The sequence below is a fragment of the Candidatus Pelagibacter sp. PS_41 genome (assembly GCF_059417725.1).
In genome coordinates this window covers 172,303-229,973 of record NZ_CM182062.1, presented here as the reverse complement: position 1 = coordinate 229,973, position 57,671 = coordinate 172,303, and the positions used below count along the sequence as shown (strand labels likewise).

62 protein-coding genes, 2 tRNA genes and 1 rRNA gene (2 of these 65 only partly in view) are annotated in these 57,671 nt (G+C 27.8%); 21 read left to right on the top strand and 44 right to left on the bottom strand.

The window, feature by feature from the left end; translation table 11 throughout:
• The 4 genes in view from ppdK to AC5SL8_RS01210 are tightly spaced (each overlapping or abutting the next) and all read right to left on the bottom strand, a layout consistent with a single transcriptional unit that may run on beyond the window.
• Nucleotides 1-758, bottom strand: the beginning of a protein-coding gene (ppdK, locus tag AC5SL8_RS01225; protein WP_494580206.1) for a pyruvate, phosphate dikinase. 1,918 nt of this gene lie to the left of the window's left edge; only the first 758 of its 2,676 coding nucleotides appear in the window; it begins with the start codon at nucleotides 756-758; the stop codon falls past the left edge of the window.
• Nucleotides 758-2,824, bottom strand: a complete 2,067-nt coding sequence (gene glyS / locus AC5SL8_RS01220; RefSeq protein WP_494580204.1) for a glycine--tRNA ligase subunit beta — start codon at nucleotides 2,822-2,824, stop codon at nucleotides 758-760. Before glyS ends, ppdK begins: the two co-directional genes overlap by 1 nt.
• Nucleotides 2,824-3,708: a glycine--tRNA ligase subunit alpha gene (locus AC5SL8_RS01215; RefSeq protein WP_494573367.1), complete on the bottom strand. Its 885-nt coding sequence runs from the start codon at nucleotides 3,706-3,708 to the stop codon at nucleotides 2,824-2,826. Before AC5SL8_RS01215 ends, glyS begins: the two co-directional genes overlap by 1 nt.
• Nucleotides 3,698-4,504: a S49 family peptidase gene (locus AC5SL8_RS01210; RefSeq protein ID WP_494580202.1), complete on the bottom strand. Its 807-nt coding sequence runs from the start codon at nucleotides 4,502-4,504 to the stop codon at nucleotides 3,698-3,700. Before AC5SL8_RS01210 ends, AC5SL8_RS01215 begins: the two co-directional genes overlap by 11 nt.
• A 112-nt stretch (nucleotides 4,505-4,616) precedes the next feature.
• Between AC5SL8_RS01210 and AC5SL8_RS01205 the strand changes: the two genes are divergently transcribed.
• On the top strand, nucleotides 4,617-5,630 hold the full coding sequence (locus tag AC5SL8_RS01205; protein ID WP_494580200.1) for a polyprenyl synthetase family protein: 1,014 nt from the start codon (nucleotides 4,617-4,619) through the stop codon (nucleotides 5,628-5,630).
• Here AC5SL8_RS01205 and pdxH read toward each other — a convergent pair.
• Entirely contained in the window at nucleotides 5,627-6,253 is a 627-nt protein-coding gene (gene pdxH / locus AC5SL8_RS01200; protein ID WP_494580198.1) for a pyridoxamine 5'-phosphate oxidase, read from the bottom strand. The two genes, AC5SL8_RS01205 and pdxH, sit on opposite strands and share 4 nt — an antisense overlap.
• 33 nt (nucleotides 6,254-6,286) lie before the next feature.
• Here pdxH and aroC point away from each other — a divergent pair, with 33 nt between their 5' ends.
• Nucleotides 6,287-7,369 carry a chorismate synthase gene (aroC, locus tag AC5SL8_RS01195; protein WP_494580196.1) on the top strand — a complete coding sequence of 361 codons (1,083 nt, stop codon included), beginning with the start codon at nucleotides 6,287-6,289 and terminating at the stop codon, nucleotides 7,367-7,369.
• 8 nt (nucleotides 7,370-7,377) lie between these two features.
• Here the strand turns inward: aroC and dxs are convergent, their stop codons facing one another.
• Nucleotides 7,378-9,294: a 1-deoxy-D-xylulose-5-phosphate synthase gene (dxs, locus tag AC5SL8_RS01190; RefSeq protein ID WP_494580194.1), complete on the bottom strand. Its 1,917-nt coding sequence runs from the start codon at nucleotides 9,292-9,294 to the stop codon at nucleotides 7,378-7,380.
• Entirely contained in the window at nucleotides 9,291-10,163 is an 873-nt protein-coding gene (locus tag AC5SL8_RS01185) for a polyprenyl synthetase family protein (protein ID WP_494580192.1), read from the bottom strand. Before AC5SL8_RS01185 ends, dxs begins: the two co-directional genes overlap by 4 nt.
• A 253-nt stretch (nucleotides 10,164-10,416) precedes the next feature.
• On the opposite strand from AC5SL8_RS01185, the gene AC5SL8_RS01180 reads away from it, so the two are divergent.
• The gene (locus AC5SL8_RS01180; protein ID WP_494580190.1) at nucleotides 10,417-11,349 is read left to right on the top strand and encodes an L-threonylcarbamoyladenylate synthase; all 933 of its coding nucleotides are present in this window, start codon (nucleotides 10,417-10,419) and stop codon (nucleotides 11,347-11,349) included.
• Nucleotides 11,350-11,492: 143 nt separating this feature from the next.
• On the opposite strand, the gene AC5SL8_RS01175 is transcribed toward AC5SL8_RS01180, so the two are convergent.
• A tRNA-Arg gene (locus AC5SL8_RS01175) sits at nucleotides 11,493-11,569 on the bottom strand.
• Between the two features lie 23 nt (nucleotides 11,570-11,592).
• Here AC5SL8_RS01175 and AC5SL8_RS01170 point away from each other — a divergent pair.
• Both AC5SL8_RS01170 and rpoH read left to right on the top strand, forming a co-directional pair.
• Entirely contained in the window at nucleotides 11,593-12,573 is a 981-nt protein-coding gene (locus AC5SL8_RS01170) for an RluA family pseudouridine synthase (protein WP_494580188.1), read from the top strand.
• A 54-nt stretch (nucleotides 12,574-12,627) separates the two neighbouring features.
• Complete coding sequence (gene rpoH / locus AC5SL8_RS01165; RefSeq protein WP_494580187.1) at nucleotides 12,628-13,509, top strand: RNA polymerase sigma factor RpoH; 882 nt, start codon at nucleotides 12,628-12,630, stop codon at nucleotides 13,507-13,509.
• Here rpoH and AC5SL8_RS01160 read toward each other — a convergent pair.
• The 18 genes from AC5SL8_RS01160 to AC5SL8_RS01075 form a co-directional block, all read right to left on the bottom strand.
• Nucleotides 13,506-14,798: an adenylosuccinate synthase gene (locus AC5SL8_RS01160; RefSeq protein ID WP_494580186.1), complete on the bottom strand. Its 1,293-nt coding sequence runs from the start codon at nucleotides 14,796-14,798 to the stop codon at nucleotides 13,506-13,508. The two genes, rpoH and AC5SL8_RS01160, sit on opposite strands and share 4 nt — an antisense overlap.
• The gene (thiD, locus tag AC5SL8_RS01155; protein WP_494580185.1) at nucleotides 14,798-15,610 is read right to left on the bottom strand and encodes a bifunctional hydroxymethylpyrimidine kinase/phosphomethylpyrimidine kinase; all 813 of its coding nucleotides are present in this window, start codon (nucleotides 15,608-15,610) and stop codon (nucleotides 14,798-14,800) included. The genes AC5SL8_RS01160 and thiD overlap by 1 nt, the downstream gene beginning before the upstream one ends.
• Before the next feature lies 1 nt (nucleotide 15,611).
• Nucleotides 15,612-16,943, bottom strand: a complete 1,332-nt coding sequence (glmM, locus tag AC5SL8_RS01150; RefSeq protein ID WP_494580183.1) for a phosphoglucosamine mutase — start codon at nucleotides 16,941-16,943, stop codon at nucleotides 15,612-15,614.
• Nucleotides 16,943-17,995, bottom strand: coding sequence for a dihydropteroate synthase (gene folP / locus AC5SL8_RS01145; RefSeq protein ID WP_494580182.1), 1,053 nt, complete (start codon nucleotides 17,993-17,995; stop codon nucleotides 16,943-16,945). The genes glmM and folP overlap by 1 nt, the downstream gene beginning before the upstream one ends.
• Nucleotides 17,996-18,001: 6 nt before the next feature.
• Entirely contained in the window at nucleotides 18,002-19,900 is a 1,899-nt protein-coding gene (ftsH, locus tag AC5SL8_RS01140) for an ATP-dependent zinc metalloprotease FtsH (protein ID WP_494580180.1), read from the bottom strand.
• Nucleotides 19,901-19,960: 60 nt separating this feature from the next.
• On the bottom strand, nucleotides 19,961-20,986 hold the full coding sequence (tilS, locus tag AC5SL8_RS01135) for a tRNA lysidine(34) synthetase TilS (RefSeq protein WP_494580178.1): 1,026 nt from the start codon (nucleotides 20,984-20,986) through the stop codon (nucleotides 19,961-19,963).
• Nucleotides 20,967-21,950 carry a tol-pal system protein YbgF gene (gene ybgF / locus AC5SL8_RS01130; RefSeq protein WP_494580177.1) on the bottom strand — a complete coding sequence of 328 codons (984 nt, stop codon included), beginning with the start codon at nucleotides 21,948-21,950 and terminating at the stop codon, nucleotides 20,967-20,969. The genes tilS and ybgF overlap by 20 nt, the downstream gene beginning before the upstream one ends.
• Before the next feature lie 97 nt (nucleotides 21,951-22,047).
• Nucleotides 22,048-22,524: a peptidoglycan-associated lipoprotein Pal gene (gene pal, locus AC5SL8_RS01125; RefSeq protein WP_494580176.1), complete on the bottom strand. Its 477-nt coding sequence runs from the start codon at nucleotides 22,522-22,524 to the stop codon at nucleotides 22,048-22,050.
• An 87-nt stretch (nucleotides 22,525-22,611) separates the two neighbouring features.
• Complete coding sequence (gene tolB, locus AC5SL8_RS01120) at nucleotides 22,612-23,952, bottom strand: Tol-Pal system beta propeller repeat protein TolB (RefSeq protein WP_494580175.1); 1,341 nt, start codon at nucleotides 23,950-23,952, stop codon at nucleotides 22,612-22,614.
• A 1-nt stretch (nucleotide 23,953) separates the two neighbouring features.
• Entirely contained in the window at nucleotides 23,954-24,763 is an 810-nt protein-coding gene (gene tolA / locus AC5SL8_RS01115) for a cell envelope integrity protein TolA (RefSeq protein WP_494580174.1), read from the bottom strand.
• Between the two features lie 5 nt (nucleotides 24,764-24,768).
• Nucleotides 24,769-25,185 carry a protein TolR gene (gene tolR / locus AC5SL8_RS01110; protein WP_494573348.1) on the bottom strand — a complete coding sequence of 139 codons (417 nt, stop codon included), beginning with the start codon at nucleotides 25,183-25,185 and terminating at the stop codon, nucleotides 24,769-24,771.
• A gap of 1 nt (nucleotide 25,186) precedes the next feature.
• Nucleotides 25,187-25,861 (bottom strand): protein TolQ, encoded by a 675-nt coding sequence (tolQ, locus tag AC5SL8_RS01105; RefSeq protein WP_494580172.1) that lies wholly within the window; start codon nucleotides 25,859-25,861, stop codon nucleotides 25,187-25,189.
• Nucleotides 25,862-25,914: 53 nt separating this feature from the next.
• The gene (locus tag AC5SL8_RS01100; RefSeq protein WP_494580171.1) at nucleotides 25,915-26,409 is read right to left on the bottom strand and encodes a crossover junction endodeoxyribonuclease; all 495 of its coding nucleotides are present in this window, start codon (nucleotides 26,407-26,409) and stop codon (nucleotides 25,915-25,917) included.
• On the bottom strand, nucleotides 26,409-27,134 hold the full coding sequence (locus tag AC5SL8_RS01095; RefSeq protein ID WP_494580170.1) for a YebC/PmpR family DNA-binding transcriptional regulator: 726 nt from the start codon (nucleotides 27,132-27,134) through the stop codon (nucleotides 26,409-26,411). The genes AC5SL8_RS01100 and AC5SL8_RS01095 overlap by 1 nt, the downstream gene beginning before the upstream one ends.
• Before the next feature lie 5 nt (nucleotides 27,135-27,139).
• Entirely contained in the window at nucleotides 27,140-27,946 is an 807-nt protein-coding gene (locus AC5SL8_RS01090) for a TIGR00282 family metallophosphoesterase (RefSeq protein ID WP_494580168.1), read from the bottom strand.
• Nucleotides 27,943-28,488, bottom strand: a complete 546-nt coding sequence (locus AC5SL8_RS01085) for a 5-formyltetrahydrofolate cyclo-ligase (RefSeq protein ID WP_494580167.1) — start codon at nucleotides 28,486-28,488, stop codon at nucleotides 27,943-27,945. The genes AC5SL8_RS01090 and AC5SL8_RS01085 overlap by 4 nt, the downstream gene beginning before the upstream one ends.
• Nucleotides 28,489-28,492: 4 nt before the next feature.
• Nucleotides 28,493-28,939, bottom strand: a complete 447-nt coding sequence (locus tag AC5SL8_RS01080; protein WP_494573344.1) for a cell division protein ZapA — start codon at nucleotides 28,937-28,939, stop codon at nucleotides 28,493-28,495.
• On the bottom strand, nucleotides 28,927-29,250 hold the full coding sequence (locus tag AC5SL8_RS01075; protein WP_494580165.1) for a 5-formyltetrahydrofolate cyclo-ligase: 324 nt from the start codon (nucleotides 29,248-29,250) through the stop codon (nucleotides 28,927-28,929). The genes AC5SL8_RS01080 and AC5SL8_RS01075 overlap by 13 nt, the downstream gene beginning before the upstream one ends.
• Before the next feature lie 54 nt (nucleotides 29,251-29,304).
• Between AC5SL8_RS01075 and tkt the strand changes: the two genes are divergently transcribed.
• The 13 genes from tkt (at nucleotide 29,305) to AC5SL8_RS01010 (ending at nucleotide 38,946) form a co-directional block, all read left to right on the top strand.
• Complete coding sequence (gene tkt / locus AC5SL8_RS01070) at nucleotides 29,305-31,269, top strand: transketolase (RefSeq protein WP_494580163.1); 1,965 nt, start codon at nucleotides 29,305-29,307, stop codon at nucleotides 31,267-31,269.
• Nucleotides 31,266-32,273 (top strand): type I glyceraldehyde-3-phosphate dehydrogenase, encoded by a 1,008-nt coding sequence (gene gap / locus AC5SL8_RS01065; RefSeq protein WP_494580162.1) that lies wholly within the window; start codon nucleotides 31,266-31,268, stop codon nucleotides 32,271-32,273. The genes tkt and gap overlap by 4 nt, the downstream gene beginning before the upstream one ends.
• Nucleotides 32,273-33,451: a phosphoglycerate kinase gene (locus AC5SL8_RS01060; protein WP_494580160.1), complete on the top strand. Its 1,179-nt coding sequence runs from the start codon at nucleotides 32,273-32,275 to the stop codon at nucleotides 33,449-33,451. The genes gap and AC5SL8_RS01060 overlap by 1 nt, the downstream gene beginning before the upstream one ends.
• 1 nt (nucleotide 33,452) lies before the next feature.
• Nucleotides 33,453-34,463 carry a class I fructose-bisphosphate aldolase gene (locus tag AC5SL8_RS01055; RefSeq protein ID WP_494580158.1) on the top strand — a complete coding sequence of 337 codons (1,011 nt, stop codon included), beginning with the start codon at nucleotides 33,453-33,455 and terminating at the stop codon, nucleotides 34,461-34,463.
• Entirely contained in the window at nucleotides 34,450-35,073 is a 624-nt protein-coding gene (gene thiE / locus AC5SL8_RS01050) for a thiamine phosphate synthase (protein WP_494580156.1), read from the top strand. Before AC5SL8_RS01055 ends, thiE begins: the two co-directional genes overlap by 14 nt.
• On the top strand, nucleotides 35,070-35,630 hold the full coding sequence (gene efp, locus AC5SL8_RS01045; RefSeq protein ID WP_494580154.1) for an elongation factor P: 561 nt from the start codon (nucleotides 35,070-35,072) through the stop codon (nucleotides 35,628-35,630). The genes thiE and efp overlap by 4 nt, the downstream gene beginning before the upstream one ends.
• A 5-nt stretch (nucleotides 35,631-35,635) precedes the next feature.
• Nucleotides 35,636-36,376, top strand: coding sequence for an inositol monophosphatase family protein (locus AC5SL8_RS01040; protein WP_494580152.1), 741 nt, complete (start codon nucleotides 35,636-35,638; stop codon nucleotides 36,374-36,376).
• A gap of 35 nt (nucleotides 36,377-36,411) precedes the next feature.
• Nucleotides 36,412-36,642 (top strand): 50S ribosomal protein L31, encoded by a 231-nt coding sequence (gene rpmE / locus AC5SL8_RS01035; RefSeq protein WP_494573336.1) that lies wholly within the window; start codon nucleotides 36,412-36,414, stop codon nucleotides 36,640-36,642.
• On the top strand, nucleotides 36,643-37,230 hold the full coding sequence (locus AC5SL8_RS01030) for a cell cycle transcriptional regulator TrcR (protein WP_494580151.1): 588 nt from the start codon (nucleotides 36,643-36,645) through the stop codon (nucleotides 37,228-37,230).
• A gap of 51 nt (nucleotides 37,231-37,281) precedes the next feature.
• Nucleotides 37,282-37,476 carry a 30S ribosomal protein S21 gene (rpsU, locus tag AC5SL8_RS01025; protein ID WP_006997326.1) on the top strand — a complete coding sequence of 65 codons (195 nt, stop codon included), beginning with the start codon at nucleotides 37,282-37,284 and terminating at the stop codon, nucleotides 37,474-37,476.
• A gap of 6 nt (nucleotides 37,477-37,482) precedes the next feature.
• A tRNA-Met gene (locus AC5SL8_RS01020) sits at nucleotides 37,483-37,559 on the top strand.
• A gap of 6 nt (nucleotides 37,560-37,565) precedes the next feature.
• Entirely contained in the window at nucleotides 37,566-38,300 is a 735-nt protein-coding gene (locus AC5SL8_RS01015) for a glycosyltransferase (protein WP_494580150.1), read from the top strand.
• A 55-nt stretch (nucleotides 38,301-38,355) separates the two neighbouring features.
• On the top strand, nucleotides 38,356-38,946 hold the full coding sequence (locus AC5SL8_RS01010) for a hypothetical protein (protein ID WP_494580149.1): 591 nt from the start codon (nucleotides 38,356-38,358) through the stop codon (nucleotides 38,944-38,946).
• On the opposite strand, the gene AC5SL8_RS01005 is transcribed toward AC5SL8_RS01010, so the two are convergent.
• The gene (locus AC5SL8_RS01005) at nucleotides 38,943-41,051 is read right to left on the bottom strand and encodes a DUF6311 domain-containing protein (RefSeq protein ID WP_494580148.1); all 2,109 of its coding nucleotides are present in this window, start codon (nucleotides 41,049-41,051) and stop codon (nucleotides 38,943-38,945) included. The genes AC5SL8_RS01010 and AC5SL8_RS01005 overlap by 4 nt on opposite strands.
• Nucleotides 41,052-41,141: 90 nt before the next feature.
• Here AC5SL8_RS01005 and AC5SL8_RS01000 point away from each other — a divergent pair, with 90 nt between their 5' ends.
• Nucleotides 41,142-41,810 (top strand): class I SAM-dependent methyltransferase, encoded by a 669-nt coding sequence (locus AC5SL8_RS01000; RefSeq protein ID WP_494580147.1) that lies wholly within the window; start codon nucleotides 41,142-41,144, stop codon nucleotides 41,808-41,810.
• Here the strand turns inward: AC5SL8_RS01000 and AC5SL8_RS00995 are convergent, their stop codons facing one another.
• The 10 genes from AC5SL8_RS00995 to AC5SL8_RS00950 form a co-directional block, all read right to left on the bottom strand.
• Nucleotides 41,811-42,509, bottom strand: coding sequence for a transaldolase family protein (locus tag AC5SL8_RS00995; RefSeq protein ID WP_494580146.1), 699 nt, complete (start codon nucleotides 42,507-42,509; stop codon nucleotides 41,811-41,813).
• A gap of 5 nt (nucleotides 42,510-42,514) precedes the next feature.
• Complete coding sequence (locus AC5SL8_RS00990; RefSeq protein WP_494580145.1) at nucleotides 42,515-43,909, bottom strand: NAD(P)(+) transhydrogenase (Re/Si-specific) subunit beta; 1,395 nt, start codon at nucleotides 43,907-43,909, stop codon at nucleotides 42,515-42,517.
• 2 nt (nucleotides 43,910-43,911) lie between these two features.
• Entirely contained in the window at nucleotides 43,912-44,223 is a 312-nt protein-coding gene (locus AC5SL8_RS00985; RefSeq protein WP_494580144.1) for a proton-translocating transhydrogenase family protein, read from the bottom strand.
• Between the two features lie 4 nt (nucleotides 44,224-44,227).
• A complete protein-coding gene (locus AC5SL8_RS00980) occupies nucleotides 44,228-45,316 on the bottom strand; it encodes a Re/Si-specific NAD(P)(+) transhydrogenase subunit alpha (protein ID WP_494580143.1) in 1,089 nt (362 codons plus the stop codon).
• Between the two features lie 9 nt (nucleotides 45,317-45,325).
• Nucleotides 45,326-45,436, bottom strand: a complete 111-nt coding sequence (locus AC5SL8_RS00975; protein WP_018413861.1) for an aa3-type cytochrome c oxidase subunit IV — start codon at nucleotides 45,434-45,436, stop codon at nucleotides 45,326-45,328.
• A gap of 5 nt (nucleotides 45,437-45,441) precedes the next feature.
• Nucleotides 45,442-45,567, bottom strand: a complete 126-nt coding sequence (gene ykgO / locus AC5SL8_RS00970; protein WP_006997331.1) for a type B 50S ribosomal protein L36 — start codon at nucleotides 45,565-45,567, stop codon at nucleotides 45,442-45,444.
• A gap of 11 nt (nucleotides 45,568-45,578) precedes the next feature.
• Nucleotides 45,579-45,693: ribosomal RNA gene (gene rrf / locus AC5SL8_RS00965) — 5S ribosomal RNA — on the bottom strand.
• A 53-nt stretch (nucleotides 45,694-45,746) separates the two neighbouring features.
• Nucleotides 45,747-46,628: an NAD-dependent epimerase/dehydratase family protein gene (locus AC5SL8_RS00960; RefSeq protein ID WP_494580142.1), complete on the bottom strand. Its 882-nt coding sequence runs from the start codon at nucleotides 46,626-46,628 to the stop codon at nucleotides 45,747-45,749.
• A 29-nt stretch (nucleotides 46,629-46,657) separates the two neighbouring features.
• Complete coding sequence (locus tag AC5SL8_RS00955; RefSeq protein ID WP_494580141.1) at nucleotides 46,658-48,322, bottom strand: DUF8201 family protein; 1,665 nt, start codon at nucleotides 48,320-48,322, stop codon at nucleotides 46,658-46,660.
• Between the two features lie 41 nt (nucleotides 48,323-48,363).
• Entirely contained in the window at nucleotides 48,364-49,533 is a 1,170-nt protein-coding gene (locus AC5SL8_RS00950) for a DegT/DnrJ/EryC1/StrS family aminotransferase (RefSeq protein WP_494580787.1), read from the bottom strand.
• Between the two features lie 197 nt (nucleotides 49,534-49,730).
• Here AC5SL8_RS00950 and AC5SL8_RS00945 point away from each other — a divergent pair, with 197 nt between their 5' ends.
• Nucleotides 49,731-50,993, top strand: coding sequence for an O-antigen ligase family protein (locus tag AC5SL8_RS00945; protein ID WP_494580140.1), 1,263 nt, complete (start codon nucleotides 49,731-49,733; stop codon nucleotides 50,991-50,993).
• Here the strand turns inward: AC5SL8_RS00945 and AC5SL8_RS00940 are convergent.
• Genes AC5SL8_RS00940 through AC5SL8_RS00925 form a run of 4 tightly spaced genes read right to left on the bottom strand, consistent with a single transcriptional unit; the run spans nucleotide 50,990 to nucleotide 54,511 of the window.
• Entirely contained in the window at nucleotides 50,990-52,012 is a 1,023-nt protein-coding gene (locus AC5SL8_RS00940; protein ID WP_494580139.1) for an MraY family glycosyltransferase, read from the bottom strand. The two genes, AC5SL8_RS00945 and AC5SL8_RS00940, sit on opposite strands and share 4 nt — an antisense overlap.
• Nucleotides 52,013-52,015: 3 nt before the next feature.
• The gene (gene gmd, locus AC5SL8_RS00935) at nucleotides 52,016-53,071 is read right to left on the bottom strand and encodes a GDP-mannose 4,6-dehydratase (protein ID WP_494580138.1); all 1,056 of its coding nucleotides are present in this window, start codon (nucleotides 53,069-53,071) and stop codon (nucleotides 52,016-52,018) included.
• Nucleotides 53,068-53,736 carry a glycosyltransferase gene (locus tag AC5SL8_RS00930; RefSeq protein WP_494580137.1) on the bottom strand — a complete coding sequence of 223 codons (669 nt, stop codon included), beginning with the start codon at nucleotides 53,734-53,736 and terminating at the stop codon, nucleotides 53,068-53,070. The genes gmd and AC5SL8_RS00930 overlap by 4 nt, the downstream gene beginning before the upstream one ends.
• Nucleotide 53,737: 1 nt before the next feature.
• Nucleotides 53,738-54,511, bottom strand: a complete 774-nt coding sequence (locus AC5SL8_RS00925) for a glycosyltransferase family 2 protein (RefSeq protein WP_494580136.1) — start codon at nucleotides 54,509-54,511, stop codon at nucleotides 53,738-53,740.
• Between the two features lie 5 nt (nucleotides 54,512-54,516).
• Here AC5SL8_RS00925 and AC5SL8_RS00920 point away from each other — a divergent pair, with 5 nt between their 5' ends.
• Nucleotides 54,517-55,818 carry a hypothetical protein gene (locus AC5SL8_RS00920; protein WP_494580135.1) on the top strand — a complete coding sequence of 434 codons (1,302 nt, stop codon included), beginning with the start codon at nucleotides 54,517-54,519 and terminating at the stop codon, nucleotides 55,816-55,818.
• Here the strand turns inward: AC5SL8_RS00920 and AC5SL8_RS00915 are convergent.
• The 3 genes in view from AC5SL8_RS00915 to AC5SL8_RS00905 are tightly spaced (at most 8 nt apart) and all read right to left on the bottom strand, a layout consistent with a single transcriptional unit that may run on beyond the window.
• Nucleotides 55,812-56,708 carry a glycosyltransferase gene (locus tag AC5SL8_RS00915; RefSeq protein ID WP_494580134.1) on the bottom strand — a complete coding sequence of 299 codons (897 nt, stop codon included), beginning with the start codon at nucleotides 56,706-56,708 and terminating at the stop codon, nucleotides 55,812-55,814. The genes AC5SL8_RS00920 and AC5SL8_RS00915 overlap by 7 nt on opposite strands.
• Nucleotides 56,705-57,439 (bottom strand): glycosyltransferase family 2 protein, encoded by a 735-nt coding sequence (locus AC5SL8_RS00910; protein WP_494580133.1) that lies wholly within the window; start codon nucleotides 57,437-57,439, stop codon nucleotides 56,705-56,707. The genes AC5SL8_RS00915 and AC5SL8_RS00910 overlap by 4 nt, the downstream gene beginning before the upstream one ends.
• Before the next feature lie 8 nt (nucleotides 57,440-57,447).
• Nucleotides 57,448-57,671: the 3' portion of a glycosyltransferase gene (locus tag AC5SL8_RS00905; RefSeq protein ID WP_494580786.1), read on the bottom strand. 292 nt of this gene lie beyond the right edge of the window; only the last 224 of its 516 coding nucleotides appear in the window; the start codon falls outside the window, past its right edge; it ends in the stop codon at nucleotides 57,448-57,450.

The window sequence follows — 57,671 nt, the reverse complement described above, 5'->3', positions numbered from 1 at the left end:
TCATTACCCATATTACCAAAAACCATAGATTGTACATTAACAGCTGTACCCCACTCTGCTGGTATTTGATTTAATTTTCTATAAACCTTTGCTCTATTACTCTCCCAAGATAAAAAAACTGCATTTATTGCTCCAAGCAATTGCTCAAATACATTTTGTGGAAATTCTTTTTTTGTTTGATTTTTAACAACTTTTTTAAAATCATTAATTAACCCTTCCCAATCATTAGCATCTAAATCTGTATCTAAAAGCACACCTTTTGTTAATTTATAATTTTCAATTAACTCTTCAAAATGATAGCTCTCCACCCCCATTACAACATTTCCATACATTTGGATAAATCTTCTATAACTATCTTTTGCAAATCTTGTATTTGAAGTTTTATTGGCTAGAGCTATTACAGTTTTGTCATTTAAGCCTAAATTCAAAATTGTATCCATCATACCTGGCATTGATACTCTAGCACCAGATCTAACAGACAATAATAATGGATTTTTTAAATCACCAAATTTTTTTCCTACTTCTTTTTCAATAATTCTTAATTCTTTTTTAATACTATTAATTATTTTGGAATTTAATTTTTTTTTGTCTTTATAAAATAATTCACAAACTTTAGTTGAGATTGTAAAGCCTGGTGGGACAGGTAGCCCCATTCTTCCCATTTCTGAAAGATTAGCTCCCTTACCACCTAAAAAATTTTTTGGACTCTTTATCTTTTTAGACTCTTTAGATTTAAAATTTAATATCAGTTTATTCACTATTTAGTCTCTATGTTAGAAAAATTAATATAATTGTTAAATGTTCTACATAACATTTGTAAAAGTTCCAATCTGTTTTTTTTAGTATTTTTATCCTCATCATTGACTTTTACGTTATCAAAAAAATCTGAAATTACTTTTTTTGCACTCGCTAAAACTATTAGTGTTTCCTTATAATTTTCATCTTTGTTAATGCTGCTAAAATATTTCCTTAATTCATTTATCTTTTTAAATAGGTTTTTTTCATAGTCATTTTTAAAAATACCAGGGTCAGTTGTATTTGATAATTCAATATCTTTATCTTTTAACTCACCACTTAATATACTTGATGCTCTTTTATAATTTATGACAATATCCTCTCCAATTTCTTTAGAAATAACGCTATTTAATATTGATGCCTTATTATATATTTTATTCATATTATCTAAATTATGAGAACTAACACTCGCTTCAATAATATCTCCTCTAATTTGTTTTTCTTTCATATAATATTTAAGCCTATCCATTAAAAATTCTGCTAATTCTTTTTGATGCGACTCATTAGTTAACTCAAAACCTTGGTCTCTATGCAGGGATGTTGAGTAACTGATTAAATCTTTAATTTTAAAATCTTTATTGTTATCAATTAAAAGTTTTACGACACCCAAAGCAGATCTCCTTAGTGCATATGGATCTTTTGAGCTTGTAGGTTTTTGATTAATACCAAAAAATCCAACTAGGGTATCAATTTTATCAGTAAGAGCTAAAGCTATACTAAATGGCTTTTTGGGTGTTTTGCTATCAAGACCGGATGGCAAATAATGTTCACGAACAGCGAGAGCTATTTCCTTATCAAAACCTTGTACTTCAGAAAAATAACCACCCATTATTCCTTGAAGCTCTGGAAACTCACCAACTAAATCTGAGATTAAATCTACCTTACAGATTGATGCTGATAACTCCACTTGATCTTTGCTAATTAATAATTGGTCTGAAATCATTCCTCCTAGTTTTCTCATTCTTTGGATTTTATCAAAATAAGAGCCCAATCCTTTAAAGTAATTCATGTTTTTCAATTTGGAAACTTGCTTAACAAGATTTTGGGATTTATTCTTTTCCCAAAAAAATTGAGCATCACTTAATCTTGCATCAACAACTCTCTCATTACCCGATTTTATAAAACCCAACGTATCCTTGTTATTTGCAACAACTAAAAATTCATTTGTGATCTTTCCGTTTTTATCAAAGGTTGGAAAATATTTTTGATGATGTTGCATTGTAATTATCAAGATTTCTTTAGGTATATCTAAAAATTTTTCATCAAATTTACAAACTATAATATTTGGTTGTTCAACTAAATCAGTAACCTCGTCTAAAAGTTTCTTATTAGTCTCAATAGTGAAATTTTTTTTTTGAGATATTTTTTCAAATTGCTTTATAATAAATTCTTTTCTTATAGATTGATTAATAATAATTCCTGAATGGCTAAAAAACTTTTCATAATTTTTGAAATTTTTAAAATTTTTTTTCTTATCTTCAAATTCTTTATCTGCAAAGGTTGTATTGGAAGAGCTTAAATGATGGAATTTAAAGTTTAAATTTTTACCATCAAAAATACCCAATATTGATTTTAAAGGTCTCGCCCAATTTAAACTATAATTCCCCCATTTCATTGATTTCTTCCATTGAAGATTTTCAAGTATTATTGGCGTTTGCTCTTGTAATAAATTAATTGTGTTAGTCTTTTTAGAAGATTTTATATAAAAATAAAATTCACCTTTTTCTATTTTTTTTTTAAATAAGTCTTTTTTTTTTATTTTATTTGATCTTATAAAGCCCTCTAATGCTTTTTCTGGTGCACTTATAATTGGTCCTCTTATTTCTTCTTCTTTTTGTATTACTTCTTTAGATAGTCCCTCAAATAAAATTACAAGGCGATTTGGTGTTGAAAAAGATGTACTTTTTTTAAATACAATTTTCTTTTCTGAAAAAAGTTTGTGAAAACTTTCTAATAGTGTTTTACGAGCATTTTGTTGTAATCCAGCGGGTATTTCTTCACTAAATAATTCTAAAAAAAATTCAGACATTAATCTATTTGGCTGCTCAACCACATTTCTGCAACTGCCTTGGTAATATCTCTAATACGTCCAATATACCCTGCCCTTTGAGCAACACTTATGGCTCCTCGTGCATCTAAAATGTTAAATACATGACTAGCTTTTAGGCATTGATCGTATGCAGGTAATGAAATTTTTTTTTCTACTAATGCCTTTGCTTCAAATTCATGCATATCAAACATTTTAAATAGATTATCTGTATTGGCATGTTCAAAATTATATGCTGAGAATTCTTTTTCAGCTTGCAAAAAAACTTCTCCATATTTAATACCTTCATCATTCCACAAAAGATCATAAACATTTTTTTTTTGCTGAGTAAACATACATATTCTTTCTAAGCCATATGTGATTTCCACTGATACAGGTTTACATTCTATGCCACCCATTTGTTGAAAATAAGTGAATTGTGTAATTTCCATACCATCACACCAAACTTCCCATCCTAATCCTGCCGCACCTAACGTTGGACTTTCCCAGTCATCTTCCACAAATCTAATATCATGTTCTTTATGATTAATGCCAATTACTGACAGGCTATTTAAGTAAAGTTTTTTAATATTATCTGGTGATGGTTTAATCAAAACTTGAAATTGATAATAATGCTGCAATCTATTTGGATTATTTCCATACCTACCATCTGTAGGTCTTCTTGATGGTTGCACATAGGCAGCCTTCCAAGGTTTTGGCCCTAATGATCTTAGTGTCGTTGCAGGATGAAAAGTACCAGCTCCAACTTCTATATCATATGGCTGAAGGATTAAACAACCTTGCTTGCTCCAATACTTTTGAAGATTCAGAATTATATCTTGAAATGATTTTGTTTTTTTATTTTTGATTTTTTCTTTAGAAGCCATATCTTTGCCAGATAGATCTTTCCTCCAAAATAGTTGCCAACTGGTCAACTTGATTTACAGAAGAAGAAAATTTTTTGCTAAACCATCCTTTTGGTTTTTCAAATTTTTTGATAACAACATCCTCTCCAAATTTTTCTTTCAAAATTTGACTAGCATCGCCTAATTCATCAATTAAACCTAGTTCTTTTGCTTTGCTGCCAGCCCAGAACTCACCCGAAAAAAGTTCAATACCATCTTTTTTTAATTTAGATCCTCTGCTTTCTTCAACAACATCTATGAAATCTTTATGCAAGTCTAGTTGAATACTTTTAAGTCTATCTATATCCTCTTTTTTTTCATCTTGGAAAGGATCCAGCGAACTTTTATTTTTCCCAGCAGTGTGCACTCTTCTTTCAACACCAATTTTTTTTATAAGTTCGGTGAAACCAAATGAAGAATATATAACTCCTATGGAGCCAATGATTGAGCTTGAGTTTGCGTATATTTCATCCCCCGCACATGCTATTAGATAGCCTCCTGATGCAGCAACATCTTCAGCAAAAACTATTACTTTAATATTATTCTTTTTTGCTTGAGCTCTTATGAATTTATATATTAAATGAGATTGAACTGGTGATCCTCCAGGGGAATTTATGGTAATTGCTACAGCTTTAGCTTTTTTTAGAGAAAATGCTTTTTTTATTATCTCTTCTTGACCTGCAAAATCAATACCCTGCTTAAATTTACCAGCATTTCCAATAACTCCATTTAATCTAATATGGGCTACTATTTTTTTCTTTTTAAAAAAAGAGAACATTGTTATTCCTTACAGAATTTTTGATTTAATATAAAGCCTACTTATAGTTGAAGATTAAGGTGCGTCAATTGATAAGTAATAAATATAACTGAATTATACTAACTTAATAATTATGGGCACTGTAGTTCAACTAAAAAATCAAATAAATAATTCTTACTTTCAACTGAAAGATTCTGTTGATGAAAAATTAGTTCTTGTTGAAGAAAAAATTAAATCAAAACTCATAAGTGATGTAGATTTAGTTCAAAAAATGACTGATTACCATATATTAACTGGAGGAAAAAGACTAAGAGCCTTGTTGACTCTTGGATCTGCTAAATTGTGTGGCTACACAAAAGGTGGCAGAGATATTAATTTGGCAGCTTGTGTTGAGATGATACATAGTGCTACTCTTATGCATGATGATGTAATTGATCTTGGAAATATAAGACGAGGAAAAAAAACTCTTAACTCAATTTGGGGAAATCACTCTTCTGTATTAATTGGAGATTACCTTCTTAGCAGATGTTTTGAAATGATGGTAGAGGATGGTAATTTAGAAGTTTTAAAACTTTTATCTTCAACATCGTCTAAAATAGCTCAGGGAGAAGTTTTACAACTTCAGTATAAAGGAGAAACAGACATGCTTGAGGAAACTTATCTTAAAATAATTACAGCTAAGACTGCAGAACTTTTTTCAGCGGCCACTAAAGTTGGTGCAATTTTATCAAATAGTGAAACTAAAGAAAAAGAAGCTTTGGAGTTTTATGGAAAAAATTTAGGATTAACTTTTCAAATTGCAGATGACACTTTAGATTATAATTCTAATCTTAAAAATTTTGGTAAAAAAATTGGTAAGGATTTTTTTGAAGGTAAAATTACCCTTCCAGTGATTTTATTATTTCAAAAAGTTAATTCTTTAGAAAAAGATAAGCTACAAAATATTTTTAAACAAGAAATTAGATCTAAAGAAGATTTAAGTTTTACACTAGATCTAATTAATAAATATAAGATTATTAAAGAATGCTATAAAAAAGCAGAACATTTTATAAACCTTGCATCTAATTCATTAAGTATTTTTAAAAATAATGAAGAGAAAAAAATTTTAGAAGATCTTACTTCGTTTAGTCTTGAAAGAAGTTTTTAAGGGCTTAATAGCGTTCTATTCCACTCATCATTATCATCTTTAGTAAATTTAAGTCTCTCATGGATTCTGCTATTTCCATCTAACCAAAATTCAATACTTGAAGGTTCTAAAATCCAGCCTGACCAATAATTTGGTCGTGGAACATTATTTTTATCTTTATATTTTTTTTTATAATCTTCTATCGATTTTATTAAATCATCTCTACTATCTAATACAGAACTTTGTTTGGAGGCCCATGCACCTATCCTACTTTCATAGCTTCTAGAATTATAATATTGGTCAGCTGTCTCATCTGTAACTTTTTTAACTATACCATTTACTCTTACTTGTCTCAAAAGACTTTTCCAATGAAAACACATTGCTGCTTTAGGGTTTTTTTTTAATTCATTACCTTTTTGACTTTCTAAGTTAGTATAAAAAACAAATCCTTGCTTATTAAAATCTTTTAATAAAACCATTCTTACTGAAGGAAAATTATTGAGATCAGATGTGGCCAATGCAAGGGCATTGGGATCGTTAGACTCTGACCTTTTTGCCTCATTCATCCAAACTTCAAATAGCTTTATTGGGTCTTTAATATCTAAAAAGCAACTATTAAGTCCTAGTGAGTTTTTTTGATTCATAATTTTAACAAAATAATCTATATAATATAGATAATGTCATTTAATACTTTTGGAAAGCAATTTCGTTTCACAACATGGGGAGAATCTCATGGTCCTGCTCTAGGGTGTGTAGTTGATGGATGTCCACCAAATATTAGTTTAAAAGAACAAGATATACAAAAAGAATTGGATAGAAGAAAACCTGGACAATCAAAATTTACCACTCAAAGAAAAGAAGATGATAAAGTTCAAATTTTATCAGGTGTATTTGAAGGAAAAACAACAGGGACTCCAATATCTTTAATTATTTATAATAAAGATATGAGATCAAAAGATTATGGAAATATTAAAGATAAATTTAGACCTGGCCATGCAGATTTTACATACTTTAAAAAATATGGAATAAGAGATTACCGTGGAGGTGGAAGATCATCAGCTAGAGAAACAGCAGCTAGAGTTGCAGCTGGTGCAATTGCGAAAAAAGTTTTGGAAAATAAATTGGGTAAGAAATTCAAAGTTATTGGTGCTGTTACGCAGCTAGGTATACTTGGATGTGATACAACTAAATGGTCAGATAAAATTATCAATCGAAACCCTTTTTTTTGTCCTGATAAGAATATAATAAAATTGTGGGAAAAATATTTATTGAATATAAGAAAATCAGGTTCTTCTTGTGGGGCAATTATTGAGATAAGAGCAAGAGGAGTTCCTGTTGGATTAGGTGCTCCCATATATTCTAAATTAGATATGGATATTGCTTCTGCTATGATGAGTATTAATGCTGTCAAAGGAGTTAATATTGGCTCAGGTATGAATTCAGCTCAATTAAGTGGAGAACAAAATTCTGATGAAATTTCTCAAAAAGGAAAAAAATTAAAATTTAATTCAAATAATGCAGGAGGCATATTAGGTGGAATTTCAACTGGTCAAGAAATTATTGCATCTTTTGCTGTAAAACCAACTTCTTCTATTTTATCAACTAGAAAAACGATTGATAAATTTGGAAAAAATACAACTATTTCTGTTAGAGGTAGACATGATCCATGCGTTGGAATTCGAGCGGTTCCTGTTGGGGAAGCTATGATGAATTGTGTTTTATTAGATCATTACCTGATGAATAAAGCTCAGTGTGGATAGTTCTTATTTTAATTTTTAACTACTTTAATTGACTCTTTAACAAAAAGAACATCATGTATCTTTTTTGAAATTTGTGAAGCATTTAAACCAGCAACATCATACATTTTTTTTGGATCATCTTGTTCTATAAAAATATCTGGTAATGTCATTGATCTAAATTTCAAACCTTTATCAAATATTCCTTTCTCTGCTAATAAATTTTTAACATGAGAACCAAAACCACCAATTGAACCTTCTTCTATAGTTATCATCAAATCGTGTTCTCTAGCACATTTTAAAATAAGTTCTTGATCTAAAGGTTTTGCAAATCTTGCATCAATGATTGTGGGGTTAATGCCTTTAATTTTAAGCTCCTCTGCTGCAATTTTACACTCCTCCAACCTAGTTCCTAAAGACAAAATACAAACTTGTTTTCCATTTTGAATAACTCTTCCCTTACCTATTTCTAAAGTTTCATCTATAGATGGAAGCTCAAGACCAACTCCAGTTCCTCTAGGATATCTAATTGCAGATGGCTTATCATTAATGTGTACTGAGGTATTGATCATTTTTATAAATTCAGACTCATCACTAGGAGCCATTACTATAAAATTTGGTAAGGTTGATAAATAAGTAATATCAAAAGAACCTGCATGTGTAGATCCATCTGCTCCCACTAAACCAGCTCTATCTATAGCAAATCTTACTGGCAAACTTTGTATTGCTACATCATGAACAACTTGATCGTACGCTCTTTGTAAAAAAGTTGAATAAATTGCAACATAGGGTTTATAATTTTCCGTTGATAAACCAGCAGCAAAAGTAACCGCATGTTGTTCTGCTATTCCAACGTCAAACATTCTCTTTGGAAATTGTTTTGCAAAAATATCCATGCCTGTGCCTCCTGGCATTGCTGCTGTAATACCAACTATCTTGCTATCCTTTTCAGCATGTTTGACTAGGGTATTTGCAAACACCTTTGTATATGCTGGAAGATTTACACCACTTTTTACTTGTTCACCTGTAACTACATTAAATTTGGAAACACCATGATAATGATCACTTGCTTTTTCAGCAAATGAATATCCTTTTCCTTTTTGCGTTTTAACATGAATCATAATTGGTCCTTGATGCTTAGAGTCTCTTGCATTTTTTAAAATTGGAACAAGTGTATCCAGATCGTGTCCATCAATTGGACCAACATAGTAAAATCCCAGTGAATTAAATAGTGTTCCTCCTGTAACAGCTGAACGTAAAAAATCCTCAGCTTTACCTGCATTTGCACTAAATCTTTTAGAAAAGGCTGAAGTAATTAATTTAAAAGTTTCTCTTAAGCTAAAATATATTTTACCAGAAAATAATTTTGCTAAATAAGTTCTCATTGCTCCTACAGGTTTAGCGATCGACATGTCATTATCATTTAAGACTACTATCATTTTAGTTTTTGAGGCCCCAGCATTATTCATTGCCTCATAAGCCATTCCTGCACTAATTGCACCATCACCAATAACTGCAATTACATTATTTGACTTGTTAGATAGCTTGTTTGCCTCAGCTATTCCTAGCGCTGATGAAATAGATGTTGAGCTGTGAGCTGCTCCAAATGGATCGTATTCACTCTCTGATCTTTTAGTAAAACCTGATAAACCATTTCCTTGTCTTAAAGTTTTAATCTTTGACTTTCTACCAGTTAAAATTTTATGAGGGTATGTTTGGTGACCTACATCCCATATTAATTTATCATTTGGTGTATCAAATACATAATGTAAGGCTACAGTTAGTTCTACAACACCTAGTCCAGCACCCAAATGTCCACCAGTTTGAGAAACTGCGCTTATCATCTCTGCTCTTACTTCATTAGATAAATCTTGAAGTTGACTCTCAGAAAGTTTCCTTAAGTCTGCTGGAAAATTAATTTCTTTTAAATATTTATAATCTTCAATCATTTATTTCTTTTTAAAATATAATTCAGTGTCTCATTTAAATTATTTGATTTAAAATTATGTCTATCTAAATCACTAATTATCTTAAATTTAATATTTTCACTATATTTAATAGCATTTTTGTATCCAAGTAAACTGATTAAGGTTGCCTTACCTTTTTTTTTATCTTTACCTGTTTTTTTTCCAGCAACTTTGGAAGATCCTTGATAATCGATTACATCGTCTGCTATCTGAAATAAGAGACCAACATTAGAACCAATTTTGTCAAAAAAATTTATTTCTTTTGCTGATCTATTTTTTATTATTGGAGCAACAGAACAGCAGAAACTAAATAATTTTCCAGTCTTTTTTACTTCCATATTTATAATCTTATTTTTTGAAACTTTTTTTTTTTCAAAATTTAAATCTAAATATTGTCCTCCTGCTATTCCTAAATGACCAGAACATTCAGATAATCTTTTAATTAAAGACAATTTACTACTTTCACTTATTTTTAAATAAGAGCTGCTTAAAATTTCGAAAGCCATTGTTAAAAGTGAATTGCCTGCAAGAACTGCTGTAGCCTCACCAAATTTAATGTGTGTTGAGGGCTTACCTCTTCTTAAAGTGTCATTATCCATACAGGGTAAATCATCATGAATTAATGAGTATGCATGTATACATTCTACTGCTGCACCAATAGCAATTAATGTCTGATATTTAATCTTAAATATAGAACCAATATCTAATAAGATTTTTGACCTAATCTTTTTTCCACCAGGAAATAAGCCATATTTCATTGCAGGAATTAATTCAGTTTTTTGTTGTTTGGTAATAAATTTTTGTAAAAATATATTTGTATCTTTTGCTATTTCTTTAAGCTTATTTCTCATTTTTTTTTGTTAATATTTTATTAATTCTATTTTTTGTTTCTTCATTAATTTTCTTATTGTCCTTATGAAATTTTTTTTCAATAATATTATTTAATCTTAACAACTTTTGATAATCATCTATAGAATTTTCCAGATCTTTTTTTTTCTAGATATTCAATAATTTTATTTGCTTCAATTGTTAATTCTTCTAAAGAACCAGGGATATTATCAAGTGGTAAATTTTTATCTTTCATATAATAATAATTATTAATATATGAAAACTTATCAATCAAAAATCAAAAAAGCGAAAAATTATCTTGATAATCATTATTGCATAGGTGTCCCTACAGAAACTGTCTATGGATTAGCGGCCAACGCATACTCTAATAATGCAGTTAAAAATATATATAAATTGAAAAAAAGACCAAAATCTAACCCCTTAATTGTTCACTATCACAGTATCAAAGACTTAAAAAAAGACTGTTTGTTAAATGATAGTTTTATCAAATTGTATAAAAAATTCTCTCCTGGGCCGATTACATATGTCTTAGATTTAAAAAAAAATTCCAAAATTTCTAAAATGGTTACTAACAAAAAATCTAATTTAGCAGTAAGATTTCCTAAACATAAAATCTTTAGAAAATTATTAAAAGAGCTTGATTACCCAATAGCTGCTCCTAGTGCAAATATTTCAACAAAAGTAAGCGCTGTGCAGAGTTCAGATATTGTAGAGGATTTTGGAAATAAAGTTAAATATATTTTAGATGGAGGTCAATGTAAAATAGGTATAGAGTCAACAATAATTGATTTAAGAGATAAACCAAAAATACTTAGATTGGGTGGCCTAGAAATTTCTAAAATAGAAAAAGTTTTGTCTAAGAAAATTAAAATAAGTATTAATCCTAAAAAAAAAATTTCTCCTGGCCAATCTAAAATTCACTATTCACCTGGTATTCCACTAAAAATGAATATTAAAAAAACTAAAATTGATGAGGCATATATTTTAATAAAAAAAAGAAAAAATCATTTATCTAATTATTTTTATCTGAGTAAAAAAGGAGATTTGAATGAAGCTACTAAAAACCTTTATTCCTGTTTAAGAAAAATAAAAAACAAAGGTTATAAATCAATTGCAGTAGAAAAAATTCCTAATGTGGCTCTTGGAAAAACAATTAATGACAGATTAATTCGAGCCTCTAAATTTTGATTAAAAAAAACCAATTGAACTAATCAATTTTTTAAAATTATATAAAAATAAGATGATAGTTGATAAAATTAATTTTGAAGCTAAGCAAATGAGATTGTTGGTTTACTTTGACTAAATAGATGTAGTAAAATAACAACAATAATTGGTGCGCCTGCTAGGAGTCGAACCCAGAACCTCCTGATCCGAAGTCAGGCGCTCTATCCAGTTGAGCTACAAGCGCGTATAGTATTAATATTATATTTTATGGAAAAAAACATTAATTTAATAGTTAAAGAAGATGAAAACAACCTCAGGCTTGATGTATTTATTAATAAACGTGAAAATTTAATTAGCAGAACAAGAATTAAAAATTTAATACTGAAAGAAAAATTAAAGCTAAATAATAAGATTGTTAATAGCCCATCCAAAAAAGTACTAATTGGAGATAAAATAACCCTTCAAATTCCTGAACCAAAAGAAGCGTCTTTAAAACCTTATAATTTTAAATTAGAAATCATTTATGAAGATAGTGACCTTCTTGTAATAAATAAACCACCTGGAATTATTATGCATCCAGGAGCAGGTAATTATGATGAGACAATTGTAAATGCTCTAATGCATTATAATAAAGACTCTTTATCTACAATTGGTGATGAACTGCGCCCTGGTATCGTTCATAGAATAGATAAGGACACTTCTGGATTAATTGTTATTGCAAAAAACAATGAAACACATGAAAATTTATCCCATCAATTTAGCAAACATTCAATTACCAGAGTTTACCAACTTTTAATCTGGGGAAAACTTAGACCTTCGTCTGGAAAAATTGATACGTTTATCACTCGAAGTTCAAAAAATAGACAAATGATGGAAGTAAGTAATTCTAAAGGTAAAAGAGCAATTACAAATTATAAAACTATTGAAGTTTTTGAAAATGACAAAACGCCTACATTAAGTTTTGTTGAATGTAGATTAGAAACTGGACGCACGCACCAAATAAGAGTTCACATGACTCACATGGGTAATAGCATTATGGGTGATGGTAAATATAAAAAAAAATATAAAAAACTTAAAAATATTGACACAAATTTAGAAAATTTAATTTGTAAATTAAACAGACAATTTCTACATGCTCAAACGTTAGGTTTTATTCACCCAAAAACTAATGAGGAGATGGTCTTTACCTCAATTTTGCCACAAGAACTTGAAAATATTCTAACATTGCTTAGAAATACTAGTAAATAAAGTCTTGAAATAATATCACGGTCAACTAAATAAATACTAAACATGAGCACTACTATGAATAACAACCTGCCAACGCTTTCTAACGAAGGTGGTTTATCCGCTTATCTTGAGCAGATTAAAAAGTTTCCTATGCTTGAGGCTGAAGAAGAATATATGTTAGCAAAAAATTGGAAGGCAACAGGAAATATAAAATCTGCAGAAAAGTTAGTAACAAGTCATCTTAGACTTGTTGCAAAAATTGCAATGGGATACCGAGGATATGGTCTTCCAGTAAATGAAATGATTTCTGAAGGAAATGTAGGATTAATGCAAGCTGTAAAGAAATTTGAACCAGAAAAAGGTTTTAGATTGGCTACATATGCAATGTGGTGGATCAAAGCATCTATACAAGAATATATATTAAGGTCTTGGAGCCTAGTAAAAATAGGAACAACAACTGCTCAAAAAAAATTATTTTTTAATCTAAAAAAAATTAAAAATCAAATTGCACCTCAATCTGAAGGTGATTTAAGACCAGAACATGTAAATGAAATAGCAAATAAACTTGATGTTAGCAAAGATGAAGTTGTTTCAATGAATAGAAGACTATCAGGTAAAGAATTTTCTCTTAATGCTCAAGTTGGTGAGGATGGAGATGAGTGGCAGGATTGGTTGGTTGATAAAGAATTAGATCATGATTTAAAATTTGCTCATCAAGAAGAGATGGTTCAAAGGCAAGGTTTGTTAAAAGACTCCATAAAAATATTAAATGAAAGAGAAAGAGAAATTTTATATTCAAGAAGATTAAATGATGAACCTACTACACTGGAAGACTTAAGTAAAAAGTATAAAATTAGTAGAGAAAGAATTAGACAAATTGAGAATAAAGCTTTTGAGAAACTTCAAAAACACATGCTGTTATCTGCTAAATCAAAAAATTTGCTACCTGTTAACTAAACTTCAAAAGGATTTTCTAAAAGAATAGTGTCTTCTCGTTCAGGGCTTGTCGAAATACTTGAAACCTTAGTTCCAATAAAGTCCTCTAGCGCATAAATATATTTTTTTGCATTCTCGGGTAAAGCCTCAATATTTTTTATTCCTTGAGTAGAGCTTTTCCATCCAGGAAAAGTTTTATAAATTGGTTTTATTTTTAGCTGATCTTCAACGGCTGCAGGCAAATAATCCATTATTTTTCCATCCAATTCGTACTCAACACACATTTTAATTTCATCTAATTCATCTAAAACATCTAATTTAGTCAGTGCAATACCATCTATTCCTGAAATTTTGATTGTTTGTCTTACTAAGACCCCATCAAACCAACCACATCTTCTTTTTCTACTTGTAACAGTACCAAATTCTTTTCCTCTTGACCCAAGTAATTCTCCAATATCATCGGTTAACTCAGTGGGAAAAGGACCTTCACCTACTCTTGTTGTGTAAGCTTTAGTTATACCAAGAACATAATGAATAGAATTTGGTCCACAACCAGTTCCAGTCGCAGCACTAGAAGCTACAGTGTTAGAAGATGTTACAAAGGGATATGTTCCATGATCAACATCAAGTAAAATTCCTTGTGCACCTTCAAATAATATTTTCTTTTTTTGTTTTTTGAATTCATCAATTCTAAGCCATACAGGCTGAGAAAACTTAAGTATTTCTGGTGCAATTTTTAACAAGTCCGCTTTGAGTTTATCTTTTTCAAAGATTCTCTTACCTAAGCCTTTTCTAATTGCATTGTGGTGTAAAAGTACAGTTTCTAATCTATGATCAAGATTACTCTCCGACAATAAATCCATAACTCGAATTGATCTTCTTCCAACTTTATCTTCATAAGCAGGGCCAATTCCTCTTCTTGTAGTTCCAATTTTTCCTTTTCCCGCAGCATCTTCTCTTATCTCATCCATTTCTCTGTGAAATGGTAAAATTAAATTAGCAGATTCTGAAATTATAAAATTATCTATATTAACCTCAACACCTTTAGATTTAATTTCTTTAATTTCTTCCAATAATGCCCAGGGATCAACAACAACTCCATTGCCAATAATTGAAATTTTATTTTTTCTTACAATTCCAGACGGTAACAACCTTAACTTATATGTGACTCCATCTATAACTAAAGTATGCCCCGCATTATGTCCACCTTGGAATCTAATTACAACGTCTGCTTGGTCTGACAGCCAATCAACGATTTTTCCTTTACCTTCATCTCCCCACTGTGATCCAACAACTACAACGTTTCTCATTATCTAAATTCTTTTTCTATTGTTATCGAGCTTAAATGGTTAATCGGTCCATGGCCTTTACCAAAGTTAATCTTAGAATTAATTGAATTATTTACATACTTAGTTGCAAGCTCACAAGATTTCTTTAGTGTTTTTCCACATCCAAAAAATGAAGAAATAGCTGAAGATAAAGTGCAACCAGTTCCATGTGTATTATTAGTTGTAATTCGATTGTTTTTAAAAATCATAATCTCTTTTTTATTAACAAAAATATCTTGGACTATTTTAGAATTTAGATGCCCCCCTTTAATAAATACATTTTTAGCACCAAGGTTTAACAGCTTGCTTGCTGCATAAATCATATCTTCTTTACTTTTAATCTTTGTATTAGTTAAGACTTCTGCTTCAGGAATATTTGGAGTTATTAAACTAACCATTTTAATCAATTTATTTTTTAGTAATTTTATTGCTTCATTATCAATTAGCTTTGCACCTCCTTTAGCTACCATAACTGGATCTAAAATAATTTTATTAACTTTTATTATGTCTAAAGATTTAATAACAGACTTAATAACTTTAGAAGAGTGCAACATGCCAATCTTGACTGCATCAGGCCTAATATCTTTTGAAGTAAATTCTATTTGTTTAGATATTTCTTTTGGATTTATTGGAATTATTGATTTTACACCTGTGGTATTTTGAACTGTAACTGCTGTGACTGCTGTCATGGCATAGGATCCTAGAGCAGTGACTGTTTTAATATCAGCTTGAATGCCAGCTCCACCAGAAGAGTCCGATCCAGCAATTATCAATATTTTTGCTTTAGGTTTCAATTTATTTTATTTTTTTCTTAATAATTTCTAAACAATTCAGTAAAAGTTTTTTATTTATACCTTCTACCATAATCCTTATTTTAGATTCTGTTCCTGATTTTCTAACTAAGACTCTTCCCTGATTTTTTATTAATTTTTCTGCTTTTTTAATAGAACTTCTTACATCGATATTATTTATTATATTTTTATCTTTTACTTCAATATTTTCTAGGATTTGTGGAGTTTTAATAAAAGTATTGAAAAAATTACTAGCCCTTTTCCCTTTTCTTAGAGAAAATAACACTTCTAAAGCAACCAACAAACCATCTCCTGTAGTTGCAAATTTTCCTAAAATAATATGACCTGATTGTTCACCTCCAAGATTAAAATTATATTTTTGCATTTTTTCTTTTACATATCTGTCCCCAACATTTGCTCTTATAAATTTTATATTCTTTCCTTTAAAAAATTTTTCTAAACCATAATTAGACATTAAAGTGCCTATCACACCCCCTTTTAGCATTTTTTTTTGTTGCCACCTTAGAGCTATTGCTGCAATTATTTGATCTCCATCAATGATATTACTTTTTTCATCACACAAAATAATTCTATCAGCATCACCATCTAAAGAAATACCAAGATGTGCTTTATATTTTTTTACTGCATTTTTAATTTTATTTGGATGTGTTGAACCACAATTTTTATTAATATTTAATCCATTTGGCATTGCACCAATTGTAAACACTTTTGCTCCAAGGGATTTTAATAATTCTGGACCTGCTTTATAGCCAGCTCCATTTGCACAATCTATTACTATTCTTAAACCTATAAGGTTAAAATCCTTTGGAAAATTTTTTTTTAAAATCTTAATATATTCATCATTTGCTGTTTCCAGTCTTTTAACTCTTCCTAATTTTTGTGATCGAATTAAATTGTTATCAATTTTTTTATCAATTAATTTTTCTATTTTTTTTTCAATTTTGTCAGATAATTTTAGACCATCTGGTCCAAATAATTTTAGACCATTGTCAGAATAAGGATTGTGTGAAGCTGTTATCATAATGCCCATATTAGCCTTCATTTTTCTTGTTAGCATTGCAAGACCATTCGTTGGTAAAGGACCCAAAGTATAAACATGCATGCCTGCTGAAGTTAACCCCGATACTAAAGCAGGCTCAAGTGTATAACCTGACAACCTAGTATCTTTTGCAATAATAGCTAATTGTTTTGTTTTTTTTTGAATTTTAAAATATGTTCCTGATGCCAATCCAAACTTGAAAAACATATCACCATTAATATTCTTGCTATTAACTAATCCTCTGATGCCATCTGTGCCAAAATATTTTTTTGTCATTAGTTTTGGATTATGTTTTTAAATACTTTTATACTTTGCATTAATTCCTTTACGTCATGTATTCTCAAAATTTGCACCCCTTGTGAGGCTAAATAAAGAGAAGAAGCAACTGTTCCCCCAGTTCTATTTTCTGTATCATTTATGCCAGCAATTTCTTTGATAAATCTTTTTTTTGACACACCCACTAATATAGGAAAACCAAGTGTATGAAAAATAGAAATATCCCTTATTAAATTCATATTATGTTTCAATTTTTTTCCAAAACCGATACCTGGATCAATTATAATATTATTATGTTTTATACCCTTCGTTCTTAAAAGTTTTATTTTTTTTTCAAAAAAATCATAGATATCTAATAGTGCATTTTTATAGACTGGTTTAATTTGCATTGTTTCTGGTGTCCCTTGACAATGATGAATAACAAATGGTGTTTTATAATCTCTTAAAATCTCAATTGTTTTTTGATCATATTCTAGCCCTGAAATATCATTTATAATTTTAACTCCAAGTTTAATTCCTTTCTTCATTATTTCTGATTTTCTGGTATCTAATGATATTGGTAATTTTTTACTTATCTTCTTAATAGTATTTGCAATTCTTTTCCATTCTCTTGCATTGCTTACAGTTTGTGAACCTGGTCTTGTTGACTCACCACCGACATCAATAATATTTGATCCAAATTTAAATAAATTCATAGCATGAACTACACCTCTATTTTTTTTATTAAATCTTCCTCCATCAGAAAAACTATCTGGTGTTAAATTTAACACACCCATTAAATTTGGAATATTATTTAAATTAAGATTAGCAAAATTTTTACTCTTTTTAGTAATGATGGAAAGATCTTTTGTAACTTTATTTCTTAAAAATTTTGGTAAATTCTTAACATCTTTTATCTGAATTGTTTTTTTTGAATTTCTAGAAATTATCTCAATTTCATTAAATGAAATTTTATTATTTCCTCTTAACGGTAAATTAATTTTTTTCTTTACAAGATTAACTGATTTTTTTCCATGAGTAAAATTACACGCTCTTGTGTAATATTTTTTCATTAATTTTTAATGAACTATTTTTGGCTTAAGACCCATTGAGCTTAAAGCAGAGTCTTTATCATCATCTTCCACTTTTAAATCTTCTTTGTTGCTTGGGTATATATTTTTATTTATTAGGTTGTCTATCTCTTCACCAGTTAATGTTTCATAAACTAAAAGTGCTTTTGCAATTTTATGCAGATCATCAACCTTGGTTGTTAATATTTCTTTTGCTTTATTGTACCCTTCATCAACTAGTTTTCTTATTTCTTTATCTATTTTTTGAGCAACAGCTTCTGATACACTTTGTGTTCTAGCTACTGATCTGCCTAAAAAGACCTCTTCTTCATTTTCACCATATTCTACGGGTCCTAATTCTTCTGTCATTCCATATTTTGTTACCATCGCTCTCGCTAATTGTGTGGCTTGGTTTATGTCTGATCCAGCTCCACCGCCAGCTCCTGTTGAAATATTATCTTTTCCAAAAATTACTTCTTCAGCCACTCTTCCACCAAAACAAACAGCCATTCTAGCTTTTAAAAACTTAATTGAATACCCATGCTTGTCTCGTTCAGGTAAATTCATTACCATTCCTAAGGCTCTCCCTCTTGGTATGATTGTTGCTTTATGTATTGGATCATAGCCTTCCATATTAAAAGACACAAGTGCATGCCCACCTTCATGATAGGCTGTTAATTTTTTTTCATCCTCAGTCATAACCATTGATCTTCTTTCGGCACCCATCATTACTTTATCTTTGGCTTCTTCAAACTCATCAAGAGTTACTATTCTTTTATTTTTTCTAGCTGCTAATAAAGCTGACTCATTAACTAAATTTGCAAGATCAGCCCCTGAAAATCCTGGTGTTCCTCTTGCAATAGTTCTTAAGTTAACATCTGGAGCCATCTTTATTTTTTTAACATGCACTTTTAAAATCTTTTCTCTACCAATAATATCAGGATTTGAAACAACTACCTGTCTATCAAATCTTCCTGGTCTTAATAAGGCTGGATCTAAAACATCTGGTCTGTTAGTAGCCGCAATAATTATGACACCCTCGTTTGTGTCAAATCCATCCATTTCAACTAATAATTGGTTTAATGTTTGCTCTCTCTCGTCATTTCCACCACCTAGACCAGCTCCTCTACTTCTTCCTACAGCATCTATTTCATCAATAAAAATTATACATGGGGAATGCTTCTTACCTTGTTCAAACATGTCCCTAACTCGTGAGGCACCAACACCAACAAACATCTCTACAAAATCTGAACCTGAAATAGTAAAGAAAGGGACCCCAGCTTCTCCTGCTATAGCTCTTGCAAGTAATGTTTTTCCTGTGCCTGGAGGACCAACCAATAAACACCCCCTAGGGATTTTACCTCCTAATTTACTAAATTTTTTTGGATCTTTTAAAAATTCTACAACTTCTACAACTTCTTCTTTTGCTTCTTCAACTCCAGCAACATCGTTAAAAGTTACTTTTCCTTTTAACTCATTCATCATTTTAGCTTTGGACTTACCAAAGCCCATTGCACCACCTTTTCCACCTTGCATTTGTCTCATAAAAAAAATCCAAACAGCTATTAATAACAACATCGGAAACCAGGATAATAAAATACCAAAAAGAGATGGCATTTTATCTTCTATTGGAGCTGCAGAAATACTTACTCCTTTACTAGACAGTTTTTCAATTAAATTAGGATCATTAGGTGAATATGTTGAAAAAGAGTCTCCATTAGAAAAAACACCTTTTATATTGTTGCCCTGTATTTCAACTTTTACAACTCCACCATTTTCTACCTCAGTTAAAAATTCTGAAAATATAATTGCATTATTTGCACCCATGCTAGCCTGTGGGTTTTTAAACATATTGTAAAGTCCAATTGTTAGAAAAACAATTACAGCCCACATTGCTAAATTTTTCATGTTCATAACCTTAAGATAATAATTATTGCTAATTAAACAAGTGTCAAATTGTTACATAATTCAGACTTTATGCACGCTTTCTCTGGATATTAATATAGTTTCGTTAATCCTTTCAATAAAACAGCCACCCAATGTTAACTTGGTAAAAGATTTTTGTTTAATGGCATTAATTACTTCATCAATACTTTTTCCCCTAACAGGATAATATTTTCTTCCAATAATTTGAATAATTTTTGTTAAAGATCTAAAAATTACCTCATGTGACTGATCAAAAAAAAATTTGTTTAAAATGTAAGTTTTGTCTTTATTCAATAACTTTGAATTCTTATTTAAATTTCTATCCACATAAAATTTAATTGATCTATCTGAGTCTTTAAGATTATTAATGGTTAGTTCAAGCTTTTTAATATCCAAACCTTCTTTTTCTAAAGAGTGTAATAAGTTTCGAATTCTTGTTCTTTTATATTTTTCATCTTTATTAGATGGGTCATTAACATAAAAATTAAAAATAATTTTTGTGATATAAATTAAATCTTTTTTTTCTATATCAAGAAGTGGTCTTAAAATATTAATATTTTGATCTCTGTATTTACTAATTTTATTGAATGAAATTAATCCATTTAATCCACTTCCTCTAACTATTCTGATTAAAAAGTTTTCCAAAACATCATTTAAGTGATGTCCTAACAATAAGTGTTTTATATCTTTTTTTTTACACTGATTAATTAATAATGAATATCTTTTATTCCTTGCTATAGCTTGAATATTTTTAGTTGGTTTTTTTCCATTCCATTTTAAAATCTCACAATTTATATCAATGTTCTTTAAAAAAATTTTTATATTTTTGGCCTCTAAAGATGACTCACTTCGAAGTCTATGATCAACAATAAAGTAATATATTTTAATATTTTTTTTAATAGCATAACATTTTGCTAAATATGCTAAAGCTAGACTATCTGGGCCTCCTGATACAGCCACGGCTAGGTTTTCTTCAACCTTCAAAGATGCTGCAAACTTTTTATATATTCTAGAAATTTTTTTTTTATTTAAGTATTCAAGGATCTGACTACGTGTTTTGTTTTTCACACTCAAATTTTTTAGATTCATACTTAGCTTTTTGTAGCACAGATTGATTTGCTTTAGGATATTGCTTTGCAACACCTTCAATCATTTTACATCCTTGTTCTTTTTCACCTATCTGAACCATTGATACACCAAGTTTTAATAAATTTATAGGAGCCTTCTCACCTTTTGGATATTTTTGATAACCTTCCAAATAAGCTGAGGCAGCATCTGTATAAAGCTGCCTAATTCTAAACGTTTCAGCATACCAATACTGTGCATTGCCTGCTAAAGCATTTTCTGGATTAGCTATTACAAACTCTCTAAAAGCTCGCTCAGCTGTATTATAATCTCCCACTTTTAAAAAACTTGTTGCAAACTCGTATTGTTTTTCAGGTATATCATCTGGTAGTATTGTTTGTTCTGCCTGAAAAGTTTCTGTTACTATAGAAGAAGTTGTTTCAATAGATTGAATTTGTTGTGTAGTGTTTTTGTCTTCATTATCTTTATAAGAAATTGAGCCCAAATCTTGCGGCTGTGATGAGCCTGGTAAAACTTTTTCCACTGGTTCTTTTTGTCTAGATGTTAATTTTGGATTTACTTCTCCTGATGATAATGCATTTTCAACTTCTTGAAATCTTGCTTGATTATCGGCTTGAACTTTAGAAAGTCTATTTGATAATTTATCTAGCTTAAAATTAATTTCTTCAAATTTGTTGGTTAATTCCTGAAACTGATTTTCAATATCTGATAGTTTTAGTAAATGTCTTGTTAGAACATCTTCCGAATTTTGATCAAAATTTTCTTGATTACTTAAACTGCTTGTATTGATTGCTCCTGAATAAACTGCCTTCTCAAGTGTTTTTAAATCTTTTTGAATTAGTTCTAATACCTCATTTAAATTATGATTATCAGCTAATGTAATATTTGAAAAAAAAATGAATGAGGCTAAAGCCTTAATGTAAAATATTTTTTTATAACTAAACATAGAGTCTAATTTGTAATTATAATGATGGCAAAAAAAAGACCCTGTTCACTAATTAAATAGTGATAGGGTCTTTTATAAATTAATTTAACTAACTAACTTAATTAGCTTTAACAGTAACCGATCTTCTGTTTTTTGACCAAGCTAATGGGTTAGATCCTGAGTCTACAGGTCTTTCTTTACCATAACTTAATACTGAAATTCTGTCAGAAGAAATTCCATAAGTCATTAAGTAATCTTTTGCTGAATTAGCTCTTCTTTCACCTAATGCCAAGTTATACTCCCTTGTACCTCTTTCATCAGCGTGACCTTCTAATACAACATTAACACCCGAATTTTTTCTTAACCATGCAGCTTGTTTTCTTAAAGTATCTCTTGAAGCAGTTGTAAGTACTGTTTCGTTTGTTGCAAAGAAAACTCTGTCTGGCACACCTGAGGCTAAATATTCTACTGAATCTGTTCCTGTGTAAACATCACCTTGAAGTTGACCTGTTGTTTTTTTAGTTGCACATGCTGATAGCACTAAACTTGCTATTAAAATCAAAAATGCATTTTTTAAAATCTTGCTTAAGTTCATTGTTGCTCCTTAGTCCGTTTTTTGTAATTCGTTATTTTTTTCATATTTAATTAGACCTTTCAAGTTAAAAATCAAGCTTTATTACTACTAATTCGTTAATAAAGATGACCAAGATGGGTCGGAAGCATCTGTTTCTGTTTTAATCAACTTTTCGTTATAACCTGTTAAATCTATAGACCATAATTTAGCAGAAAACCCCTCTCCCTTTGCGTTCGTTTTTGTTTCTCTATAAAATATTAACACTCTTCCATTTGGAGACCATGATGGTGCCTCTTGATAAAAATTTTCTGTTAGTAACCTTTCACCACTTCCATCTGTTCTCATTACTCCAATATAAAACTTTCCTTTATGCAGTTTTGTAAATGCAATTAAATCTCCTCTTGGAGACCATACTGGCGTACCGTATAGTCCATTACCGAAAGATATTCTTTTAATATTCTTTCCATTACTCTCCATTATATAAACTTGTTGGTAACCGCTTCTATCAGAATTAAAAGTAATGTATTTTCCATCTGGAGAATAAGAAGGGGAAGTATCAATTGAAGGATGATTTGTAATTCTCTCAACAATTCTATTCTCCAAGTCCATAGTGTATATATCTGAATTTCCATCTTGAGCAAAACTCATTATAATTTTTTTTCCATCTGGAGAAAATCTTGGTGCAAATGTCATTCCTGGAAAATCTCCAACTACCTCTTGCATTCCTGTTTCAATGTCTAATAGATAAACTCTTGGTAAATTTCTAAAATAAGAAAGATATGTAACCATTTGATTGGTTGGACTAAATCTTGGTGTTAAGACTAATTCATTTCCAAGGGTTAAGAATTTATTATTAAAACCATCCTGATCCATAATAGCTAGTTTTTTAATTCTATTAGTTTTTGGTCCTTCTTCTGCCACATAAATTATTCTTGTGTCAAAATATCCTTTTTCACCCGTTAGGCGCTCGTAAACTTTATCTGTAATTATATGGCCAACTCTTCTCCAGTTACTTGGAACAGTAGTAAATGCTAATGCCATCATTTCTTTTCCAGCTAAAATATCCCACAGTCTAAATTCAACTCTTAATTTATCGTCTACAAAAGTTACTTTGCCCGTTATTAGTGCTTGAGCTTTAATTAAATTCCAATCTTCAAATCTAGGTTTTAAATTTGCAATATCAGGTTTTTGAAGAAATGCATTTTTATCTAAAGGATTAAAAAGGCCTGTTTGTTTTAAATTATTTTCAACTATTAAAGATATTTCAGCTCCTAAATTTTCTTTTTTTAAAATTTTTTTAAAATTTTCTTTAGAATTATCATCGATTGATAGTGGAGAAACAGCAACGGGAAGAGGGCTTAAGTTTCCTCTCGTAATATCAACTTCTATCAAAGCCATTGCTTTAATTGGAAATATGATCAGTAGTACTAATAAATATCTATATAACATTTTATCCTTCTAACATTTCTCTTGCATCAAAATTTAATTGTAACTCTTTCCATCTCTCATATCCAGTGCTTGGTACTCTAAGAGGCTGACATAGTTTTACTGCTCTTAATGCACTTTCTGCTAAAACTTTATAAAATCCTTGTCCTGGTTTATTCATTCTAGCATGATCAAGAATTTCGGAATCTATAATAGATCCATCTGGCTTTAATTGTAACTTAATTCTAACTAGTAAATTTTCGTTGTAAGGTAATCCTAAAGGAATACTCCAACATCCAAATATTTGTGCTTTTAGAGCATCTTCTTCACTTAGTGACAAACCACCAAATTCTATATTCTTATCTTGATCCTGGCTTATTTTATTACTTTTTTTGTTTGTTTCAGCGCTTTCTACTTTAGATTTATCAATCAAGGCTGCAATATTATTTGGATCAAACAAATCTTTTTTTTCAAATTCTGAAACTTGTTTAATTTCTGTTTCAACTTTTTCGGGGTTTTGTTTGTCTTCTTTAATTTCTTTAACCTTTTCTAACTTTTCATCAGGCAAAGGTATTGCATCTTGTTTATCTTTTTTAACTGCTTTTGGAGGGGCTTGTTCAGAGACAAGTTTTTTTTCTTTTTCTTTAACTTTTTCAATTATTTTTTTTGCTTTAGGTGCAAATGGAATATTTGTTTTATCTGTAATTTGAATTAGTTCAACTGAAATAATTGGTGGTAAATCAATTGGTTTTTTAGCTAAGAAAGGTAGGCTCATGGCAGTAATTAATACGAGAAGTATATGAAGCCCAAAAGAAATAAATATATTTCTATTCATTTATACTACCTCTCTTTATACGGTTCAGAAATCAATGCTACTTTGGTAAAACCAGACCCAGACAACATTCCCATTATCTCCAAAACCCTGCCATAATTTATTGATTTATCTCCTCTGACATAGATTCTTGTGTCTGTTCTATTCTTCGATACAGCTAAAATCTTTGCTGTTATTTTATCATAATCAACTTTTGATTCTTGAATAAATATCTCACCTTTAGCATTAATAGATAGTGTTAATGGTTCAAGTTCTTCAGGTAATGTGTCTGCAGAACTTTCGGGTAAGTCAACTTGTACTCCAACTGTTAACAATGGAGCTGTAACCATAAATATAATTAACAAAACTAACATTACATCTACAAAAGGAGTTACATTTATTTCGCTCATAGGCTCTTTTGATGAACGATTGAGTTTAAAAGCCATTTTAAATTATTGATAAAAATCTTTTAGAAAAATTTTCTAATTTTTGTGAATATTTTTTTGAGTCTAAATTAAATTTATTGTAAGCAACAACTGCTGGAATCGCTGCTAACAAACCTAATGCGGTTGCAAATAAAGCTTCAGCTATTCCTGGTGCTACAATTGCTAAACTAGTATTTCTTGAAATGGCAATTGATTGAAATGAATTCATTATTCCCCAAACAGTTCCAAATAAACCAATAAACGGTGCAGTTGAACCAACTGTTGCTAAAAAAGTAAAACCTTTATCAATTTTTGATATTTGTTTTTCAATACTAACCTCAAGCATTCCACTCATTCTGTCACTTAAATTAGCTTTATTTTTAGCTTTCAATAAAGTTTGCATAGCGTCCTTAAATAATAAAGCCATAGGGTTTTCTAAATTAGCTGGTAAACTATTATAAAAAGTCTCTGCAGACTTTGATCTCCAAAATTTTTCTTCAAATTCTTCTGACTCTTTATTTATTTTTTTAAATAATTTAAATTTTTCAATTATAATTGCCCATGAGTATATAGAGCAGGCGATAAGCGTAAGTATTACTGATTTTACAATAAAATCTGCTCTTAAAAACAAACTCCACAACGAGAAATCAGTATTTGATGCAAGTCCTACTGCTTGTGATGTAATATCAGCTTCCATTATTAAGCTTTCACACTAAAATGTGTCATGAATTTGACTTTATTAGAGTTAAATTAATCCTCTAATTTATAAGTTTCGTAATAAAAACTAGCTATTAAAATTGCATCCGCTTTGTTAGAATCTTTTTTCTTAGATAATTCTGATGAATAATAAGGAAATACTTCGATTGCCTTAGTTCTACTGGCATCTTTTTCTGAATTAATAAGATTAAAGTACTTTTTCCATTTAGCAGGTCTAACAAAATACATTGGTAATTGCATTGCAGAACATATCCCTTTTAAAATTCCAAATGATTGACCAAAATTAAACATACTTGTAACTCCTTGACCAGGCATAGCCGAAACCTGCTCAATCACCACTTTAATATCTTCTTTTTTTAAATCTTTAATTCTTAAAGAAATTTCATGATAAATTTGAGCACCATTTACTTGTTTTTTATTTTTTTTCCCTTCTGGCATATTGGGCATCTCAACAACATCAATTATTTTTCCATCTTGAAAAAAACAAATAGAACCTGTTATGCCTGGGTCAATTCCAATTATAAGCATTAATTATTTTTTAAATTAATATTTGAATAAACATTTTGTACGTCATCATCATCTTCAAGAGTTTCTAGAAATTCAATTGCAGAGTCAATTTTATCTTTTTCAACATCAACACATTTCAAAGGTACCCATTCGATTTCTGTAGAAATAAAATTTGCTATTGTTTTTTCAAGATTTTTTTTTACATTATAAATTTCATTCATAGGACATTGTATTTCATGAAAATTTTCATGAGAAATACATTCATCTGCACCCGACTCAATTGCTAGTTCAAAAATTTGTTCGTCTGAAATTTCTTTTTTATCTATTTTTATAATACCAAGTTGATTAAAATTATGAGAGGCAGATCCCTGTGTTCCTAAATTACCACCACTTTTTTGAAATATTGTTCTGATATTGGAGGCTGTTCTATTTTTATTATCTGTTAGAGCTTCAACAATTACTGCAATTTTATCTGGTCCAAAACCTTCATATCTTAAATTCTCAAAATTATTGTCATTGCTAGCTGAGGATTTGTCTATTGCTCTTTCGATATTATCTTTTGGCATATTTGCTGATCTTGCAGCCTGGATGGCAGATCTAAGTCTGGGATTCATTGCTGGATCTTTGTCGCCTAATTTTGCAGCAACGCTTATTTCTTTTGAGAGTTTTGAAAATACTTTTGATCTTTGTTTGTCTGCTTTTCCTTTAGAATGTTTGATACTTGCCCATTTTGAATGACCCGACATAATAATTAATGAGAATTTTTTAATTCTCCTCCATATACAAAGTTTTCAATTTTATTTGCTAAACCTGTTTCTATATCACAATCAACAATCACACCACATAAAGTAGCATCACCAATTGCTGGAAAGTGTTTAGTAGATTTTTTTTTTAGAAAACGATTAATTGAATTTTCTTTGTTCATTCCAATTACAGAGTCATAATCTCCACACATTCCTGCATCTGTTTGATAGGCAGTTCCTTCTTTAAGAATTCTAGCGTCATTTGTTGGTATATGGGTATGAGTACCAACAACTAATGTGGCCTTTCCATCAAAAAAATGACCGATTGCATTTTTTTCACTAGTAATTTCACCATGGAAATCAACAACAAGAAAATCATAATCTTCTTTCAAATTATATTTTTTAATAAACTTTTCTGCCACTTGAAATACATCATCACATTTTTTCATAAATACATTTCCCATTAAATTTAGTACTCCAACCCTCATCCCATTTTTTGAATTAAATATTTCAAATCCCTTTCCTGGAGAAGGTTCAAATAAGTTTTTTGGCCTCAACAATCTATTTTCTTTTTCAATATGAGACATAGTTTCTTTCTGGTCCCAAACATGATTGCCTGTCGTAATGACATCCACGCCACAGTTAAAGAAATCTTTACAAATTTCCTCTGTAAGTCCAACGCCTGCATCTGCAGCATTTTCACCATTAACTATAACAAAATCAATTTTATGATCTTTTATTTTTGATAGTAAATTGTTTAAGACCATTGAGCGGCCTGAGATACCAACTACATCCCCTAAAAAAAGGATTCTCATTTTATAATATCCTCATTTGTTATAATAAAATCAAGTTTTTGATCATGTTTGTTAATAGGAATTTTTTTTATTTTTTGACATGATAGAGCTAAGCCAATTTTGATAATATCTTTTTTTTTTGATAATTTTTCAATAAAACGATCATAATATCCACCACCATACCCCAGTCTATTTAAATTTTTATCAAATGCGACCATAGGAATAAATAAAATATCAGGGTGAACTAATTTTTTTGCTTCTGGCTCTGGTATACCAAGATTATTAATTTTCAATGGATCAAAAAAAGTCCAATTGTAAAAGTCCATTTGAAAACTTTTTTTAATTACCGGTAATGATATTTGATAATTATCTTTTTCAAATTTTTTGAGTAAATCTAAATCATCAAATTCAAAATTGATAGGAAAGTATCCACCAATTTTTTTAGCAATTATATTTTCTTTTTTAAAAAAATTAATAATTCTATTGTAATCTAACCTAATATTATTTTTATTATATTTTTCTCTAATTTTAAGAATTTTATTTCTTAATCTTTTTTTTAGCACAAATTTATTGGACTGGATTTTCTAAATTAGCTTTTGCAACAAAATTTTCAATTTCATCAGCAGCATCTTCTATTATCTTTTCATAGTCTTGCTTATTTTTTTCAATTTCATTTTTAAATTCTTCATGATTTTGAGTCAGCTGAGCTATTTCTTCCTCTTTTTTATCTTTATATTCATAAACTAAAGATTTTAGCTCTCTAAATTTATTAGAAAGATCTTTTAACTGCTCTTTTTTTAATTCTACTTTTTTCTTGGTTTCAAAATATTCATCCATTACTTGAACAGAAGTAATTAATAAAAGTTTATTTTCACCAATATTTCCTAAATCATTTTTAAGTTTATTAAATTTTTCATTAATATGAATAAGCAATTCTTCTAGATGCTCCTCTTGTCCATCGTCACAAGACAATAAAAAATCTTTACCATTAAATTTGATATTTACATTTGCCATTTATCTATTTCTTCTAATAAAGTATCTGTTTCTTGATTTAATTCATCAATTTTTTCTGAAAATTCAGTTTCTTTTTTTTGTTCATCCAGCTTTTGTTGTTTAATCTCTTCTAATTTCTGATTAAGAGCTTTATGTTCTCTCATTAGGTTTTGATATTTTTCTTCAATTTCTTTTTTTTCAATTTCTAATTGATTTTTTTGAGCATTCAAATTTTCTAGATTAGTTTTTAATGAAGGGTTTTGTAATTTCAAATTCTTAAGTTTATTAATTGCAAAACTCAATTTTTTTTCTTTTTCAGTCTCTGTTTTCATATATATATATTTATAATATTAAATTGAGTCTACGAAGTCTAGATAGGATAATTTTTGAACAAACTACATAAAGATTTATCAAACGCAATAAGGTTTTTGTCTATAGAAGCGGTACAAAAAGCCAACTCAGGTCACCCTGGAATGCCTATGGGTATGGCTGATGTTGCTACAGTTTTATTTAGAAGTTTTTTAAAATTTAATCCCAATAATCCTAACTGGCTAAATAGAGATAGGTTTGTTTTGTCTGCGGGTCATGGATCAATGTTATTGTATTCTTTACTTTATCTAACTGGATACAAAAGTGTTTCCATAAAGGATATTAAAAATTTTAGACAATTAAATTCAATTTGTGCAGGACACCCAGAATATCATCCTGGAACAGGAATTGAAACAACTACTGGTCCACTTGGGCAGGGTATTGCTAACTCTGTTGGATTTGCTGTAGCAGAAGAAATTCTTAAAAAAAAATTAGGTAAAGAAATAATTAATCATAAAACTTATGTTTTAGCAGGTGATGGTTGTTTAATGGAAGGTATAAGTCACGAAGCTATGAGTTTGGCTGGTCACTTAAAATTAAAAAATCTTATTATGCTTTTTGATAATAATTCAATTTCAATTGATGGACCAACAAGCTTGGCTGTATCTGATGATTATAAAAAAAGATTTGAAAGCTATGGTTGGGATTATATTTTAATTAATGGTCACAATGAAAAAGAAATATTTAATGCATTAAAAAAAGTTCAGAATGCAAAAAGACCTACGGTTATTTCATGTAAAACAAAAATTGGTTATGGGTCTCCAAATAAATCTGGTAAATCATCTTCACATGGTAGTCCAATTGGGATAGATGAGATCAAACTTGTTAGAAAAACATTAAACTGGCAATATAAGCCTTTTGAAATACCAAAAAATATTTTAAACGAATGGAAAAAAATTGGTGATAAAGGAATTAAATTAGAAAAAAATTGGAATAAATTTTATAAAAGAAAAAAATTTATAATAGATAAAATATTAAAGAATAATTTTTCTAAATCATTAAAAATTGAAAAACAAATTTCATTAAAAGAAAATAAAAGCATAGCTACAAGAAAATCTTCTGAATTAGTTTTGAATGCATTAACTAAAGAGAACAATACTTTAATTGGAGGATCCGCTGATTTAGCTGGATCTAATAACACTAAAACTAAGTACCAAAAAATTATAAATTCAAACAATTTTAATGGGGATTATATTCATTATGGTGTTAGAGAGCATGCAATGTGTGGAATAATGAATGGTATTGCACTTCATGGTAAGTTTATCCCTTATGGAGGAACATTTTTAATATTCTCTGATTATTGTAAACCATCGATACGTCTATCAGCGCTAATGGGTCAAAGAGTTATATATGTAATGACACACGACTCTATTGGTTTGGGCGAGGATGGTCCAACCCATCAGCCAATAGAACAGTTGTCTGGCTTAAGATCTATTCCAAACCTAAATGTTTTTAGGCCTGCAGATAGAATGGAAACTATAGAATGTTGGGAATTGTCTCTTAAAAATTCAAATACACCCAGCGTCTTATCATTGACTAGACAAAACCTTGATCCTATAAGAAAAAAATATTCAAACTTAAATAAATGCTCATTTGGAGCATACGAGGTTTTTAGAACAAATAAAAAGATCAACCTCACTATACTTGCTAGTGGATCCGAAGTTAATCTTGCAATTGAAACTAGCCACAAATTAGCCAAAGACAAAATATACTCTAAAGTAATATCAGTTCCATGCCATGATATTTTTGACAAACAGTCATCTTCTTATAAGCAGAAAATACTTGGTGAAACAAAATTTAAAATATCTATTGAAGCTGCATCAACAGATTGTTGGAAGAAATATACTGGCACTGATGGATTGACATTTGGAATAGAAACTTTTGGAAAAAGTGCGCCTTATAAAGAGATTTATAAATATTTTGGATTAACAGTTGAAAATATTTCAAAAAAGACAAAAAACCTTATAAAGAATAAGAAATGACATTAAAAGTTGGAATAAATGGAATGGGCAGAATTGGTAGAATGGTAATTAGAGCAATTATTGAAAGCCAAAACAAAAATATAGAAATTAAACATATAAACAACCGATCCAATGCTGAATCAAGCTGTACGCTAATAAAATATGACTCTGTTCATGGAAAATTTAATGCAGAGTTAGAATTTGATAAAAAGCATTTAATTATTAATAAAAATAAGATTACTTTTTCTCAACACTCAAATATTGAAGATATAAATTGGAAATCATATGGAGTTGATTATGTTTTTGAATGTACTGGAAAATTTAATTCAAAAGAAAAATTATTAGCTCACCTTAAAAATGGTGCTAAAAAAGTTATAGTTTCAGCCCCATGTAAAGATGCAGATAAAACAATTGTATTTGGTGTTAACGAAAATATTTTAACAAATGATGACCAAATTATTTCGGCCGCTTCGTGTACTACTAATTGTCTGGCGCCTGTTGCAAATGTTTTAAATAATGATTTTGAAATTGAAAAAGGATTTATGACTACTATCCATGCTTTTACTAGTGATCAAAGAATTTTAGATAATTCTCATAAAGATCCAAGAAGAGCAAGATCTGCCAGTCAATCAATAGTTCCAACTTCTACAGGTGCCTCAAAAGCAATTGGTGAAATTATACCTGCTTTAAAAGGAAAACTTGAGGGTGTAGCGATGCGAGTACCTACACCAAATGTTTCATTAATAGAATTAGTTTTTTGTACTAAAAAAGAAATAAATAAAGAAATCATCAATACGGCATTTACAAATGCAGTGAAGAAACAAACAAAAAAAGTTTTAGAAGCAACATCAGAAAAATTAGTATCTATTGATTTTAATCACAATTCAGCTTCTGCAATCGTTGATCTTACGTTGACTAATGTTGTAGGTAAAAATATGGGCAAGATTTCTGCGTGGTATGATAATGAATGGGGTTTTTCAAACAGAATGTGTGATATTGCAGAATATCTTCATAAAAACTCTTAATGAAAAGTATAAAGGACCAGGCTGATCTTAATCAAAAAAATATATTACTTAGGTTAGATTTAAATGTTCCATTAGAAAATGGAGTAATTACTGATACCACCAGAATTGATAAAATATTACCAACAATTAAATATTTATTAGAAAAAAATACAAAAATAATAATACTGTCACATGTTGGTAGACCCAAAGGTAAGGTCGTCAAAGAACTATCCCTTGAACCTATATGTGAAGATCTAAAAATCAAATTAAAAACTGATATTAAGCTTATCACTAAAAATATTCGAGAAATAAATTCAACTGATCTTTTTAAAAATCAAAATGAAAAAATTGTTATACTTGAAAATCTTAGGTTTTATGAAGAAGAAGAAAAAAATGATAAAGCTTTTGCTAAACATTTGGCAAGTTTAGCTGATATTTATGTTAATGATGCATTTTCATGTTCTCACAGAGCGCATGCCTCTATTTTTGAAATAACAAAATTTATTACCTCATATTCAGGTCTCCAATTAGACTTAGAAATTGAAGCATTAACTAAGATTACTTCTGAAATTAAGAAGCCTATTACTTGTATAATTGGTGGCTCTAAAATTTCTTCAAAGATTAATATTATAAAAAATTTAATCCCAAAGTTTGATAATATTATAATAGTTGGAGGAATGGCCAATAATATACTTAAATACCAAGGTCATGAAATTGGAAAATCTCTTCAAGAGGATAATTGTCATCAAATCATTGAAGATATATTTTCTTTATCAAAAAAAGAAGATTGCAAGATACTTTTTCCAGAAGATGTTGTGGTTGGAAAAAATTTAAATGATAATCCAGCAGTAAAAGAATTAAAGGATATTTCTAAAGATGACTTAATTTTAGATATTGGTCCTAAATCAATAAAAACTATCAATAACTTAATAAATAAAAGCAACACTATCCTTTGGAATGGACCAGCGGGTTATTTTGAAAACCCTAATTTTGCTAAAGGAAGTATTCAGATTGCAAAAAAAATTGTCGAAAAAAATAATAATAATACAATTTATTCTGTAGCAGGTGGAGGTGATACTGTTTCACTATTGAATACTATCGATGCAGTTAATTCTTTTAATTTTGTCTCAACCGCAGGTGGAGCTTTTCTAGAATATCTTGAAGGAAAAAAACTTCCTGGTATAAGAGCTCTTAATTAATATGTCGGAACTAAATAAAATTGCACTAAAAATACTTTCAAGGGGCAAAGGTATCCTTGCAGCAGACGAAAGTAATGGCACAATGACAAAAAGATTGGATTCTGTTGCAGTTCCTTCAACTCCAGAAAATAGACTATTATTTAGAGAAACACTTTTTACGTCAGAAGGAATGAAAGAATTTATTGGTGGGGTTATTTTATATGATGAAACAATTAAACAAATTTCTAATTCTAAAAAAACTATTCCAGAGATAATCACTGCAACAGGTGCTGTACCTGGAATAAAAGTTGATACTGGAGCTAAAGTTCTAGCAAGTTCTCCAGAAGAAAAAATTACCGAAGGTCTTGATGGCTTAAGAGAAAGATTGATAGAATATTACAAATTAGGTGCAAGATTTACAAAATGGAGAGGTGTTTTTAATATTACAAAAAAGCACCCAAGTGAATTATCTATTCATTCAAACGCACATGCTCTTGCAAGATACTCGGCCTTGGTTCAAGAATGTGGAATGGTGCCAATAGTAGAACCAGAAGTTTTAATGGATGGTGATCATTCAGCTGAAGACTGTTTTAACAAAACCTCAAAAGTTATTAAAAAATGTTTTGAGGAGTTAATTCTTCATAATATTGACTTCAGTGGAATAATTTTAAAACCTAACATGATATTAGCAGGAGCTAGTTCCGATAAGAAGATATCAAATGAGGAAACTGCTAAACTTACTCTAAAATGTCTTAAAGAAAATGTACCAGCTGAAGTGCCTGGTATTGCATTCCTATCAGGAGGTCAAACAGAGGTTGAGGCAACAGAAAATTTAAATTTAATAAATAAGTACAATGATACAAATTTTATTATGACCTATTCATATGGAAGGGCCTTACAACAAAGCGCTCTTAAATTCTGGTCAAAAGATATTAAAAATATTGAAGGTACACAAAACGTATTTAATCATAGAGCAAACATGTGTACATTAGCAGCTCAAGGGAAATGGTCAGCTGAACTTGAGTCTCAATAAAAAAAATACAAAGTTTATATATTTAATTTCACCAAATAAAATAGAAGACGATGAATTTTATACTAATTTATCATTAGTATTAAAATCAGGAAAAGTTAGCTATTTTCAATTGAGACTAAAAAAAGAAACAATCAAAAATAAACTTATTATTGGAAAAAAAATTCTAACAATATGCAAGAAGTACAAAGTAAAATTTTTAGTTAATGATGATCCCATGATTGCAAAAAAACTGAATGCAGATGGTTGTCATTTGGGCCAAAGCGACATGAGTATTGTTAAAGCGAGAAAACTATTAAAGAATAAGACTATTGGTGTTACCTGTCATAATTCAATAAAATTAGCAAAAAAAGGAGTTTCGGATGGGGCTGATTATTTAGCGTTTGGTGCGTTTTACTCAACTCAAACTAAAAAAGTTAAATATAGAGCAAATTTGAGAATACTGAAATCTATAAAAAAGATAACTTCCTTACCGGTTGTTGCTATTGGGGGTATAAAATTGAATAATTACAAAAAACTCTTATTGAATAAAGCTAACTTTTTAGCTATTTCAGGCTACATTTGGAATAATAAAAAATACAAACCATTAGAAGCTATTAAAAAATTAAAATGAAATTATACGCAAGTGAAATTAGAGTTGGAATGTTAATTGAATACAAAAATGACCTTTGGCAAGTTTTAAAAACACAACATGTAAAACCCGGTAAAGGTGGTGCCTTTGCTCAAGTAGAGATGAAAAGTGTAAATAAAAATACAAAACTAAATGAAAGATTTAGATCGAGTGAATCTGTTGAAAAAGCTTCATTAGATGAGATAAAATTTAATTATCTTTATGAAGATGAAACTGACTATTATTTTATGGATCCTAAATCTTATGAGCAAATTAATATTAAAAAAGAAACAGTAGGTGAAAAAGGTAAAATGTTAACAGAAAACTTAGAGGTTAATATAAGTTTTTATAATGAAAAACCTTTAACGGTAGAGTTGCCTAATCAAGTGACATGCACAATTGAGACAACTGATGTTGCTCTAAAAGGGCAAACAGTTTCTTCTTCTTATAAACCTGCAATATTAGATAATGGAGTAAACATTCAAGTTCCCCCTTTTATTGAAAGTGGTGATAAAATCATAGTTGATACTCGAACTATGGAATACATTAAAAAGATATAATTTTTATGCAATCTATATCGGCTAATCTAAACGTTATGATTAAAGCTGCTGAAAAAGCATCTAGAGCTTTAATCAGGGATTTCGGAGAAATAGAAAAATTGCAGGTTTCAATTAAGGGCCCTACTGACTTTGTGTCTAATGCTGATCTTAAAGCTGAAAAAATAATTATAGAAGAATTAAAAAAAGCAAGACCTTACTATTCTATTATCAGTGAAGAAGATGGTTCTGAAAACAATAAAGACAAAGATCATACTTGGATCATAGATCCTATTGATGGTACTACAAATTTTTTACATGGTGTACCTCACTTTGCAATATCTATAGCCTTAAAATATGGTAATGAAATTATTTCAGGTTTAATTTATGACCCAATTAAAGATGAAATGTTTTATGCTGAAAAAGACAGTGGTGCTTTCTTTAATAATCAAAGGATAAGAGTATCCAAAAAAAAGGAGCTTAATAGCTGTTTGTTTGCAACAGGTGGTGTAGCTAAAAATGAAGTCGACTTACCTTTAAGAAAGTCTGGAAGTGCTGCTCTAGATATTGCATATGTTGCAGCAGGTAGATATGATGGCTATTTTCAAAACGGTCTTAATTTATGGGATATAGCAGCAGGTATAATATTGGTGAAAGAAGCAGGTGGAATGATTAATGAAATCGACCTTTCACAAAATAAAAATATACAAATAAGAGCTTCGAGCATGGCAATTAACGACAAAATGCTTGAAAAATTAAAGAACTTTTAATTGTTTTATAGAATTCTTTTGCTATAAGTCTCGATATGAAAAAAGACATACATCCAGACTACCACACAATTACAGTAGAAATGACTGATGGAACTCAATTTGAAACAAGATCAACTTGGGGAAAACAAGGAGAAGTTTTAAGATTAGAGATCGATCCAAAATCACATGCTGCTTGGACAGGTGGAAAGCAAAAGTTAATGGATAAGGGTCGTGTAAGTAAATTCAATAAAAAATTCCAAAACTTCAGATCAGAAAAAAAGGATTAAATGTCAAACGTACCTTTAATGCCAATGGCGACAGCTGTTTGGCTAGTAGAAAATACTACACTTACATTCAAGCAAATTGCTAAATTTTGCAATTTACATGAAGTTGAAGTGCAAGGGATTGCTGATGGTGAAGTTGCAAAAGGAATTATGGCTTATAACCCAATTATATCTGGTCAGCTTACTAGAGAAGAAATTGAACTAGCTTCAAAAGATGAAAATAAAGAATTACAGATAAAAAATACTGATATTGAAATTTCAAGTGAGGATAAAAAAATTAAAAAATACATTCCATTATCAAAAAGACAGGATAAGCCAGATTCGGCTTTATGGTTAATTAAACATCATTCTTTACTAAAAGACTCTCAAATTGCAAAATTAGTTGGCGTAACTAAAGCTTCAGTTACAGCGATAAAGAATAAAAGTTATTGGAATTATAATAACTTAAATCCAAAAGATCCTGTAGCTTTGGGACTATTCTCTCAAAAAGATTTAGTTGACGCTATAGAAAAAGCTGAAAGACGAATTAAAAGAGAGAGAAAAGAAAAAGAAAAGGCAAAATTAATAAGAGAAGTTTCAAACATTGAATAATTTTAATAGACAGCAAAATTATATAATGTTAATTAAGCACAATTAAAATTTATGAAAATAGAAGTCAAAGATAACAATATTGAACAAGCACTCAGAGTTCTTAAAAGAAAGTTACAAAGAGATGGTTTTTTTAAAGTAGTAAAATTAAAAAGTGTTTATGAAAAACCCTCTGAAAAGAAAAAAAGAATACTACAAGAAAATATTAAAAGAGTTAAAAAATTAAATAAACTTAAGAACAGAATTTAAATATACCGCGGGGTGGAGCAGTCTGGTAGCTCGTCAGGCTCATAACCTGAAGGTCGGCGGTTCAAATCCGTCCCCCGCAACCAATTAAGATGAAAAAGAAAATTTTATTCAAAAAATTATCTATAGTTATTCCTTTATACAATGAGTCTAGAAGGGCAAAAAAAACCTTTGAGATATTAAAAAAATTTATCAAAAAAAACCGTGTAGATGTTGAAATCATATTTGTTAATGATGGAAGTACTGATGAGAGTGCAAATTTAATAAAAAAATTTTTATTCAAAATAAAAAATAAAAAAATTAATCACCAGTTAATTTCTTATAAAAAAAATATGGGTAAGGGTTATGCTATTATTCAAGGGATAAGAAAAAGTACCCATCCTTGGATATTAACGTGTGATTTTGATATGTCTGTATTGCCATCAACTTACACTGACTGGCTTGCAAAAAATTATATACTTAAAAAAAATTGTGCATATTTTGCATCAAGGAATCTTAAAAAATCTAAAATTAAAACACTTTGGATAAGAAAGTTTTATGGGTTATTCTTTAAATTATTGATTAAGTCTTTATTTAATATCAAGCTTACAGACACGCAGTGTGGTTATAAAATATATAACTCTTCTTATATCAAAAAAATACTTCCTAAATTAAAATCATACCGCTATGTTCATGATGTGGAAATAATAATTCATCTCATGAATAAAAAAATAGAAATTCAAGAATTACCCGTTAAATGGACTCATAAAGAGGGCAGCAAAATTAGCTTATTAAGAGACCCAATAAACATGATATTTGATTTAATAGAAATTAAAATTAGCTTCTAATATGAAAGAATTTTTACTGAAATTCCCAATTATATACAGGTTTTATCAAAATACTGTGAGAAAGAAAAATCATGAATATGATTTTTTTAAATATTTTTTTAAAAAGGTTTGTAAAAAAAAAATTAGAGTTTTAGATTTATGTTGTGGCGATAGTTACATTTTAGATTATGTGGAAAACTATATTGATGATTACATGGGTTATGACAACAATCCTTTTTATCTAAATCAAAACAAAAAAAAATGGAAAAAATTTAAGTTCTTATATGGTGATCTAAAAAATTTAAAAAAAAATAAAAAAATTTTTAAATTTAAACCAAATTTGATATTTATGAATGGAGCAATACATCATTTAGATAATGAGCTTGTAAAAATGATTAATGAAGTAATAAGAAAAAAATTTAATAAAGCAATGTTCATATCAGTTGATCCTCTCAAAAATAAAAATAAAATGATAAATAGATTGATGATAAATTTAGATAGAGGTAAATTTATTAGAAAAAGGTATGAATATAAAAAAATAATGAAAATTCATAATTCTTTTATAACTGATGATTTCTATAAAATGAGTTTTTTGAATATATTTCATTATAGAAATATAAAATTACAAGATTTTTATTCAAAATGGAAATCTACATTACTCAACTAAATTATCTCAAGACTTTCTATTAAAAGACCTAACATTCTACCATCTGGACTTTGTAATAAATCTAGAGGTGATGTAGGGTTTTTAATTATTATATCTACCTTGTAAGTTTCATCCTTAATATTTGGAATAGAAAATTCAATAAAACCTTTACTTAAATTTTTAAATTTAAAATTTCTATTTATCTGACCATTTATTTTTACAAAGCCATTTAAATATTCATTAGGTTTGCTGATAATTGAGCTTATTTTCAATTTTATTTTATAAGTCTTATTTATCTTAGGTTTAAATTTAAAAAGAATATTAAACTCATTTCCTTCAGTCCAAATACCTTTATTTTCAGAGGAAAAAGTCCAACCTAGACCAAGAGGTTCCATTAGACCACTTATCATAAAATTGTGTTTCGTATTTTCTTTAATTTCAACAATTTTAATCTGATCAAATTTGTCAATGTCGTTTTGACTCATCTTATTTTTATAACCAGATAACATTAACCAAACACCGTCAACAAAAAAAAAGCCCATGTTTTCCATGAGATACAAATACTTGAGGTATCTTAGGTGGTTAATATTATCAATTACATAGGCTGTATTTTTATCTAACTGCTTATTATTTAAATCAAAATATAATCTATTTCTATTTGATGATGCTTTACTTCTGTCGTATCTACCTAATCTTGAAATATCTGTTCTTAAAAAATCATTTTCTAGAATCTGATTAGAAATATACGGGTATATGTTTGAGCTATTTTTAAAATAAGTTGTTCTAATTATTTTGAAATCTTCACTAATAGTTTTCCAAAATTCTTCATTGGTATTTTTAATTTCTATTTTATTAAATGCATTTGCTTTATAATAATTCTTTAACGCTGGAGATATATCTATTGCTTGAATTATTAATATAAAAGAGATCATGAATACAGATTTATTCTTATTATTAAATAATTGAAAAATAGAAATTATACCAAAAATTATAATTAAATAATATAATATCCAAATAAATCTTCCAGATGCTCTTATTATACTTAATAAACCATAAATTAATTTAGGAAGTTGGTATTCAAAGATCATATTATTTCCCAAATAAATATTATTTGAAATTGATAAAAGAAAACAAATTAAGAAAATAAAAATAAATGGCAATTTTGAGAATTGAACAGTTTCCTTTCCTTTAAAAAATATAATTAAAAAAAATATAAATAATATGATTCCACCGATTCCCAAATAGCTAAATCCCTCTGCCTGTCCATTTGTATTTTTAATGTCTGTAAAGAACATTGACCAATTAATTGAATCATTTGTAGATTGTGGGTCTATAAAACCTGCTAAATTAAAACTATAGAATCCATATCCAAAGCCCATTGCATCAAAAGCTGAAATTTGAAAATACCCTGATATATAAGCTACAATTACTAAAGGTACTAATGGAATTACAATTTCTCTAAAATTTTTTTTTAAATCTTTTTGATCGATATAATCTTTTAATAAAAATGAATATTTTATAATCATTAACATGGGTAAAAAATAAAAATGAATAAGAATTGATAGTGGAAAAATGAGAGAATAAAAAGTTTCTTTTTTTATATAATTAGTATTTGTGATTTCATAATATAAACAAAATAAAATTATCCAATGTGCAACTAAAGTTATGTGTATAGGTATTCTGTATAATAAAACTGGGCAAATAATAAAAAAGAAAGATGAAATAAATGAATAAAGTTTTTTCCTTGTGAAATGATTTATAATCAGATAACTAAAAAATAATTGCAGTGTGAAACAAATCACAAACCATATGGTTATGAATTGAAAATTATTTGGCAAAAATCTTGCTATTGACTTAAATAGGAAAGATAAAATGGGTACAGCTCCAGAAAAAACTATTGAATTCCCAACTTCAATTCCATAGTTTGGGTTTTTACCAATTGGAAAATGCCATTGATCATTTATAAAAAACTTGAATGCCAATTGATCACTTATAAGATCATAATTTTCAGAATATAAATATCCTTTTATTGAAAAATTTTCAGCTCCAAGCAGTAAAAATGTTAAAATTAAACTAACTATAAAAAAAATGATCAAAAAATATATATTTTTATTAACAAATCTCATTTTAAATATTGTAAATTTTATTACTTGTAATAGATAATTTGTTATACTTATATTATTTGAGATGCAGTTTCTATTAATTTATAAAAAATCATGTTTAAAAAAGATATATTTCAAGATTTAACTTTTAGATATAATAGTCATGCCTATTCAGGATTGATGGGTTTTTTTATGAAACAATGTCACAAGCAACTTGAAAAATTTAATTTTCCTAATAATATTTCTAAGGTATTGGAAATAGGAGCTGGTAGTGCACCACATTATAAGTTCATCAAACACCATTATGACGAATATCATATTGCTGAAACATCAGAAACTATTATTGATAAATATGCTGATAACCCAAAAGTTATAGCTACCAATTATGATGGCAAAATATTACCCTATGAACAAGATTACTTTGATAGAATAATAATATCTCATTGCTTAGAACATATTGCTGATCCTGAAATTTTTTTGTTTGAGATGATGAAAAAGTTAAAAAAAGGAGGGATATTATCAATCTCACTACCAACAGATCCTGGTTTACTTTTTAGACTTGGTAGACTTTATTTAAAATTATTTTCTATTAAAAAAAAATATAAAATCACACCTGAAGAATTTGATTATATGAATGGCACAGAACATGTTAATTCTATTTTTGGACTATTCTCAATAATAAAGTATAATTTTGGAGATTTTATAAGTGAGTCTTACCTGCCATTCAAAATTAAATCTTTTGATTTAAATTTATTTTATAATGTGCATATTATTAAAAAATGACTAAATTTTAAATTTAGATTTTTTGCTGTCCACTAAAAATGCTTTTACTGTCTCTTTAGTCAATTGACTATAAGTTTTTCCAAATTTTTCAACTTTTTCAATAGTTGACGGAGGTATGGTAATTATATGACAGCCTAATTGTTTAGCTTGCAAATAATTATAAGGTTCTCTTACACTTGCCCAAAGTATTTCTACATTTTTAAATTTTTTTGCTATTGATATGCTTTTTTTAAATTCTGGAACTGGATCTTTACCAGTGTCACCTGCTCTACCAGCAAATATTGAAATTATAACTTTAGTTTTTTTGTTAATTAATTTTAAAATTTTTTCTGTCTGTTTTGCACTATAAATTGCTGTGATATTAAGTTTAATATCCAAATTATTGAGTTCTTTAATAATTTTTCCCATAAAGACACCTTTGGAGTTAGCAACTGGTACTTTCACATAAACATTCTTTCCCCAAGTATTAATTTGAAGAGCTTGTTTTTTCATTTCCTTATATTCATCAGCAAATACCTCTAGAGAAACAGGTTTATTGTTACAAATTTTTAATATTTTCCTTGAATAAGATTTATAATCTTTAGCTCCTGCTTTTCTCATTAAGCTGGGATTAGTTGTAAAGCCTTTTACTATTTTTTTCTTATTAAACTTTTTTATTTGATCTAGCTCTGCAATGTCACAAAATATTCTTGTTGTCATTAATTTTAAAGGTTTTTAGTTATATCTTCAGTCATCTTTTTTGCATCAGCAAATAGCATTAAGGTATTTTCTTTATAAAACAAATCATTATCAATTCCAGCATATCCAGGAGATAAACTTCTTTTTACAAATAATACTGATTTACATTTTTCAACATCTAATACGGGCATTCCATAAATTGGGCTTTGGGGATCAGTTTTTGCAACTGGATTAGTTACATCATTTGCCCCAATTACAAATGCAACGTCTGCATTAGCAAAATCATTATTAATTTCTTCAAGTTCAAAAACTTCATCATATGGAACGTTAGCTTCTGCTAACAATACATTCATATGACCCGGCATTCTTCCCGCAACAGGGTGAATTGCATAAGTAACTTTGATATCATTTTTCTTTAAGGTATCTACCATCTCTCTAAGTGCATGTTGTGCTTGTGCTACCGCCATTCCATAACCTGGAACAATTATAACGGATGATGCATTTTTCATTAAGAAAGCTGCATCTTCAGCATTACCACTCTTAACAGGTCTTTGTTCTTTATTCCCAGATGATGCAGATTGTTCTGTTGCACCAAATCCTCCTAAGATTACATTAAAGAAAGATCGGTTCATACCTTTGCACATTATGTAAGATAAAATTGCACCTGAAGATCCAACAAGAGCTCCTGTTATAATTAATGCAGTATTTTCTAAAGTAAAACCAATTCCTGCAGCAGCCCAACCAGAGTATGAATTCAACATAGATATTACTACTGGCATATCTGCCCCACCAATAGGGATAATTAATAAAAATCCTATTAAAAATGAAACAGCTATTAATATCCAAAAGAAATTAGAGGACTGGGATGAGCATAACAAGTAAGTTAAAATTATTATTGAGATTAACAATAAAGCATTAAGAAAATGCTGCCCTTTAAAAGTAATTGGTGAACCTGACATTATTCCTTGAAGTTTTAAAAAAGCAATTATTGAACCTGAAAATGTTATTGCACCAACTGCAGCACCAATTGACATTTCAATTAAGCTTGCAAGTTTAATGGCTCCTACCGTTCCTAAATTAAATGCTTCTGGATTTAGGAAGGCTGAGATTGCAACAAAAACTGCTGACAAACCAACTAAACTATGAAAACCCGCAACTAGTTCTGGCATTGCTGTCATTGGTATTTTGTAAGCTATAAAAGCTCCTATTAATCCACCTACTATTAAAAAAATTAATACATAAATCAGTCCACTAGAAAAATTTCCAACTGATAAAAAGGTAACAGTAATTGCAATTATCATTCCTAAAATTCCAAAGAAATTACCCTGTCTTGAAGTTTCTGGTGATGAAAGTCCTCTTAATGCTAATATAAATAGGACACCAGATATTAAATAAAATATTGCTGATAAATTTGCTGACATAATTATTTATCTTTCTTCTTTTTTTTATACATCTGAAGCATTCTTTGAGTTACTAAAAATCCACCAAAAATATTAACCGCTGCAAGCGATATTGCTAAAAAACCTAAAACATTAGAGACAGTAAAAATACTATCTATGCCTCCACCAGCTAAACCTGCAATTATTGCACCAACAATAATTACTGATGATATAGCGTTAGTAACTGACATTAATGGAGTATGCAAAGATGGGGTTACACTCCAGACGACATAATAGCCAATAAAAATTGATAAAACGAATATGCTTAATCTAAATATAAAAGGGTCTATTTCCATAATTCTATTTTATTAAAGTTTTTTCAATTATTTCATCTTCTAAATTAATACTAATCTTTTTATTTTCTTTATCATATAAGTTTGAGACAAAGTTAAATACGTTTTTTGAATATAAGTTTGAAGCTGAAACAGGCAGTTTGTTTAAAATATTTTTTTCACCCATAATCTTTACTCCTTTTTTAACTACAATTTTATCAACCTCAGTAAACTCTGAATTTCCACCTTGAATCGCAGCTAAGTCATAAATAACAGAGCCTGATTGCATATTATCAATCATAGAACCTTTAATAATTAATGGAGCTTTTTTTCCTGGGATTAAAGCTGTGCATATTACAATATCAATTTTTTTTAAAGTTTCTGCCAATAAATCCTCTTGTTTTTTTTTGAATTCCTCTGAAGCTTCTTTTGCATAGCCACCTTCAGTTTCAAGATTTTCAGACCCTTCTACTGTTAAAAATTTTCCACCTAAACTTTCAACTTGTTCCTTTGAAGCCATCCTGACATCTGTTGCAAATACGATAGCACCCATTCTTTTTGCAGTTGCTATAGCCTGTAATCCTGCAACTCCTGCCCCAACTACCAATACTTTTGCTGCTGGAATAGTACCAGCTGCTGTCATCATCATGGGTATTGCTTTTTCAAAATTTGCAAAAGATTCTATTACTGCTTTATAACCAGCAAGGTTAGCTTGAGATGAAAGTATATCCATTGATTGAGCTCTAGTGATTCTTGGTAACATTTCTAAAGAAAAAACATTAATATTTTTTTTAGATAAATTTTCTATTTTTTCTTTATTTGCATAAGGATTTAAAACTCCAACGAGTGTTTGGTTTTCTTTTAAATTTAAAAGTTTTTCATCAGATAATAAGCCTAGCTGAATAATAATATTAGCTTTATTTAATATTTCTGTTTCGTTAGAAGAAATTTCAACACCCAGCTCTTCATACTCACTATCCTTAAAGCCTAGGTGTTCACCATACTTAGTGGTCAAAGAAATTTCAAAACCAAGAGCTAAATATTTTTTTGCAATCTCAGGAGTAATTGCAATTCTTTTCTCAATATTTTGATTTTCTAAAACTGAAGCGATTTTCATAAGAGAACTTTATAGCAAGAATATTGCCATTAAAACTAAAACGCCTATAACAGCGACAGTTCCCCACAACACAAACTTTGTGAAATTATTCCAGGTATTTTTATGGTCTTGGTTGTCCATAAAAACTACTTCTGTCTTGCTTTAAATTTTGGATTTGTTTTATTAATTATGTAAACTCTGCCTCTTCTTCTAACTAATTTAGAGTTAAGGTCTCTTTTTTTTAGTGATTTTAATGAGCTTTTAATTTTCATAATTTTTTTTTAGCCGGCAATGTCCTACTCTTCCGTGTCTTAAGACAAAGTACCATTGGCGCTGAAGGGCTTGACTTCCGAGTTCGGAATGGGATCGGGTATTACCCCTTCGCAATAATCACCGGCGGATGAGTTATACCTAATTAAAAAATATTGTAAACAGTGAAATACTATTATTTTTAAATAGTTTTTACTATATTGCTGATATATTTTTTAAGACTAGTCTTACCAAATATTTTGTATACTTTGTTTGAAAGATTCATACTAGTTAGTGCAGAGGCAAACCTTTCACCTCTACGAGCTGGAAGTAGCTTAAATTGAAAATTAAACATTTTTGCGACTTCAAGTATCGTATAACTCTCTTTGCTGGATATACTGTAGTGTCTGCATTTATTTTTTTTCCAAGCCTGATAGCAGACATCAACAGTATCACTAATATGAGTAAACCTTCTCGATTGTGTTCCTGGCTTAACTACTGTTAGAGGAGTTTTATTTTTATATTGATCTTCAAATATACCAATCACTGTTGCCATGCTTCCTTGTTTTATCTGAAGTGGACCATAAACATTATAAAAATAAATTATTTCAAATTTAAAATTAAACCATTTTTTTAAATTTTCTAGCATTTCTAAATTTCTTGCTTTGGTAAAAGCATAAGGAGATAAATTTTTATCATCTCCTTTATTTCCAATTGTAGCAGATGTTGCAGAATAAATTAGTTTTATATCATTTTTAAAACAAAAATTAAAAACTTCATTTGTTCCTATAACATTAGAATTCATACATTGATCCATCTTTAGAAAGCTTTGATATATTCTTGAGAATTCACCTAAATGAAACAAAGCATCAATTTTATTTTTTTCTTTTTTTAAGATCTTAGAAATATTTTTTGTATGAGAATTTATATATTTGATTTTTTTATTTTTAATATGATTTTTTTTATAACCTGATGAATAATTATCAATACTAATGATATTAAAATTTGTTTTTTTAATTAAAATTTTAATTAGATTTGCACCTACAAAACCAGCACCACCCGTAACTACAATTATTTTTTTCATTTTTTATTATAATCTAAAAATTAATTATACTAGTTTATATTCTTAATAATATTATAATCTAATATTAAATAATAATTATTATTTTTTTCTCTATAATTAAAATTTAATTTTGAAAAAATTTCCTGAAAATGAAAGTTTTTTTTCTCAATGGCAAAATATGGGTTAGTAAATAAATTGTATTGATATTTATCATTTTCATATTGTAATCTTGATATATTTTTAACGATGAAAACACTTAATACAATTATTATTAAAATATTAATTTGTTTCATCAATTTTGTATGAATGTGCAATCTTTTTTCTAAGAAAATACTTATTGGGATAAAAAATGCTAAAGCAAAAAGAGTATACCCTCCATATCTTAATGTTGGATGATTTATAAACCATTCTAAAAATAAGAAAAATAATATTAAAAATAAAGGTGTAAAATTCTTATCATAAGAATTGCTATTGTCGTTTTTTTTTCCTTTAAGTATTAACAAACATATTAATGATACTAAAAAAATCACAAATATAGTGTCACTTATTTTTGTAAAAAAATAAGTTGAAAACCATCTTGGAAGCCAATTGAAATTGGATAAATATATCTCTGGATTATCAACTCTAAAATTGGGTGAAGCGCCTGCTTTTGACCAAAGCGAATACCAGTTTTTCATTTGTTCAACCTGATCTATTGGGATGCTCCAGAGCAAATTATCAAAACATGTAAAACTAGCTGGATAAACTAAACAACCTGTGTTTAAAAAAACATGGAAAATAGATAATGATATTCCTGAAATAAATATATATGTGTATCTATTTTTTAATATTGTAAATGCTATCTTTTTGTGAAAAATAAAATACCTAAATTGACATAACCACAAAAAAAATAAAACAAAATAAATTAGGTAAAAACTTTTTAAAGAAATTACTAATATAAGTAATACAATTATCTTTTCATAATAAATCGTAAAATTAATATTACTAATTTTTTTTTTAAGAATACCAAGGCTTTCTATATAAGTAATTACTAATAAAAATATTAAAATTAATGCCGATCTATCTGTGCCATGCTCTGCTATTCTATAAAAAGCAGTATTTATATAGGCAAAAGATAAAACTGATAAAAATAGAATAAAAGAATATTTTTTAATTTTTAATTGATACCTAATTTTATCGATAAGAATTAAATTAGAAAAACCCATTATAAAAACTGCACCACTATTTATTAAAAAATACTTGATGTGTGGCAAATAAAATAAAGAATTTAAATAAAATATTGAGGATGGAGTTCTAAATCCATGGTTTAATAATCCTAGACCCAATATTTTTTTATATTCAATCAGTGAAATAGTATATGAAAAATGATAATAAAAGAAATCATCATGATTTTTATGCATCAATAAACCAATAAATAATATTGAAAATATAATAAAGGCTATTTTAAATTCTTTAATTTTATTTTTAAAATTTTTTATTAATTGAAATGAAAATGCTAATAATCCGATAATTATAACTATAAGATTGTGATAAAATGAATGTGTAGAGAAAAAATTTGTTATATATGAAATAATAATCAAAAATAGAATTCCATTTAAACCTTTTTCACCTATTGAATACGACCGATTAGAAACTAGAGAGAAAATATTACCATATCCAATTATTGAAAATATGATTGCAAAATAGAATAAAAAGAAAATAAGTAATTTTTCCATTAATATTTAATTTTACTTATATCTGGTTAATCATAATAATTCTAAATTTGGTCTATCATAAAGAAAGCGTCATGAATTAATTTTAGATTGCTCTTTGATATTTTTCTTGTGTGTAGTCCAATTAAAAAACCCAAGTCTTGAACTTTTTGAGAATTCTCAAACTTTTCATTTTTTTTGCATAAATTATACAATTTGGCTGCTGGTTGATTTGCAAAATTACCACTAATTATTGGTCTTGTCTCAATTCCCATTTTATCCAATATGGTCATAAATTTTTTCTTCTTATTCTTAAATCTATTAGATAATAAAATTGGTAATCCCATCCAACTTGGATCAATATCTTTAGGAATTGAAATAAATTGAAATTGATTGTTCCATTTCTTAGATTTTGTAATTTTATTTATTAATAAATTTCTATTTATATTCCTAAATTTTTTAAGTTTATCTAATCTATTAAATTGATTATGGGCTATTGCCGCCTGGATATCAGTTGGCCTTAAATTAAAACCAGAATTAATAAAAATATATCTTGGATCGAGTTGTGGGTTTTGTTTGGCATATTGATTATATGACTTGAGACTTCTTTTATAATGTCTTGTTCCTCCTAGCCAGCCATGTGACCTAAGTGCAAATAAAATATCGTAATCTTCTTTTTTATTGCAAGTAATCATTCCACCTTCCCCAGACGTTATTTGATGAGAATAGTAAAAAGAGTATGAGCCATAATCTCCAAATGTTCCTAAATATTTATTTTTTAACCTTGACCCCAATGATTCACAGTTATCTTCAATTATAATAAGTTTGTATTTATTGGCTATTTTTTTTATTTTAAAAAGATCAGAACTAATTCCCAAAACATTTATAAGCATAATTGCTTTAGTTTTTTTTGTAATTTTTTTTATTAAATCCTCAATGTTTATGTTGAGGGTTTGGATATCTATATCCACAAGTACCGGCTTAAGACCAAATTGCACTAATGGCCATATAGACGTTGACCAACAAAGTGCCGGAATTAACACTTCATCTCCTCTATTTAAGTGGTTTTTTTTAAGTGGATTTCCAGCGGCAAATGTTGCAAGTAGATTTGCAGAAGATCCTGAATTAACCATTAATGCATATTTGGCTCCTAACTTTCTTGCAAAAACCAGTTCAAATTTTCTTGTATAAGATGCCATGGTAATTCTTTTTGAGTTCAGGACTTTTTTACCTATAGAAATATCCTCATTTGAAAATCCGTTTTCTAAGAGATCATATTTATAACGCTTACCAATTAATGAATTGAGGATCTGATTTTTTTTTTCATAAGGATTTCATTTTAATAGGCTAATAATATATAAGTTTCAATTATAATGTAACAAAACATTAAATAACATAAGATAGTATAAAGATATATTTATCATTTTAAATTATGAAATCAGGAAAACAGATGTTTAATATAGCTACCATCATTTTATTTTCTTTTTTTCCTATTTCATTTATTTTGGGAAATCCTTCAATTAATTTGAATATAATACTTATAAATATTTTATTTCTTTATAATTGCTATGAGTTCAAAAGTTGGGCGTGGTTAAAAGATAAATTTTTTAGATTATTATTAATATTTTATTTTTATTTAATTATAAATTCCATAATTTTTCATCACTTAACTAATTATTCAAACTACGATGGCTTAATTAGATCATTTGGTTTTATAAAATTCATTTTTTTAACATATGCTTTCCAACAGTTGGTTGAAGATAAGAAGATTTTAGATAATATCATAAAAAATTGGCTTGTTATAATTAGCATTATTATACTGGATATATTATTTGAAAAAGTCTTTGGCCACAATGTCTTAGGTAACATAAGTCCTGATGCAACTAGAGTTATTAGTTTTTTTAAAGGTGAGCTTGTAGTAGGAGGACTAATTTTATGTTTTGGCTTCCTTATAGCTACATATTTTCTAAATAAAAACTTAGGTTTTAAAGCAAAAATTTTTTTTAATGTGTTTTTATTTTTTGTGCCATTTAGTATTTTTATAACAGGAGAAAGATCTAATTTTATTAAATCTTTTATTATATTTTCCATTATTATAATTTTAATTGATAAAACAAAACTTTTAATAAATAAGAAAACTTTCTTAATTTTTTTAATTTTATCAATATCAACTTCTATTTTTTTTAGTGAAAACATTAGAATTAAACATTTAGAATTATTTAAACGAATATCGGTAACTAAAGATACAAATAATTTTTTAGATAAATTTCAAAATATTAAATATTTTTCACACTTTGATGTGGCTATAAAGATATTTAAAGATTTCCCTTTATCTGGAGTAAGTAGTAAAAATTTTAGAAATTTCTGTCATGAAAAAAAATATTTTAATAAAAATATCAAATTCTCTAATTCTAGATGTAGTACACATCCACATCAAGTACATTTTGAATTATTATCTGAACATGGTTTGGTTGGCTATTTATTTTTGCTCTACTTATTTTTTATTTTTTTTAAAAGAAATTTAATTGAAGCAAATTTATCAAACAATATTTTTCATTACACGTCTTTAATATATTTAATTGTTTTCTTTACGCCATTATTGCCTGGTGGTGCGATGTTTTCAACATTTAATGGTGCACTATTCTGGATAATTTTTTCTGTTGCTAATTTAAATTTTAATAAAAAATTACACTAGATAGTTCTATTCTTATTTTTCAAATAATAATAAATAAAATTATAGAATATTATTGATGATATAATTAATAATATTAATATCTTTGTATCACTAAAATTTTTAACACCAATCATTAATATAGGTAAATTAAAAAAAATCACAATGAAACCTGTCAATGTGTTTATAATTTTCTTTGAATAGGAAAGTTTGTTTTTAACAAAAATGTAAAGAAGCTGATGTAAGTGTAATGTATCAGCATTGGTAGCTGAATTTTTATTAAATTTTTTTCTAATAATAGAAAATAAGTTTTCATAAGCTGGATACCACAACATACATGCAATAAAATAAGGTGAAACCACTCGGTTATTATCATATGCAAAATGAATCATTATGTAGCCAATAACAAATGAAATCAGATACGCTCCACTGTCACCTAAAAATAGCAGTCCAAAAAAATTGAATACGAGAATTACTAGTAATGTAGCTAATATTATCTTCACTAAGTAAAAATCTAATTCTAAATTAAAATTGTTAGATAGATGAAGTATAATATATGTAACCGTTAAAAAATAACCAACTACTAATATATTAAGACCATCCATAAAATTTGATCCATTTATTAGTATCACTAGACAAAATAGTGTAAAAAAATACCCAACATAACTATTTTGAAGATAGTAATCAAAAAACTCTAATCTAATTGAATAAATATATATTGGTATAAGATATAAATACAAACAAATAACAAAAGTTTGTATCAAAATTCTTTTAATTGGCGAAGATATAAAATTTATATCTGAAAGTATTCCTGTTAAAAAAATAGACAGCAATATTATTTTAAATTGATAAAATTCATTTTTATAAAATACTAATAAAGATAATAAGAAAATTAGTCCTCCAGACAACGGCACTTCATTATTATTCGCTAGAGATTTATGACTAGAGTATTTTTTATCTAATAATAAATTTTTTTTTTTAAGAAAAAAATTTATTGTTAAAGTTGAAAATAATGTAAAAAAGATTACATACAGTTCTAACATTACTTATTCTAATTCTTTTTTTGCCTCTAGCAAATCGCTATCAATCATATCTTCAACTAAAGCCTTGAAAGAATATTTTGGTTTAAATTTTAGATCTTTAAGTGCTTTTGAAGCATCTCCTTTTAAATACTCTACTTCATTTGGTCTAAAGTATTTTTTATCAATTTTTATCAAGATTTCTTTTTTATTTTTATTAAAGGTATACCCAATTTCATTAAGTCCCTTGCCACTCCAAAGAATCTTCATTCCTAAATAATCGGCAGCTATATTTACAAATTGTTTAACAGAATAGGCATGACCAGTTGCAATAACATAGTCTTTAGGTTTTTTTTGTTGCATTATTCTCCATTGCATTTCTGTATAATCTTTTGCATGGCCCCAATCTCTTCTAGCGTTTAAATTTCCTAAATATAGAGTTTCTTTAGACCCATGTTTTTTTCTTGTTAAAAATCTTGTTATTTTTCTTGTTACAAATGTCTCTCCCCTGCGTGGACTTTCATGATTAAATAAAATTCCATTACATGCAAAGATCCCATAAGATTCTCTATAGACTGATGTTATCCAATATGCATATAATTTTGCAACACCGTATGGTGATTTAGGATGAAATTTTGATTTTTCATTGAAAATAGATTTTCCATATGTTTCGCCATAAAGTTCTGAAGTGCTTGCTTGATAAAATTTTACATTTTTCATTTTTAAAAATCTTATTGCCTCTAATATTCTAAGAGTTCCTATTCCTGATACTTCAGATGTAAATTCTGGGTTTTCGAACGAAACCCCAACATGGCTTTGTGCTCCTAAATTATATACTTCATTAGGTTTTACTTTATGTATGATATTATAGATACTGTTACTATCTGTCAGATCTCCATAATGTAAAAAAAAGTTTGTCTTATTATGCCGATCAACATAAATGTGGTCAATTCTTTTGGTGTTAAATGTAGATGATTTACGAATTATACCGTGAACAATATAATTTTTGCTTAATAATAGTTCTGCTAAATAAGATCCATCCTGACCGGTAATACCAGTGATTAATGCAACTTTTTTTTTCATTTTTTTGTTATAATGAACTTAAATATAGAAATTAGTATTAAAAAACCATCTTTAAATTCATTTACTTTTTTTTTACCACTTATTCGTGATCTTTCATATGATGGTAGAGCTATAGATCTAAATTTGTGGAATTTGGCTTTTACTGGTAATTCAATACAAAATGTAAAATCTTTATTTTTTAGCTTTAAGTGATTAAACGCCTCTGTTTTGCCCATTACATATGTAAAAAGTACGTCAGATATATTTAAATTAAATAATATTTTGCATAAAGTTGTAAAAAATTTATTACCTATATAAGTTAATAATGTATCATCATCACTTCCACCATTATCTTCATATCTAGTATTAAATACAAAATCATTTTGATTTTCCAAAAGACTTATCATCTCATTCAAATATTTAGGATCAAATGATCCATCAGCATTGAATATACAAAGATATTTAGTTTTTACTGTTTCTATTCCCTCAATAAGTGCGCTTCCAAAACCTTCACTTTTTTGTTCCACTATATTACAGTCAAAATTTTTAATAGCCTCTTGTGTTTCTTTGTCATATTTAGGTATTATAATGGTCTTTTTAACATTATACTTTTCAAGTTCTTTTAAAACTACTGGCAAAGTACTAACTTCAAACTTAGCGGGTATGACAAGTGTTAAATCATTCATTTTAATTATTGTTTAATAAAATTTTAATTTTTTTAATTATAGCATAAAGAGCTAACCTTAAAGTAAATAATATAGAAAAAATAAAACTATAATTAAGGTGCAATCTATACAATCTATAAGCATCCAACAGCTTTTGTATTGATGATGATGATAATGAGTTATTATTTTCTCTCCATGATGAAAGATACTGATTTAAGCCATAAATAAATTTTATCTTCTTGGCAATTTTTAACCATAAAAGATAGTCTTCTTTAGTCTTTAATTCACTAAATTTATTTTTATTAAAAAATTTTTTATTTAAAATAATTGTAGATAAACCAATATCACAGCTTTTTAGAAGATCTTTATAATTAAGTTTTTTTAAAGATTTAAATTTTCCGATAATCTTAGACCTTTCATTTATGATAAAATAATTTGTATATGAAATTTCTAAATTATTTTTGAACATAAATTTTAATTGTGAATATAATTTATTTTTTTTCCAAACGTCATCTGCATCACAAAATGCTATATAGGTTCCTCTTGCTTGCAATATACCTCTATTTCTAGAAAAACCCACACCATAGTTTTTATTATTTATTATTAGTTTTTTATTTTTTATTTTATTTAAATTACTTATAACAAACTCTAATTCATCTAAAGAAGTGTCGTCATAAATGACAATAACTTCATAATTTTTATATGTTTGATTTAGTATTGATTTTATTGTTTCTTGAAAATATTTTTTTTTTCTATAATAAGGTATGATTATACTAATTCGACTTCTTATAGACATAAAATATGATTCATAATAATAAATTTGTTGCGTATACTCTTAGCATAGTTGCAATAAGTTCAGCTATTATAAGTTTTTATTTAAATATTAATTTATCAGTAATACCTTCTAATACTGGAATAAATGAATACTTAAGTGAATTCAATATATTTACAAAAAATGGCGGTGCTGTAAGTGACTTAAAAACTCACTGGCAGTATATTCAATTATTAAAAAAAGATATAAATAATCTTTTTTTGTATGAACTAGGTGTTGATTTTAAACTTTTAAATTATCCACTTCATCATTTAATTGTCTCACAAATACCAATTATTAGCTCTAATTTAAAAATTTACTTATCGGTATTTTTTATAATATCTTTATTTTTGCCTCTTTTATTTTACAAATGTTTAATTATAAAATACGAAAACATTAATAAGGAAAAATTATTAACACTAGCATCAATAATTTATATTCTACCGGGTTTTCAGTATTCTGCAATATGGGGAAATCCCCATATAACTGCCTTATTTTTTTTGCTTTTTAGTATTTATTTTATTCTTAAGCTTAAAAAATTAAATTTTAAAAATAATAGTTATATTTACTGTAGTTTGTTTTTTTTAGCTTTAGCAGCTTATGTAAAACAATTTTATGTTTTTTTATTTCCTTTTTTTTTACTTATAATCTTAAAAAAAAAAACAATACCTCCAATTAAGATAATAATTTTTTTATTAACAATTGGTCTTCCTGGATTATTTTTTTTTATTAAAAATCCGAAATTATTATTTGGGTTGAATACTTTAAATATAACAAACTTTCCATCTTCGATATTTATATGTTCAACAATAATTTTTTTTTATTTAATACCATTTATTTTTCAATATTTTTACAATAACCCCATAAATTATAGATTGTTATTTTTAGAAATATTTAAAAAAAAAAGTACTATTTTAATTATTACTTTGGTATTTTTTATACTATATAATTATTTTTATTATGAGGGTAATATTGGTGGTGGTATCATTTATAAGATTTCTAATATTATTTTAGATAATAATTATATTTTTTTCGTGTCTGCTTATTTTGGGATTTACTCGATCTTTTATTATAGTGGAAATAATATTGATAATTATTTTTTATCATTACTTTTACTTATATCATTTTCTACAGGCTTTTTTATTTTTCAAAAATATTTTGAGCCAATGTTCTTTATCTTACTTTTGTCTTTTTATGATAAAAAGAGAATTGTGAAATCTATAATTCCAAGTATTAACTGGATAATATTTTATTTTACAACTTACTATTTAGCTTTGAATATTATTTATTGATATTTATTAATTTTATATCCAAACATAGATACAAGTCTCCCACTACCTTTCACAAAATAAAATAGGGACCTTATAAGATTATATTCCCTAAAGATAAGAAATAAATTTATTAAGCTTAAAAAAAATAAAAGAATTATCTTAGATATATTCATCAAATAACCGATTTTTTTTCCATAAATGTTTTTATCAATAATTAAGCCCGAATAACCATACCTAAAATTTCTTTTTAAGAACCAGATATAATTTTCTCTATCAACTTGGAGATATTCTTCTATTGAAGCCTTAGAATTCCACATGATAGAAAACCCTTTTTTTTTTAATTTTCTAAAAAAAAGTTGATCACTACCACCTATATTTTTTAAATATTGATTAAATAGTAAATTAGTCTTATCTAAAATTTTCTTCTTAAAAAAACAGTTATTTGTGGCTACCCATCTAATATTTTGTTTATTTGTGTTGGGGGGCTCTAATATATTATATAATTTCTTATATTTAAGATTTGTAACTTTATGATATTGAGGACCGCCGACAATATCACATTTGTATTTAGTGATAAAATTAGTCATTAAAAATACCCAATTTCTATTAATTTTACAATCATCGTCTAAAAATCCTACATAATCCAAATTTTTATTTTTAATTTTTAATAAGAATATATTTCTTGTGTTTGGAATATCTTTTTTAACTGAATTTAAAATAAATATATTAATTTTTTTATTTGTTATTATCTTTTTTATTAAATCGATCAATTTAGTAGGATTATTGTTTACTACTAAATAAAATGATAAGTTACATTCTTTAGGAATTTTAATTATATTAAGATTATTTATTATCTTGTGGTGATAAATCTCATTTTTTTTACTAAAACAAATACAAATAGCAATTTTCATAATAATATTTTTCTAAAATTTTTGATTAATCTTGCAAAAAAAATTAAATAAACTAAAAAAAAATTTTGTTTATTATCTAATCTAATCTGAGAACATTCTTTTAAAAAATCAATATATCTTATTCTTGAAGATAAGCCCCCTCTTCTAAATTTTCCAAAAACTTCACTTTTTCTTGTTGCCATTCCGTTCATCTTTTTTTTCACTATAAGGCGATAAAACAAATCATAATCAGCTGAATATTTATATTTAATATTATAAAAGCCTACTTTTTTGTGAGCTTCTTTTTTAATAAAAAAACCAATTGAATGTGTTGAATAAAATCCAAATGTCCATTTAATTTTTTTTGGATAATAGCCATGTAAAAGTTTATGCTTGTGTACACTTCCAAATAAAAAATCTAATTTTTTATATTTATTAAAATATTTATTCACAATTTCTAAAGTTTTTTTATAGTAAATATCATCTGAATTTAATATTCCTATAATATCCCCATTACTTTTTTTTATACCTTTATTCATTGCATCGTATAAGCCCTTATCTTTTTCACTTATAAAATATTTAATTTTTTTTTTATGTTTATTAATTATATCAATTGTTTTATCTGTAGATTTTCCATCTATTATTATATGTTCATAGTTTTTGTATTTTTGTTTATGAACACTCAAAATATTTTTTTCTAAATATTTTTCAGAATTTTTTGTAACTGTGATAATGCTTATTTTCTTTTTCATTTATTTAATTAAATATATTTTTTAATTATTCTTAAATATTTAATACAATTTGTTTTTGTATTAAATCTATATAAATATTTTTGTGAAAGATTAGATTTTCTAATTAAATATTTTTGATTTAAATAAAAATTTTTAATCTTATAAAAAAGTTTTTTATGGTCTGAAACTGGATACAATTCACCCAACTTTCCATTTAATAAAATTTCTTTGGGGCCCGTTGGGCAATTTGTAG

Coding starts and splice junctions, on each gene's coding strand:
- glyS (WP_494580204.1), bottom strand. CDS start 2,824: ATGTCTGAATTTTTTTTAGAATTATTTAGTGAAGAAATACCCGCTGGA.
- AC5SL8_RS01215 (WP_494573367.1), bottom strand. CDS start 3,708: ATGGCTTCTAAAGAAAAAATCAAAAATAAAAAAACAAAATCATTTCAA.
- AC5SL8_RS01210 (WP_494580202.1), bottom strand. CDS start 4,504: ATGTTCTCTTTTTTTAAAAAGAAAAAAATAGTAGCCCATATTAGATTA.
- AC5SL8_RS01205 (WP_494580200.1), top strand. CDS start 4,617: ATGGGCACTGTAGTTCAACTAAAAAATCAAATAAATAATTCTTACTTT.
- pdxH (WP_494580198.1), bottom strand. CDS start 6,253: ATGAATCAAAAAAACTCACTAGGACTTAATAGTTGCTTTTTAGATATT.
- aroC (WP_494580196.1), top strand. CDS start 6,287: ATGTCATTTAATACTTTTGGAAAGCAATTTCGTTTCACAACATGGGGA.
- dxs (WP_494580194.1), bottom strand. CDS start 9,294: ATGATTGAAGATTATAAATATTTAAAAGAAATTAATTTTCCAGCAGAC.
- AC5SL8_RS01185 (WP_494580192.1), bottom strand. CDS start 10,163: ATGAGAAATAAGCTTAAAGAAATAGCAAAAGATACAAATATATTTTTA.
- AC5SL8_RS01180 (WP_494580190.1), top strand. CDS start 10,417: ATGAAAACTTATCAATCAAAAATCAAAAAAGCGAAAAATTATCTTGAT.
- AC5SL8_RS01170 (WP_494580188.1), top strand. CDS start 11,593: ATGGAAAAAAACATTAATTTAATAGTTAAAGAAGATGAAAACAACCTC.
- rpoH (WP_494580187.1), top strand. CDS start 12,628: ATGAATAACAACCTGCCAACGCTTTCTAACGAAGGTGGTTTATCCGCT.
- AC5SL8_RS01160 (WP_494580186.1), bottom strand. CDS start 14,798: ATGAGAAACGTTGTAGTTGTTGGATCACAGTGGGGAGATGAAGGTAAA.
- glmM (WP_494580183.1), bottom strand. CDS start 16,943: ATGACAAAAAAATATTTTGGCACAGATGGCATCAGAGGATTAGTTAAT.
- folP (WP_494580182.1), bottom strand. CDS start 17,995: ATGAAAAAATATTACACAAGAGCGTGTAATTTTACTCATGGAAAAAAA.
- ftsH (WP_494580180.1), bottom strand. CDS start 19,900: ATGAAAAATTTAGCAATGTGGGCTGTAATTGTTTTTCTAACAATTGGA.
- ybgF (WP_494580177.1), bottom strand. CDS start 21,950: ATGTTTAGTTATAAAAAAATATTTTACATTAAGGCTTTAGCCTCATTC.
- pal (WP_494580176.1), bottom strand. CDS start 22,524: ATGAACTTAAGCAAGATTTTAAAAAATGCATTTTTGATTTTAATAGCA.
- tolB (WP_494580175.1), bottom strand. CDS start 23,952: ATGTTATATAGATATTTATTAGTACTACTGATCATATTTCCAATTAAA.
- tolA (WP_494580174.1), bottom strand. CDS start 24,763: ATGAATAGAAATATATTTATTTCTTTTGGGCTTCATATACTTCTCGTA.
- tolR (WP_494573348.1), bottom strand. CDS start 25,185: ATGGCTTTTAAACTCAATCGTTCATCAAAAGAGCCTATGAGCGAAATA.
- tolQ (WP_494580172.1), bottom strand. CDS start 25,861: ATGGAAGCTGATATTACATCACAAGCAGTAGGACTTGCATCAAATACT.
- AC5SL8_RS01100 (WP_494580171.1), bottom strand. CDS start 26,409: ATGCTTATAATTGGAATTGACCCAGGCATAACAGGTTCTATTTGTTTT.
- AC5SL8_RS01095 (WP_494580170.1), bottom strand. CDS start 27,134: ATGTCGGGTCATTCAAAATGGGCAAGTATCAAACATTCTAAAGGAAAA.
- AC5SL8_RS01090 (WP_494580168.1), bottom strand. CDS start 27,946: ATGAGAATCCTTTTTTTAGGGGATGTAGTTGGTATCTCAGGCCGCTCA.
- AC5SL8_RS01080 (WP_494573344.1), bottom strand. CDS start 28,939: ATGGCAAATGTAAATATCAAATTTAATGGTAAAGATTTTTTATTGTCT.
- AC5SL8_RS01075 (WP_494580165.1), bottom strand. CDS start 29,250: ATGAAAACAGAGACTGAAAAAGAAAAAAAATTGAGTTTTGCAATTAAT.
- gap (WP_494580162.1), top strand. CDS start 31,266: ATGACATTAAAAGTTGGAATAAATGGAATGGGCAGAATTGGTAGAATG.
- AC5SL8_RS01060 (WP_494580160.1), top strand. CDS start 32,273: ATGAAAAGTATAAAGGACCAGGCTGATCTTAATCAAAAAAATATATTA.
- AC5SL8_RS01055 (WP_494580158.1), top strand. CDS start 33,453: ATGTCGGAACTAAATAAAATTGCACTAAAAATACTTTCAAGGGGCAAA.
- efp (WP_494580154.1), top strand. CDS start 35,070: ATGAAATTATACGCAAGTGAAATTAGAGTTGGAATGTTAATTGAATAC.
- AC5SL8_RS01040 (WP_494580152.1), top strand. CDS start 35,636: ATGCAATCTATATCGGCTAATCTAAACGTTATGATTAAAGCTGCTGAA.
- rpmE (WP_494573336.1), top strand. CDS start 36,412: ATGAAAAAAGACATACATCCAGACTACCACACAATTACAGTAGAAATG.
- AC5SL8_RS01030 (WP_494580151.1), top strand. CDS start 36,643: ATGTCAAACGTACCTTTAATGCCAATGGCGACAGCTGTTTGGCTAGTA.
- rpsU (WP_006997326.1), top strand. CDS start 37,282: ATGAAAATAGAAGTCAAAGATAACAATATTGAACAAGCACTCAGAGTT.
- AC5SL8_RS01015 (WP_494580150.1), top strand. CDS start 37,566: ATGAAAAAGAAAATTTTATTCAAAAAATTATCTATAGTTATTCCTTTA.
- AC5SL8_RS01005 (WP_494580148.1), bottom strand. CDS start 41,051: ATGAGATTTGTTAATAAAAATATATATTTTTTGATCATTTTTTTTATA.
- AC5SL8_RS01000 (WP_494580147.1), top strand. CDS start 41,142: ATGTTTAAAAAAGATATATTTCAAGATTTAACTTTTAGATATAATAGT.
- AC5SL8_RS00995 (WP_494580146.1), bottom strand. CDS start 42,509: ATGACAACAAGAATATTTTGTGACATTGCAGAGCTAGATCAAATAAAA.
- AC5SL8_RS00990 (WP_494580145.1), bottom strand. CDS start 43,909: ATGTCAGCAAATTTATCAGCAATATTTTATTTAATATCTGGTGTCCTA.
- AC5SL8_RS00985 (WP_494580144.1), bottom strand. CDS start 44,223: ATGGAAATAGACCCTTTTATATTTAGATTAAGCATATTCGTTTTATCA.
- AC5SL8_RS00980 (WP_494580143.1), bottom strand. CDS start 45,316: ATGAAAATCGCTTCAGTTTTAGAAAATCAAAATATTGAGAAAAGAATT.
- AC5SL8_RS00975 (WP_018413861.1), bottom strand. CDS start 45,436: ATGGACAACCAAGACCATAAAAATACCTGGAATAATTTCACAAAGTTT.
- ykgO (WP_006997331.1), bottom strand. CDS start 45,567: ATGAAAATTAAAAGCTCATTAAAATCACTAAAAAAAAGAGACCTTAAC.
- AC5SL8_RS00960 (WP_494580142.1), bottom strand. CDS start 46,628: ATGAAAAAAATAATTGTAGTTACGGGTGGTGCTGGTTTTGTAGGTGCA.
- AC5SL8_RS00955 (WP_494580141.1), bottom strand. CDS start 48,322: ATGGAAAAATTACTTATTTTCTTTTTATTCTATTTTGCAATCATATTT.
- AC5SL8_RS00945 (WP_494580140.1), top strand. CDS start 49,731: ATGAAATCAGGAAAACAGATGTTTAATATAGCTACCATCATTTTATTT.
- AC5SL8_RS00940 (WP_494580139.1), bottom strand. CDS start 52,012: ATGTTAGAACTGTATGTAATCTTTTTTACATTATTTTCAACTTTAACA.
- gmd (WP_494580138.1), bottom strand. CDS start 53,071: ATGAAAAAAAAAGTTGCATTAATCACTGGTATTACCGGTCAGGATGGA.
- AC5SL8_RS00930 (WP_494580137.1), bottom strand. CDS start 53,736: ATGAATGATTTAACACTTGTCATACCCGCTAAGTTTGAAGTTAGTACT.
- AC5SL8_RS00925 (WP_494580136.1), bottom strand. CDS start 54,511: ATGTCTATAAGAAGTCGAATTAGTATAATCATACCTTATTATAGAAAA.
- AC5SL8_RS00920 (WP_494580135.1), top strand. CDS start 54,517: ATGATTCATAATAATAAATTTGTTGCGTATACTCTTAGCATAGTTGCA.
- AC5SL8_RS00915 (WP_494580134.1), bottom strand. CDS start 56,708: ATGAAAATTGCTATTTGTATTTGTTTTAGTAAAAAAAATGAGATTTAT.
- AC5SL8_RS00910 (WP_494580133.1), bottom strand. CDS start 57,439: ATGAAAAAGAAAATAAGCATTATCACAGTTACAAAAAATTCTGAAAAA.